General features: G+C 39.8%; 37 protein-coding genes and 1 pseudogene (1 of these 38 only partly in view). 26 read left to right on the forward strand and 12 right to left on the reverse strand.

The annotated features are described in order from the left end of the window. Both QNM18_RS25085 and QNM18_RS25090 read right to left on the reverse strand, forming a co-directional pair. Window positions 1-932, reverse strand: the 5' portion of a protein-coding gene (locus QNM18_RS25085; protein ID WP_284138744.1) for a PIN domain-containing protein. The gene continues 160 nt to the left of window position 1, outside the view; the window shows 932 of its 1,092 coding nt (coding positions 1-932); the start codon lies at window positions 930-932; its stop codon lies beyond the left edge, outside the window. 479 nt (window positions 933-1,411) lie between these two features. Continuing rightward, on the reverse strand, window positions 1,412-1,996 hold the full coding sequence (locus tag QNM18_RS25090; RefSeq protein WP_284138745.1) for a Cap15 family cyclic dinucleotide receptor domain-containing protein: 585 nt from the start codon (window positions 1,994-1,996) through the stop codon (window positions 1,412-1,414). Window positions 1,997-2,220: 224 nt separating this feature from the next. On the opposite strand from QNM18_RS25090, the gene QNM18_RS25095 reads away from it, so the two are divergent. From QNM18_RS25095 to QNM18_RS25120, 7 genes are all read left to right on the forward strand, one after another. Next, complete coding sequence (locus tag QNM18_RS25095) at window positions 2,221-2,415, forward strand: phage integrase N-terminal SAM-like domain-containing protein (protein WP_284138746.1); 195 nt, start codon at window positions 2,221-2,223, stop codon at window positions 2,413-2,415. An 801-nt stretch (window positions 2,416-3,216) separates the two neighbouring features. Continuing rightward, window positions 3,217-3,696: a DUF1203 domain-containing protein gene (locus QNM18_RS25100; RefSeq protein ID WP_284138747.1), complete on the forward strand. Its 480-nt coding sequence runs from the start codon at window positions 3,217-3,219 to the stop codon at window positions 3,694-3,696. 116 nt (window positions 3,697-3,812) lie between these two features. Further along, window positions 3,813-4,217 carry a hypothetical protein gene (locus QNM18_RS25105; protein WP_284138748.1) on the forward strand — a complete coding sequence of 135 codons (405 nt, stop codon included), beginning with the start codon at window positions 3,813-3,815 and terminating at the stop codon, window positions 4,215-4,217. 241 nt (window positions 4,218-4,458) lie between these two features. Next, the gene (locus tag QNM18_RS27340; protein ID WP_417714868.1) at window positions 4,459-4,656 is read left to right on the forward strand and encodes a GNAT family N-acetyltransferase; all 198 of its coding nucleotides are present in this window, start codon (window positions 4,459-4,461) and stop codon (window positions 4,654-4,656) included. Between the two features lie 202 nt (window positions 4,657-4,858). Beyond that, window positions 4,859-5,473, forward strand: coding sequence for a hypothetical protein (locus tag QNM18_RS25110; protein ID WP_284138749.1), 615 nt, complete (start codon window positions 4,859-4,861; stop codon window positions 5,471-5,473). 542 nt (window positions 5,474-6,015) lie between these two features. Continuing rightward, window positions 6,016-6,510 (forward strand): hypothetical protein, encoded by a 495-nt coding sequence (locus QNM18_RS25115; RefSeq protein WP_211010496.1) that lies wholly within the window; start codon window positions 6,016-6,018, stop codon window positions 6,508-6,510. Window position 6,511: 1 nt separating this feature from the next. Beyond that, complete coding sequence (locus tag QNM18_RS25120; RefSeq protein WP_284138750.1) at window positions 6,512-6,844, forward strand: hypothetical protein; 333 nt, start codon at window positions 6,512-6,514, stop codon at window positions 6,842-6,844. Window positions 6,845-7,316: 472 nt separating this feature from the next. Here QNM18_RS25120 and QNM18_RS25125 read toward each other — a convergent pair whose 3' ends face one another. After that, window positions 7,317-8,534 carry an alpha/beta hydrolase family protein gene (locus tag QNM18_RS25125; protein ID WP_284138751.1) on the reverse strand — a complete coding sequence of 406 codons (1,218 nt, stop codon included), beginning with the start codon at window positions 8,532-8,534 and terminating at the stop codon, window positions 7,317-7,319. 161 nt (window positions 8,535-8,695) lie between these two features. Between QNM18_RS25125 and QNM18_RS27345 the strand changes: the two are divergent. The 9 genes and pseudogenes from QNM18_RS27345 to QNM18_RS25165 all read left to right on the forward strand — a co-directional run. Beyond that, window positions 8,696-8,929: pseudogene (locus QNM18_RS27345) on the forward strand (DUF6348 family protein); the annotation flags it as partial. A 213-nt stretch (window positions 8,930-9,142) separates the two neighbouring features. Then, window positions 9,143-9,643 carry a hypothetical protein gene (locus QNM18_RS25130; protein WP_284138752.1) on the forward strand — a complete coding sequence of 167 codons (501 nt, stop codon included), beginning with the start codon at window positions 9,143-9,145 and terminating at the stop codon, window positions 9,641-9,643. A 477-nt stretch (window positions 9,644-10,120) separates the two neighbouring features. Continuing rightward, window positions 10,121-10,270 (forward strand): hypothetical protein, encoded by a 150-nt coding sequence (locus tag QNM18_RS25135; protein WP_284138753.1) that lies wholly within the window; start codon window positions 10,121-10,123, stop codon window positions 10,268-10,270. Between the two features lie 441 nt (window positions 10,271-10,711). Beyond that, a complete protein-coding gene (locus QNM18_RS25140) occupies window positions 10,712-11,059 on the forward strand; it encodes a hypothetical protein (protein WP_284138754.1) in 348 nt (115 codons plus the stop codon). A gap of 123 nt (window positions 11,060-11,182) precedes the next feature. Then, entirely contained in the window at window positions 11,183-11,794 is a 612-nt protein-coding gene (locus tag QNM18_RS25145) for an HNH endonuclease (protein ID WP_284138755.1), read from the forward strand. An 888-nt stretch (window positions 11,795-12,682) separates the two neighbouring features. Beyond that, window positions 12,683-13,207 (forward strand): hypothetical protein, encoded by a 525-nt coding sequence (locus tag QNM18_RS25150; protein ID WP_284138756.1) that lies wholly within the window; start codon window positions 12,683-12,685, stop codon window positions 13,205-13,207. Between the two features lie 26 nt (window positions 13,208-13,233). After that, complete coding sequence (locus QNM18_RS25155) at window positions 13,234-13,584, forward strand: hypothetical protein (protein WP_211010507.1); 351 nt, start codon at window positions 13,234-13,236, stop codon at window positions 13,582-13,584. Window positions 13,585-13,702: 118 nt separating this feature from the next. After that, complete coding sequence (locus QNM18_RS25160; RefSeq protein WP_284138757.1) at window positions 13,703-14,212, forward strand: hypothetical protein; 510 nt, start codon at window positions 13,703-13,705, stop codon at window positions 14,210-14,212. 2 nt (window positions 14,213-14,214) lie between these two features. Further along, on the forward strand, window positions 14,215-14,373 hold the full coding sequence (locus QNM18_RS25165; protein WP_284138758.1) for a hypothetical protein: 159 nt from the start codon (window positions 14,215-14,217) through the stop codon (window positions 14,371-14,373). A 240-nt stretch (window positions 14,374-14,613) separates the two neighbouring features. On the opposite strand, the gene QNM18_RS25170 is transcribed toward QNM18_RS25165, so the two are convergent. Then, complete coding sequence (locus QNM18_RS25170; protein ID WP_284138759.1) at window positions 14,614-15,396, reverse strand: ferredoxin reductase domain-containing protein; 783 nt, start codon at window positions 15,394-15,396, stop codon at window positions 14,614-14,616. 117 nt (window positions 15,397-15,513) lie between these two features. Between QNM18_RS25170 and QNM18_RS25175 the strand changes: the two genes are divergently transcribed. Then, on the forward strand, window positions 15,514-16,422 hold the full coding sequence (locus tag QNM18_RS25175) for a LysR family transcriptional regulator (protein WP_211010511.1): 909 nt from the start codon (window positions 15,514-15,516) through the stop codon (window positions 16,420-16,422). A 212-nt stretch (window positions 16,423-16,634) separates the two neighbouring features. Here the strand turns inward: QNM18_RS25175 and QNM18_RS25180 are convergent, their stop codons facing one another. Beyond that, the gene (locus QNM18_RS25180; RefSeq protein ID WP_284138760.1) at window positions 16,635-17,372 is read right to left on the reverse strand and encodes an ABC transporter permease; all 738 of its coding nucleotides are present in this window, start codon (window positions 17,370-17,372) and stop codon (window positions 16,635-16,637) included. Continuing rightward, a complete protein-coding gene (locus QNM18_RS25185; RefSeq protein WP_284138761.1) occupies window positions 17,369-18,265 on the reverse strand; it encodes an ABC transporter ATP-binding protein in 897 nt (298 codons plus the stop codon). The genes QNM18_RS25180 and QNM18_RS25185 overlap by 4 nt, the downstream gene beginning before the upstream one ends. Before the next feature lie 931 nt (window positions 18,266-19,196). On the opposite strand from QNM18_RS25185, the gene QNM18_RS25190 reads away from it, so the two are divergent. From QNM18_RS25190 to QNM18_RS25205, 4 genes are all read left to right on the forward strand, one after another. After that, on the forward strand, window positions 19,197-20,183 hold the full coding sequence (locus QNM18_RS25190; RefSeq protein WP_211010517.1) for a DUF1852 domain-containing protein: 987 nt from the start codon (window positions 19,197-19,199) through the stop codon (window positions 20,181-20,183). A gap of 24 nt (window positions 20,184-20,207) precedes the next feature. Continuing rightward, window positions 20,208-21,236, forward strand: a complete 1,029-nt coding sequence (locus QNM18_RS25195; RefSeq protein ID WP_284138762.1) for a methionine synthase — start codon at window positions 20,208-20,210, stop codon at window positions 21,234-21,236. Window positions 21,237-21,324: 88 nt separating this feature from the next. Beyond that, window positions 21,325-22,149 (forward strand): sulfite exporter TauE/SafE family protein, encoded by an 825-nt coding sequence (locus QNM18_RS25200; protein ID WP_417714869.1) that lies wholly within the window; start codon window positions 21,325-21,327, stop codon window positions 22,147-22,149. A gap of 569 nt (window positions 22,150-22,718) precedes the next feature. Further along, complete coding sequence (locus QNM18_RS25205; RefSeq protein ID WP_284138763.1) at window positions 22,719-23,918, forward strand: DUF642 domain-containing protein; 1,200 nt, start codon at window positions 22,719-22,721, stop codon at window positions 23,916-23,918. 151 nt (window positions 23,919-24,069) lie between these two features. Here QNM18_RS25205 and QNM18_RS25210 read toward each other — a convergent pair whose 3' ends face one another. After that, window positions 24,070-24,852 carry a hypothetical protein gene (locus tag QNM18_RS25210; RefSeq protein ID WP_284138764.1) on the reverse strand — a complete coding sequence of 261 codons (783 nt, stop codon included), beginning with the start codon at window positions 24,850-24,852 and terminating at the stop codon, window positions 24,070-24,072. A gap of 886 nt (window positions 24,853-25,738) precedes the next feature. On the opposite strand from QNM18_RS25210, the gene QNM18_RS25215 reads away from it, so the two are divergent. Together QNM18_RS25215 and QNM18_RS25220 are read left to right on the forward strand one after the other, a co-directional pair. Then, complete coding sequence (locus QNM18_RS25215) at window positions 25,739-27,397, forward strand: hypothetical protein (RefSeq protein ID WP_284138765.1); 1,659 nt, start codon at window positions 25,739-25,741, stop codon at window positions 27,395-27,397. Between the two features lie 690 nt (window positions 27,398-28,087). After that, window positions 28,088-28,288: a hypothetical protein gene (locus tag QNM18_RS25220; RefSeq protein WP_284138766.1), complete on the forward strand. Its 201-nt coding sequence runs from the start codon at window positions 28,088-28,090 to the stop codon at window positions 28,286-28,288. A 289-nt stretch (window positions 28,289-28,577) separates the two neighbouring features. On the opposite strand, the gene QNM18_RS25225 is transcribed toward QNM18_RS25220, so the two are convergent. Then, window positions 28,578-30,125: a glycosyl hydrolase family 18 protein gene (locus QNM18_RS25225; RefSeq protein ID WP_284138767.1), complete on the reverse strand. Its 1,548-nt coding sequence runs from the start codon at window positions 30,123-30,125 to the stop codon at window positions 28,578-28,580. A gap of 328 nt (window positions 30,126-30,453) precedes the next feature. Continuing rightward, window positions 30,454-31,353, reverse strand: a complete 900-nt coding sequence (locus tag QNM18_RS25230) for a hypothetical protein (protein WP_211010527.1) — start codon at window positions 31,351-31,353, stop codon at window positions 30,454-30,456. Window positions 31,354-31,776: 423 nt separating this feature from the next. Between QNM18_RS25230 and QNM18_RS25235 the strand changes: the two genes are divergently transcribed. The 3 genes from QNM18_RS25235 (at window position 31,777) to QNM18_RS25245 (ending at window position 37,733) form a co-directional block, all read left to right on the forward strand. Then, complete coding sequence (locus QNM18_RS25235) at window positions 31,777-35,349, forward strand: amino acid adenylation domain-containing protein (RefSeq protein ID WP_284138768.1); 3,573 nt, start codon at window positions 31,777-31,779, stop codon at window positions 35,347-35,349. Between the two features lie 317 nt (window positions 35,350-35,666). After that, window positions 35,667-35,960: an energy transducer TonB gene (locus tag QNM18_RS25240; RefSeq protein ID WP_284138769.1), complete on the forward strand. Its 294-nt coding sequence runs from the start codon at window positions 35,667-35,669 to the stop codon at window positions 35,958-35,960. Window positions 35,961-36,311: 351 nt separating this feature from the next. After that, complete coding sequence (locus QNM18_RS25245) at window positions 36,312-37,733, forward strand: hypothetical protein (RefSeq protein ID WP_284138770.1); 1,422 nt, start codon at window positions 36,312-36,314, stop codon at window positions 37,731-37,733. A gap of 344 nt (window positions 37,734-38,077) precedes the next feature. On the opposite strand, the gene QNM18_RS25250 is transcribed toward QNM18_RS25245, so the two are convergent. The 3 genes from QNM18_RS25250 to QNM18_RS25260 are packed head-to-tail and all read right to left on the reverse strand — an operon-like array spanning window position 38,078 to window position 41,600. Then, window positions 38,078-39,391, reverse strand: coding sequence for a coiled-coil domain-containing 22 family protein (locus QNM18_RS25250; RefSeq protein WP_284138771.1), 1,314 nt, complete (start codon window positions 39,389-39,391; stop codon window positions 38,078-38,080). Next, window positions 39,392-40,006, reverse strand: coding sequence for an endonuclease (locus QNM18_RS25255; protein ID WP_284138772.1), 615 nt, complete (start codon window positions 40,004-40,006; stop codon window positions 39,392-39,394). A 10-nt stretch (window positions 40,007-40,016) separates the two neighbouring features. Then, complete coding sequence (locus QNM18_RS25260; RefSeq protein ID WP_284138773.1) at window positions 40,017-41,600, reverse strand: pentapeptide repeat-containing protein; 1,584 nt, start codon at window positions 41,598-41,600, stop codon at window positions 40,017-40,019. Between the last annotated feature and the right edge of the window lie 474 nt (window positions 41,601-42,074).

Here is a 42,074-nt window from a genome sequence, read left to right on the forward strand (position 1 = left end):
TCATCTACATGCCGCTTAAATTCAACCAAGTCGATAGTTACCACTAAATCAACTCTTCTCATCTCATATAAACAACTTATATAAACGCTTGAGTCAGATAATTCACTAACGTAATTTACTTCAGGATCTTCTAGTCCTTCAAAAATATCTGACTTAATATCAATAACTTCGGTAAGCTTTTCTCCAAAGACTCTAGAGCCTAATAGATTACTAAGTTCTGAATTAGACATGGAGTTTAAGTAACTTTCTGTTTCTTCGATTAGAAAGTACTCTTCATCATCTAGGATTTCATACTTATTTACTGCATTCGTTATTTGATCTACATTTTCTTTATTAAAATCAAAAACTTTAAGATAAGGCTTAATGCTTGCCTCAATTTCTAGAGCTATAATATCCTTCTGAAGATCTTCATTCAAAACTAAATTGGAACCTTTTTTTTCAAAAAAGTCACTTTTATTATCTGTAATAAACGCTACATCGCCTGTTATTGAATTTTCTTTTAGGTATTTTAGAAAAGATAACCAAATCAAAGTATCTCTATATCCTTTTTCACCATCTGTAAATGGTTTCGTCACATTTAGAGCTCGCTGGACGACTTCTTTCTGCGATATTCCCTCATAGTCAATATTTTCTATTGAATGTACTTTACCTTCTAAAATCGTCTTAATATCGTACTTGGATGTAGAAATATCTTCTATTGCTACCCCAATACTTCCGCTATTTAACTTATGTAAGCGTTTAAAATGCTTTTTAATTTCCGACGTAGATACATCAACTTCCCTGTTTCTGAGGTTATTGACCTCTTGCACTACCAATTCAGATAAGAGCAAGTCTAAGTTTTCATTATTTAAGTAGTGAAACAAGAGCTTAAAATTAACATTACCTACAAACCAATTATTAAAAAAAGCATTCGTATCAATAAAAACATTCATAATAGATTTCACTTTGATTTAGTCACCACTGAAGAAGCTAACGCCTTACTAAGCGAAGAATGAGCGCAAGCCTGCTTGTTTTACGTCCATTGTTTAATTAACTTGTTAGGTATTCTTAGCTCGTTTCCTCGTAGGCGTTTGGAACTCTGGCTTCGGTACAGCAACCAGATTAGGTTTCTCGGCAGTTTCTGCTTGTTTAAACGGGTTACCAAAATCTGGATTAAACTTATAACCACTTTCAAATAACGGTTGGAGTTTTTTTCAAGCCTTAATATCACTTAGTTTAGGTGCTTTAAATGCAGAACCCGCTTCAAATGCTTTTTAAACACTTTCCTGCAATCTAAGCATGCAAACTTCGAAGTTATAGTCTATTTCATCCCGAATACCTAAACCTGTGCCAAGTGGCAAAAAGGTTTAGCTGAAAATTAGTGAGGTACGAGCGACAAGCCAAACTTTTGTGTCCGTCCTTGAACGCCTTGTTATACATCGCTCACGGGCCTAGAAAGGATAACTTTTCCTCCTCTAAATTGACTGCTGTAGTAAGAACCATCCAAAACAATATCAGTGCCTTTTTTCATTATTCTAAACTCATTTACACCTTCGCCACTGGGGTTGTAGCCTTCCTTTAGTGCGAAGTTACGTGGGCGAAGGTTGTAGATCCACTTTGCAATAGGTCTATTCTTATTTGAGATGCTAATGTTTGCGACTTGAAGAGAACCTGTTGTTGTTTCAGTGTCCATGCTCACTTGCATTGTTCTCCATGTTTGTGTCACTTCCATTGAGACTGGAAATCGTTGACCATTGTTCTTTTCCAATTCACCTTCCCAAGTACCATTGATATCTGGAATTGCGCTTAGTCCAAGCTTGCTTAAAAGTTTCCAAAAAAACATGTCATACAATTTTGCTAATCCTAGAAAAATAACCATCGCGGATGGCGCTGCATATTCATTCAATCCAAATATTTCAAAAAACTCTCTAAGAACCGAAACTAAACTGACACTTATCAATGCCAATACAACGTAAACACCTTCTCTTTCATTTGTATCAATTGAGTATTGAATCATGGTTCTTCTTTTATCGATGCATAATAAGTTAATATCGACCCAATGGGTCGTTTTTCTCATTGTACCAGTTTTATCACAATAACTAACTTGTTGCTACAGGTATATTTTTCAATCATTATAGACTTTATGGAAAGGATCCAAACGGTCCTGTGGGTCATTTTCTTGACTATGGGAGAAATACAGTATTTCTGTATATAAATACAGTTAACTTTAGAGCTAACTTAATGAGAACTCGTTCACCATTTTTAAACCACATCGTCGAGTTTATGTTGACTAAGCAATATTCACTCAGAACCGTTGATACATACCTTAAGTGGATTTCTTCCTATATTAACTTTCATGGCAAGCGGCACCCAGCCTCTATGGGCAATAACGAGGCTATCGAATATCTTGACTACCTTGTTTTTGGACAGCAATGAGTTACGCTGATAGTCCGCTTCTAGCACTAAACGGACTTTGAAAAGAACACTAAAATACGTCATATTTTGCAATCTTTCACTTCACTTTTATGCCTGGTTATACTTCAATCATACAGCTAAGTCATTGAAGTAATCGGGTCGCTTTATGCAAGCTTAGACTACAAACTCCATCTGTTTTTGTTTGAAGTGTAAGTCTTATTTATAGTACTCAAAACTGTACTAATTCCTATCTTTCTAAAGTAAAAAACTAGATATCAACTCATTAAATCAATAGCAATTCATATACTAATCTACTAAAACTCATCCGTACTAATTGGTTTAGTTACCGTGTTAGTCAAAGTTCTTGCGCAAGTTAAAACAGATAATTCAGGCTTATTGATTGAAGTACCTGTGTTGCTTAGCGAATATGGTGTATTTGAGCCCTTACTTGATTACGTTATAAGCCAGTCGCACATTAAAAGTTTGTCATCAATGATTTCTGTTATCTAGCCTAGGTAATATGAATAGTACTTTTAGCATATCTTTGGCTAGTCATGTGCGCTTGGAACATGAGTAAAGAAGAGCTCCCTTTTTGAACAATTTGCTTTTGCATATTTATATTGTTGGGTGTTTTCCAGATATCACTGTTATACGAAAGTTGACGCGTTTTTACCATTTATGATTTGGTGACACCTAATTAAGTTATTGTTATGGTTGATAGTAATATAGTGTGTATGAGTAGCCGTTGTTATGCGGCGGCGAGTACGCTATTGTTATGCGACATTTTTCATTGATAAAAATGTCAGCTATTGAGGGAGTCAAATGAAGTATAAAGTAGTACCTGTAAGATCGGATTTCTTAGATAAAGTTAGAAATGTAGGTATAGACGATCAAAACCAACCTGTAGAAGTATTGGAAGCTAAAGGTGGTGAACCATGTCGAGATGTGCTTCGTGGCGCTAAGGCTGGTGAAGAACTAATATTGGCCAGTTATTGTCCTTTCACTAAAACAGGCCCGTTTAAAGAGTATGGTCCCATTTTTGTGTTGGCAAACTCGAAGAGTCAGGAGTTTGATGTTAACAAACTGCCATTGCCAAATGGATCAGAAACCGATTATTTAGGTCACACATTTGTATTAAAAGCATACTGTGAAAACGAGCGTATATTAGACGCGAAATTGACATCACCAGAACACGCAGAGTCAGACCTTGAAGAGTTTTTAACCAATGATAAGGTAAGCTTTGTAATTGCAAGATATGCTGCTTATGGTTGTTACAGTTTTAGAGTTGAACGTGTGGCATAGCTAACAAGTTGATAATTGGCAAAATTTACTGTGTCGCTTTATGCATTGTGTTTCACGCGCAAAAACCAACCCAGAAAAAACTCCAATTATCAATGTGCTAACTGTCCAATAGAATCATGGATACGAAATCTAAATTTGCTCAAACAGTCCAATTAAAAACAAATGATGATCGAACCACTTTAAAGTTAAGTGAATTTGAATTTCTAGGCAGTCGCTTCAAATGCTTTGTTACTTTAAGCTCTAGAGGCTTTGGGTTTCATGGTACTGTTTACTTTGACAATCCAAAGAAGTTTCTCAGTGATCTTGAGATTATGAATTCCACAATGAAAGGTTCTGCTGAGTTGAAAGAGGATTATAACGATCACTTCCTTAAATTTGAGCTTAATCACTTAGGGCATTTAATTGTCAGTGCTTGTTTCGTAGAGTACAGTGAACATTCTCAAAATTTGGCTGTAGAGTTTAAAACGGACCAAACTTGTTTGCCTTCATTTCTCGAAGAACTCAAATTAGTCTTGGTGTAACAGCAGCTAACAAACGCTTAAGCTAAAGGGCTAAAAACAGCAGGCTTGTGCTCCTCGTCGCTCATTTTAGCCTGCTATTTTGCGTCGGTTAGGCAAGCTTTAGGGATCAAGAGGCAGCATGGAAGTAATTGATCAATTTTCGAGTGAACATGTAAAACAAGCTCATATGTTGTACCAACAGGTATGGTAGGGGAAAACTCGCACATTAGCTGAAACAATAGACTGTGTATCTGGTTCACAGGTGTGTGTTGGTATCGTAGGTGAACTAGTTGGCTTTGCACGTGTATTGAGTGACTTTATCTATAAAGCTGTCATTTTTGATGTCATTGTAGCCCCAGATGAGCGCGGGAAGGGTCTTGGAATTACGTTAATGGAGTTGATAAAACATCATCCAAAACTGAACAAGGTTCTTCATTTTGAACTCTATTTTTTTACCTGATATGGAACCATTTTATGAGAAGCTTGGCTTTACCTCAGAGGTGGGCGGAATATGTCTGTTGAGATGTGAAAATGTCTAATAAATTGTTCATGCGGACAGCGAACAGTCGGCGATTTTGGTTTGATTTGAGCTCAGTGATTATGGTGGTTCTGTTTGGGATTAGCAGTAGTTAGCTGTTATTTAACAAGGTGTTAAGTCTCTTATGAATATCGGGTATTACGAAAAATTTGAGAAAGAATTAGAAGCCGGGCTAAAGAAACAAGCAGCAGCTTCAGTGAAACTTTTTGTTGAGTCATTTAACGGAGAGGAAGAGGTTCGCGACTGGGTATGGTCGTATTTACCTAACCTTGAGAAAAACAGACATAGCTGTATCCGCTACGAAATATTCATGAACCTCGTTTATCCTACTTTGAAAAGAGGTTTTGAGGCTGGTGATTACGATTCAACGATGTGGCTTGGTAAGCTTATTCAAAATATTTATCAAACCAAAGGCATTTTTGAAGAACTTGGCTCTCTGGTTGAAATGGATTTTTATAAAAGGTGTCACGAAATAGATCCCGAAAATAATCAAGGAAATGGCCTACTACTTGGCAGTCTTTTAAACTGGTTTTCATATTGTGAACATGAATGGCCAGCTGGTATTTTATACGGTAATGATGGCGCAAGTATTGAGCAATGCGAAGAGATAAGAAATGAAGCAAAGTTTGCTTTATCGCTTGTGACTGAGCAAGCGGATATAGACTTTATTGAACAGTTTTTAGAAAAGCTAGTTCAGTATGAAACGAGACTTATTAAGGCTTTAAAGTCAGACTCGTAACAGTTGACTCAGTTCCGCTTAGCTTCACATGTTAGCCAACAATTACTCCCTACTTTAGGCGGCGTTATCCATACAAAACAAGAGTGCCTGTCCTATTTGCTCAATCGATTTCTAAGATCTTTTAAAAAGTTGCTTTTTTGATTGTATTAAAACCAGTTGTCAACATTCAAAAATGCCTCAAACTAATAAGGCAGAGTTAATTTTACCATTATTTTATAAACAACACGGTTTATGGTTGCGTTTGATTTTTAAATAAACAAATATATGTAATACTTTTTAGCTTAAAAAGTGTGGGGCATTTTATAGGGTGAATTAATGCAATCAAATTTAGTTGCGAAGAATAGTTTTAAGAAAAAATCAATAGGTGTATACTCCTATTGTTAGTTTTCTATTTATTGAACTAGGTTCCTTTTAATAGTTGTGTGCGGTTTTAAATTGCAAGGCTGCTTGAAGGACTAGTTTTAGCTACTTTAAAATACTTAAAATAGCCATAAGTTTTATTTTAATCTAGAACCCAAAAGCCATCATTGGTAATAATTAACATGAATATAAGAATATTATTATTTCTATCTATCGTAACTTTCGTAATTACAGGTTGTTCCAGTTCAAGAGTTACAGCATCTCTTAGCCCGGAAATTCCAGAGGCGTCATATACAGGAAAGGGAACAAATGCAGGGCCGATGTTGGTTGGCTCTCTTGGTGCTGTGGGGGTTGGTGTAGGTATAGCAATAGATAAGGGTATAGCTAAAGACTTTGACAAACAGATTGAAATACATAAAGCCAAATATATTAAAAATATTTCTGTTCTACTAAAAGGTTACTTTCCAAACGCCGAAAGTTTTAGCTTGTCACGGCTTGAGTTCACTGCTGTACGAAACGATGAAAACTTGGTGAACACGAGCTTGGTTATTAAAGTGGAAGAAAACAGTGCCATTGATTTTGTATCTATTGAACTAGAAATAATCAAGTTCGATGATTTAAAAACGTCAGATGCTTTCTGGCAACACCTCGAAAAAAAACTAAAAAAAGGACTGTAATATGAAAACAACTCTCTTTATTGGATTACTCATTGGAGCTATTTCTTTTGGCACCAAAGCGAGTACATGGGCCAATGCGTCTGGAAAAATCAGTAATATTCAAGTATGGGCCAATGGTAGTGATCCATATGGAGTCTGGGTTACTTTAGAGAGTGGCTCCGTAACGCCAAGCGATTGTAGTCTGACTTATTATTTACAACATAACGCTTCAAACAAAGATATCGTTTATAGCGGTTTACTTACATCAAAGGTGTCTGGCGGTAACGTTACTATCCAAACAGATAGAAGTAAGAATGCGACGGGTTTGTGTCGAATTCATAAAGTTCTTTTTTAGAGCAATAAATATTTAAGATTTAGGTAGACACGATATAGAAAGTAATTTGGCACCATTTAGGGCTGGCACAAATTTATTGCTTAAGTCGTGCTATTTTACTTCAGTTTAAATATCTAGCTTGAGTTGAATAGGAATGACAAGAGCACGGTGTATACGCCGTGCTTTTTGTGTGGAGAGGGTAAGTTAACAGGTAAAAACTTTGACCGCAGACGGACATGGATTAGTAGAGCGAATGAAGCTGCCAAGCAGTGTATTTGCGAGACAACGAGATGATATCTAGGTGGTATAAGTTTTACAGAGGGAGTCCAATCATTGATAGACATCTTAACGGTGAAACTTTTGGTAAAAAGAAAAGTGCCTGTCCTATTTGTTATCAGGAACGTCAATTAATTAGGTGCTTTTCATCTAAACTCACATAAATATTTTTTGTTTGCTATAAGCACAGCTTTGGAAGCAGCTCATACGAGTGTATTCAAAATAATTGTGTTAACCAATCTTTCAATTCATAGTAGACACAGAGCATTGGCGATTTTGGCCATAATTCCTCAGAGTTGCAGTCAAAAACTTTGAAACTAAAATCTTCTCTGGACAAACTGGTAGGTGGCTTAAAATAGCCTTTATTGTTACCAAGGTGATGCTCAAAGAAACCTGTGCTCAGGTTGGCCACATCAACAATCGCTTTGAACTTATTATCTCTTTGCAGTGTTGATTGCGGTTGTTGAATCATCTCTTTGAAGACGACAAAGTCGGTGAAAGACAAGTGATTGAGGTCTTCAAAAATGGCAACATAGCCTTTGTTTTTCACGTTCAGAAAAACTTCGCTGAAGTATTCTTCGTAGGCGTGCACATACATAAAAGGCTGTTTAATAATAAGCCCTTTTCTATTGAAAATTGTACCGTCAAGGTTAATGATGGCATCGACTTTGTCTGACTGTGCTGCGCTATGAAAAGCTGCTGCACCACCATAAGAGTGACCAATAACCCCGACTTTTTCGGAGATCTTGTTGTAAAAAACACTCTCTGGTTTTTGGCTATGTTGCTGTAAGTGTTCAATAACAAAGTGCTGATCTGCGGTCCACATTGCCAGGTCAATTCCTAGGTTATCCTGAGGCAACTCTATGGTCAGCTTGGTCTCAGAGTCAGGGGGAGCGTAGTGAGACGAACCAAAAGTATGGTTAATAGAAGCGACTAGAAAACCTCTACTGGCAATATACGAAGCCGTGATGACAAACAGTTCCGGGTTGAGATAGTACCCATGCGATAAAATGATAAGGGGTAAAGCCCCCAAAGAGTCATCTATTTCGGCTCCTTCAGCGATGTTCCAATTCAAGGGCTTTAACTTTTCTATTGCTGGTGGCGCTATTACTTCATCGAAAATAAGCTGGTTAACCCTTGCAAACTTGTCCGGCAAAGCCGCTAGCTTAGTTTCCTTATTATCGACTACAGCGGGATAAAAAAACCTAACTCCCAGCTGTCTGGGGCCCAAATCAATCGTTCTATGGTCGTTGCGACTGTGATCTTCTAGGTGAACAACAAAGCTCCCAACTGGCTGCTTTAAAGGTAATGATATCGTCTGCTGGTAGATACACAGATTATTTCCTGTTTCAGACTCACAGCTTTGCACCTTGCTGGTTGCTAGGAAAAGAACAATTGCCACAGAGAGTAATTTCGCTAGGCGTTCAGGATTCATTATTTATTCCAATGTTTTGTTTGTGATTGATAGTGCGGCTCAGTAATTCCCCATTTTCCATAATGAGTGTTTGTTCGGAAAGGTCGCAATACCTGTCACCATACTACCTCATTACTAATTTATTTTGTTGTTTTTAAGGTAATTTATCTTTTTGGAGGAAGTACGAGCTCGAAAAGATAGAAATCGAAAGTTGGCTAATAAACGGAGTAAATTATAGCGCTTATATTGGTGATCTTGGAACAAGAGCTCCCGAAGGTGTCGAAGCATCAATTCCAGAAACGCCTTTTGAGTCTTTAGAAAAATCAACTAAAAATGGAGCGCTAGAATCAGAAATACCTTGGTTTAGAGTTTTCTTCGAGCGTGTATCTGGTGAATTTTCCTTAGAAGCTCTATAAGAAAACGAGGTTTGGGAAAAAGGGACTTCAATGCTAAGCGCATAACTTTGGGAAAAATCAGAGGGCTATTATAGTGTTTGTAACTTTATTATACTGCGCAAAGCATAACAAAAATCTGCACGCTTACACATATTGATACGCTTGTTTTTGTGTATGTTGCTATGCTCCAACTATATACAAAAACGCTCTCCGCAGTATCAGTAGGTGAGCTAGGTGTTTAATGTAAGTGCTATGAATACGATAATTCAACATATTGAAACATACTGGACAAAAAAATCCCGTGGACACCCTAAAGCAACGCTAAGAAACGCAGTGCCAGAAGTTTTTCCAATAGAAAATGTACCAGAAACTCAAGGTGTATTATTAATCGAAGTTAAGCACTCTGAATGTAGCAACTTTCATAACCCCTCTGTTTCACGTTTTCGAGCCATAAATGAAAATCAGCAACGACAATTGGGATTTGAGTTTGAAGAGTTAGGTGGTGAATTGTTAGTATCAATGTGGAGTAGTAGTGGATATTTGAAAAGAGTTGGTATCTTAAAGGCAAATTCATGGCTCAAGATAATTACAAATGAACGTACTTCATTAGAGTATACTTGGGCTTATTATAAGCATGTATATAACATTTATTATGGTAATGCATGCAATATCGGCAATGTACTTACCTCTCAGCAACCGAATACAGTATTAAACCTGGAAAATAACCTATGGTAGTTTAATCTTCGATATTATTGTGTGGCTAGTAGTATCTTGTTTCGTTGGCATAATGTGGAAGAGACGACGACAAAAGTAAGTAAAACAGCTAACACATATGAACCGTCTCCCGTCAAGAACATCTATGGAGTCGTGTCTTGCAATGAGCAGGCTTTGCACAATTCAAAGCATGCCCCCCGCGATTTCTATTATCCAGTACATGTAGCATGAGATGGTCTTTTTAGCATATCTCTATGTATACATATACGCTTGGGTCATGGATAAAAATCGTGATTCCATAGTAAGTTACATTTTATTTCATGTATATACATTGCTTAGTGTTTGTTAAATATCACTGTTATGCGACAATTGACGTACTTTGCCCCTTTCTAACTTGATGACGCCTGTTTAAGTTATTGAGGGGTAATAAAGTGTGTGTCTGAATAACTGTTGTTATGCGGCATTTATCGTAGATAAAAATGTTAGGTTTTACGAAGTATGAGCATCAATTGTAGCATTTGCGGTAAAGCATTAGAACAAGGTAATGATTCTCTTTCTGAGGATTGTGGTGGTGATTGCTGGGAATGCATTGACGAAATTGAAGCTGACATGGGAGACAATTACGCAATTCAGCAGCTAAGGAAATAGTTTCAAGCAGGGCTGCGTAATAACTGGCTGCCTGAGCCAAAAGTTAAATATGATAAAAACTCTTCCACTATTGAGGTATACGTTGAAACTCCATTTGGTGAGCCCCGTATAAATAAAACCTTTGAATTGAGATTGTACTCAGAATTAATTTTTTAACGTACAAAAGTACATTTTGATAAATTAGTTACACCTTGCACCAATGGCGCCGTCACTACGCCAATTGATAAGAAACTCATTCTAAAAAACTGTTGGTGTAGGGTTACACGCGGATATTGAGTCTGGGTTTACCCAATTGGAGCCAGTAAAACCGAACAAACGCTTTAACCAAGGGAAGCAAAACAGCAGGCTTACGCTCGTTTCTCGCAATTTTAGCCAAGCATTTTGCACCGCTTAGGCGGGCGTTATGTTGCTAATTAGCCTCCTGCTATCTATGGGGAAATTGTGAAATATCTACTTATATTCGTATTTATCTTTTTTCAAAAGATTGTTTCAGCTACTGAACCATTAGAGGAAAGAGAGTACATATTAAATCTTGTGCAAGAAGTTAGGTATTACTTTAAAACTGAAAAGGGCTGCAAACCTAGATACAGTTTCAAAGAACGTAGGCATTTGGTTGAAGAGCTTCTTTCAATTAAAGAAACAGAAGTAAAGAGTATTTTGTATAGAAGTGCTAATGAACTAGGTATATTTTTAGAGCGCGTCAAATCAGGAAGGCAAGGGCTGACTATAGAAATATATCTAAATGAAGGCCGGTGCGATGAGTTTGACATATTTGAAATAATGCACTGATAACTCGCAACATAACAAGTTGCACAAAAGGACGCAAAAAGCTTGGCTAGCGCTCCTTCGTCGTTAATTTTGGCCAAGCTTTCTGCGCCTCTTAGCAAGGCGTTAAGTGCCTGTGAGGATTCGATGATTAAACTTGAAACTGAGTTTATAAATTACCTGTTGAATAGAGACAATGCTGTAACAATAGATACGGCTCGAAGCTACGTCAGTTATTTAAGAAGAGTTGACAAACAGTTGCACGGTATCGAATTTCACACAGAACTGACATGCTTAGACGACATTAAAAGTTTAGTGTTAGGTTTACGAGCTATTGGTATGCCAGAGCGCTCAATAAATAATTGCTATGTCGCAATGCGTGCCTACTTGAAGTTCGCAGATGAAGTAATAAATACAGAGAAAGTCTTTCCTGAACAATCAATTGTTTACGTTGAGGGAGCTTCAGTAAGTATCAAAGTAAATCGCTTTGAGCGAAGCCCACAAGCCAGAGCTGCATGTATTGCTCATTACGGTGCAATTTGTAAGGTATGTGATATCAACTTTAGCGATATTTATGGAGATATTGGCACTGGCTTTATCCATGTTCACCACGTGAAACCGGTTAGTGAAATTAATCAGGAGTATACTGTTGATCCAGTAAATGATCTCATTCCAGTATGTCCAAATTGCCATGCAATGCTTCATCGAAAGGTTCCACCATATACAGTATTTGAGTTGAAGAAACTTATGGTGAAATAGGAACTTAACAAAGAATTTAAGAGTGATTCGCAACGCTTGGCGTTTTGCTTCGCTCAAGTATAGCAAAGCGCTGCTCATTCGGGCAGGAATGAGGCTTATTTAATTGGCACTGAAAAGGAGTTATTGAACTTCGCTCAGAGCATAGTTGAATCCGTACAAAGCGCTAAAAGTGACACCTTCTTTGGCGAAAAAGTTAAAACTAGCAAGCATATCTACGGGAAAGTATCTTTTGCTAGTGAAGTTTAATTTGATGGGGTTGTTGTTACTGAAAGTGTTGAACAAACAGATGAAATCGGTTGTAAAATTCAGGGCGTTATAAGACCATGGAGGTTTCATGTCCAACGGAAAGCCTGAGTTAATTGCGATAGATCATGATGATTATCATGCGCAACATATAGGACTAGCACAGAATGGCCATCAATTTTTTTAACTAATCCATTTGAGCCAGCACGCCCTGATGTTGCTGGTTGCGAGTATATAACTCTATTTCTATTTGACCCTGCTGGTAATCTAGTTGATTCGGAAATTGAAGAGCTTGATCCGAGAGGCACTTACTCTGAGGGTGATGCAAATAAAAAAATAATGAAAAATTGGAAAAATTAGGAGATGTAACTTTCCAGCGTATTGAGGTTAAACTATTTTCAATAGATCACAAGAGAACAAACATTGGGCTAATTACCTGAGAGCCTGAAGAAGGCTGTGATGTTTGGGATGTTGAACTTTTACCTGGTAATTACATGGTGTTTTTCGAACCGAGGGATAGTGGATACTATCGTATAACAAGAAAAATTAAAAATTGTGGACAAAAAGCAGTTGGCTTTGTTCGCACCTCACAAATTTTAGCCAACTATTTTATTGCCCCTTGACGAGGCGTTACAAGGAGGAAGCTTGCGCACATTCTATATCGCATTAATGTTTTTTAGTTATTTCAGTGAGGCGCAAGAACCAGCTCCACTCGCTTCATGCTTGTCTTATGAAATAAGTAGAATTGATGAAGACATCGGGAAGTTTGTATTGCAGAACGTATTTGCTCCGCAACTATTTGAGAACTTGGATAAGCGTTTTCCTGAACAAGATATTGATTGGTCGGCTTGGACTACGAGTGTAGATGAATATAAAGGTGAAGATGGCAAAGAAAAAACGAAACTCAAAGGCTGTTTTGACATCACCGAAATTCATGACAACAATGAGTTGATTTCTTCAATCATGCGAGTTTCCATGACTCGATTTCAAGCAGCCATGAAGTTTTATTCAAAGCCAAGCACTGAACAAATTCCGAAAAATAAAATAGAATCAATGCTTGATGGTTATGAAAACTTGCTTAAGAACCCAAAAGTTAAACAAGCAATGAAAGACGAGTTGGAACATAGCAATCAAGTTCAAGCGACGCCAAACAAAGGCCCGGCTGGTTAGGGCGCTCTGTGCTAGCGAGGTTATTGATGAATCAGCTTATTAAGATAACCGTGGCTATCCCTTTTATTGCCATTGCTTTTTATCATCTGTATTTTTTTATTAAACCAAGTGTTACTGTCATAAATGAATCAGATAACGCTATCACAGAGGCCATTGTTCGTTTGCCTGAGAGTCGTTTGAATTTTGGCTCTATTGGACGCAAGCAAGAAAACACCATTTACCATTCACTCTCTCAAAATGATGGTAGTTATAATTATTCATTTAAAATTGACGGCAAAACAATCACTGGAAGTTGTGGTTATTTAACAAACAATGAATTCAATAAACGGTTTATGATTACAGTTAGTAAACGTAACCGGATAAGTTGTAGCCAATAAACACATAACAAGTTAATTAAACAATGGGCGTAATACAGCAGGCTTGTGCTTATTCTTTGCTTAGTTTAGCCTGTCACTTTTCTCAATTTATTAATACGTTAAACAATAAATCATGAGTATGTTTATAAAGTGTAGAGTTGCCATTGATAACTTTACGGCAAATATCAACGAATCGGCCTTAGCTATTTTAGCTCGAGTTAACTGGCTATATGTCCGGCTGCTATTTATTACCATAGGCGTAGCTCCGCAGTTCTTTGTTACTTCTGATGCTGTACCAGAAACTCTGTCGTTGACGTGGCAGTTCCTTCCCGTAGTATTACTTTTTAGTATTGTCGGTCTGCTGTTTATAATTGGTCTTCAAGCGTTCAATCCAATGTCAGCAAAGGTTTGGCTACCTCCAGCTTGGAAACACAATCCATTTGATTTAAAGCAGCCTCTTCAGTTCTTTCATTTTGGGGGCTGGTTTACGCTCGTTGGTTCTCTGCCTAGTTTCTTATTCGCGCTAATGAGTGAGGGTAATAAGGAGGGTATGCTCATAGCGGCTATGCAGGCCTCTTTTGGACTTGGTATACTTATTGGTTTGAGGTTATCCGCCTTAATTTACCATCGGAAATTCACCAATGCCTAGCAATGCAAATCAATTCGCTAGTCAGTTGGCTTGCCATTTACCTAAAGAAAAAGATGGGTATCTTCATCGTAACAAACTTCGCAGGTAGAAATACTCAAACACAGTTAGAAGCAATTGTAGATAAGATTATTGATTACTTAACGGCATACAACAAAGCCTAAAAGTCGGAGTCGTAACCGTTGGCTCAGCTGCGCTTTGCTACAAATTTTAGATAACAATTATTCACCCCTTAAGGTGGACATGAGCAGCTTCTGAGGTCATATCTTGAAAAGTGAATACTTTGCACAATTTAAGACCTGGCCTCATGATTTTGCTGACAGAAAAATCACTTGCTAAAACGCCAAAAACATATTTGACCGTGACTTGAAAAGTGATATCAGCTTTAAATAGCCTGAATTACTCTACGCTTCTAGCTTTTCGTCTCGAGGTGAAAATTCAAAAACGTCTGAATAGCAATTTCGCTCTTGTAAGCCTAAAGAGTTGAGCTGGTCAATCGTGCCATAAACCATTTTTGATGAGCCACACAAGTAAGTATGTGTATCCGTAAGATCAGAATAGTCTTGTTGTATGACTTCGTAGAGAAAGCCTGTTCTTCCTGTCCAACCCGACTGAGCTGACTCTAAAATCGTATTGAAATTCAGGTTTTTATGCGCAATTGCCCAATCATGAAACTGTTCCAAAAGGAAAAAGTCATCGCTATGACGATTGGACCAGTAAATGTTGATATTCGCATCAGGGTTTCGATGCAAAATCTCTTCAGTTATACACTTAATCTTGGATATGCCAGAGCCCGCTGCGACAAACAAATGAGGTTGCTCAAGATTGGTTTGTAAAAATGCTTTTCCCATTGCAAGCATGATAGTAACTGGCTGATTATTTGCTTTGGCAGCAAACAAACAGTCGACAACTTTACCTGAAAAGTCACTGGTAACTTGAATAATCAAGCAGGTTTTATTCGGTTTATCAGCATCTAAACGGCTGGAAATTGTGTATGAAAGCCACAATGGTTTACCATCATGATTAACATCAAGTTTGAGCTTCAAATATTGCCCTGACTTATAGTCCAATACGGTTCCCTCAGGGGCTAACAGCTCAATTTGAAAGGTATGTTTATTCAGTGACTCGATCTTGGTTACAAAAACGTCATAATGTGCGACAAGGGGCGTTTTAGCTTCGTTTTTCATTTTCTAAACTTACATTTAATCGTATGGATTATTTAATTGGCGCTAGTTTAGATGAGTTTATTGATGAGATATAATGATATATTATAAACAATCTATTAATTTTACTCATAACTAAAAATGTTAGAACGTATCCACCTTCGTATCATTCATGCTGTCCATCAGCAAGGCTCTCTTACTGCCGCAGCAAAAGAGCTCTGTGTAACACAATCGGCATTAAGTCATACAATACGTAAACTGGAAGACAATCTCGGTACTGCAGTCTGGGTACGTGACGGAAGAAGTTTAAGGCTAACACAAGCAGGCCATTATCTACTTAATATCGCAAACCGTGCGCTTCCGCTATTGAGCGGTGCTGAAGAAAGGTTAAAACAAATCGCCATGGGCGAGCGCGGCACACTTAGGATCGGGATGGAATGCCACCCTTGCTATCAATGGCTATTAAAGGTGGTATCGCCTTTTTTAGAAACCTGGCCGGGTGTAGACGTAGATGTTAAACAAAAATTTCAATTTGGTGGAGTAGGCGCTCTGTTAGATTACGAAATAGACCTGCTGGTAACACCTGATCCCTATTTTAAAAGTGGCCTGGTCTTTGAGCCAGTATTCGATTATGAGCAAGTGCTCGTCGTCCCTAAAGATCATGAATTAACAGCTCAAAAATTTGCCAAGGCAGAAGATCTTAGAAACCAAGTGCTATTTACCTATCCGGTTTCAAAAGATCGCCTTGATATTTACACGCAGTTCCTCAATCCAGATCAAGTGATCCCTAAACAACATAAAACCGTTGAAACCACTGACATCATGTTACAAATGGTCGCGTGTGGTCGGGGTGTCGCAGCATTACCACGCTGGTTGGCAGAAGAGTACAGTGTAAAATTACCATTATCTGTTGTGCGTTTAGGTAAAAATGGCATCGCGAAACAAATTTATTTAGGGACTCGCGAAGGTGATAGTAATATTGATTACCTCGGAGCTTTTATCAAAATGGCGCACGGTTATAAACACCCTATGGCTATAGGCGCGGAGTAAATCAACAGCCATTAGCATTTCCTAATGGCTATAACTACCTATTATTACATTCTTGTTGCGAGCCAAGTCGCGGTAAAAAGATGAGTGTAATGTTGGCCTAAAAGTAAATAAACATGACATAAATGGAGTGTCCATATTTATCATCCCAATAGAAATTTATATGCCCCCTGTTCATGACAAGGTGCATTGAAAGTATGACAACACCAACGGACTTACTGAAGGCTATTATATTTTTTGGTTGCTAACCAAGCACATGGTAAGGTGAAAGCCATTACTCCAATCACATGCCAGCTCAATTCAAAACCTTGATGTAAAGATAAAATACTCAGTCCCAATTGCGAAAGATGATAACTCGGTAACAACCACGCTAAGAGCTGTAATACCTCGGGAAACAGGGCGATCGGCAACCACAAACCTGACAACATTGAGATGGGTAAATACACTAAGTTCACCAGCGCGGGTGCGGTTTTTGCTGAGAAGCTCAACCCCATACATAAACCCAACATACAAAATGGAATCGTGCTAAAAACAGCCAGAAAATATAGCAGCATCCATTGCTGAAAAGCCATATTTACACCAGCAAGCACAACAGCTAAGCAGCTTAGCAACACAAATATCAAGGACGAAAACACAATAGCGGTAAAGGTTTTCCCTAATAGATACTGGCTGGCAGGCATTGGCGATAACTGCTTGAGTGTCAGAAGACCATTTTCTCGCTCGGTCGCAACATTCACTCCGAAATTAAATAAAGCAGGGCCTATCACGCCAAAAATTATGTAATTGATCAACAAGTAGCTGCTTGTTGTGGGATCGCCCATCGTCACACCAAAAAATAAATAAAACGCACATGGAAAAGCGAGGACTGGGATTACAAACCCTAAGCTCCTAAATACATTTTTTAAGTCACACCATGCTTCTTGACGTAAGCTGTATAGGGGGATGTTCATCATGCCGCTTGCTCCTGCTTGTTTAAAGTCATAAACGTCTGCTCTAATGAACTGGGTTTAACACTCAGTTGCTGACATTCAAACCCAGCATTAAACGCGGCTTTTAATAACTCATTTGGGGCCGAGCACCGCGTTTTAGCTATGCCCTCATCTAGCTGCCAACGCCACTTATTGAGCTGTTTTTGTATAGACTCTAGACTATCGTTATAACGAAAGCTCACTTCACTCACCTGCATGCTTTGACTAAGCTCAGCGGCACTCCCTTGCGCTACAATATGACCTTTACTTAAAATAAATAGCTCATCACTTAAAGCTTCTGCTTCTTCCATATAGTGTGTAGTGAGTAAAACTGTTTTTCCTTGAGCTTTAAGCGCACCAATGGTTTGCCACATCTGTTTGCGTGCACTTACATCCATCGCTAGACTTGGCTCATCTAAAAACACAATTTCAGGATTGCCAATAATTGCGATGGCAAATAGTAGTCGCTGCTTTAATCCGCCAGACAATTGGTTAAATGCCTTGTCACGATGCTGATTTAAGTCACACAAACGCAGCGCTTTAGCAATCGTTAACGGGGCACTATGATAGCTGGCAAATAAGGTAAGTTGCTCCTCTACGGTTAAACTGCCAGGTAAGCTGCCTACTTGTAACATAGCCCCCACTTTCGCTTTCGCTTGCACAGATCCAGCCTGCATATTTAAGATATTTATCTTGCCTGCTGTGGGTTTTAAGCGGCCTAACAAAAGATTTATTAATGTAGTTTTACCAGCTCCATTAGCGCCTAATATGCCGTACACTTTGCCTTTCTCTAAGGTAAATGAAAGCTCATTTAGCACCGGTTTACTTCCGTAGCTGTGGCATAGCCCCTCTACGGTAATGGCTGCGTGTTCAGTCATAGTCTATACCCTCATCATGGTTGCTTTTCGCATACTTTTTATTGTCTCTTTAGGAGCCGATATGTTTACTTCTATAAGCGTCTTTTGGCATTGCATTAAGCTATATCCCATAGCCTGTGCTCCTCAAATAAATACTTCCATCTCTCCTCTGCCATGCTGTCATTTTGTTGGCAAGGTGAGTATGGCAATGTATTTGCTTTGGGATTAGTGAGCTTTGTCATTGATTTTTATGACAAGTGTCATATTGAGGTAAGAAATAAACATGACTCCTATCTCAATTTGTTGTGAACACATAAAGTTAAATCGACGAGAAAAGTTTAGAAAACACCCAATCTAAAGCCCTAGTACACATGCTGGGGCTTTCACTTTTGTTATTTGAGCAATATTTTTTTGCGAAAATAATAATTCTAAAACGTATGTTTTCTCGTCTTTGTTGATTGCACAAACCCATGTGTTTTTTGGTCCATCATTCGTAATTGTGGTCCACAAAAAAATAGAGTTGTGCTCCACAAATATAGAGTGGTGGTCCAAAACCTATGTAATTTGCATTAGAGAAATGATATATGACCTAAACGCGGCGCTCGTTGTACTGCATATTTTGCAGTGGGCTTGGAGCGCAGCCCTTCACGTAGTAAAACAGCTTTTCAGTGATAACACGCTGTTTCGAACGATTGCAAATATACTTAAAAGCCAACGGCTTTGTTCATAAAACTGTATCACTAAACACAGAATTAATTACCACCCAAGCTCGTCGCTTACTGCGATTAACAATTCCTGCGTATTTATGTATTCGCTCCGTTCACATAATACCATGAGCAAAACTCATAGGTTCATAAAATTAAATCAATATTAATCATGGGTTATTCATCATAGAATCGCTTCATTACTTTTAAGGCCAGATTTAATTTTAAGCTAGGGACACCACAATATTATGAGCAGCGATTTCACCTATTCCATTAAGACCATTCGATTTGATGAGCACTATTCACCTTCAAACGATACGCGCCTTACTACAAACTTTGCTAATTTGGCGCGTGGTGAAGTACGTCAGGAAAACCTGCGTAAAGCAATTAACATGATCAATAACTGTTTTAATAGTCTGGCAAATTGGGATAACCCAAACAAAGACCGCTACGCTGTTGAAATTGATATTGTGCATGTAGACATTGATGTTGAAGGCAATGGTGAAACCTTCCCGACTATCGAAGTTTTAAAAACATACATCGTTGATCACCATACGAACAGACGTATCGAAGGTATTGTGGGTAACAATTTCTCATCGTATGTACGCGATTACGATTTTAGCGTGCTACTGCGTAAACATAATGAAGGAAAAGATCAGTTTTCTGTGCCAGATAACTATGGTGAATTGCACGGTAAAATGTTTCAAGATTTCATTAATTCAAGTGCTTACAAAGAAAACTTTAGTAAGCCGCCTGTCATTTGTTTAAGTGTATCAGACAACAAAACCTATCATCGTACAAGTAATACACACCCGATTTTAGGTGTTGAATACACGCCGAATGAATCATCACTGACAGAGCAGTATTTCAAAACAATGGGCATGGAAGTTCGTTACTTTATGCCTGAAAACAGTGTTGCTCCGTATGCATTCTTTTTCTTCGGTGATCTGTTAAACGATTACAGCACATTGGAGCTGATCAGTACGCTGAGCACCATGGAAACGTTCCAAAAAATTTATCGCCCAGAGATTTACAACGCGAACTCTACCGCTGGTGAAACTTATAAGCCAAGCCTGAAAAACTTAGATTGCTCTTTAACGCAAGTGGTTTATGACCGAGAGGAGCGCGCTCGCCTTGCAATTGAACAAGGCAAGTGGTGCGAAGATAACTTTATTCAGCGACACCAATCAACGCTGGAAAAATGGGCCGCTAACTTTGTTCAGCCGTCATTCTGATTTTAAGGTATAGATGCATTAATTATGAAAAAACTATTCCCAACCTCTACCGCAGGAAGTCTGCCAAAACCATCTTGGTTAGCACAACCTGAACAGCTTTGGTCACCTTGGAAACTAGAAGGTGAAGAACTGATTGCCGGCAAAAAAGACGCACTGAGAGTAACATTACAAGAACAAGACAGTGCGGGTATTGAAATTGTGAGTGACGGTGAGCAAACACGCCAGCACTTCGTCACCACGTTTATCGAAAACTTAAGCGGTGTTGATTTTGAAAATAAGAAAACGGTTCGAATTCGTGACCGCTATGACGCCAGTGTGCCGGGCATTATTGGCCCAGTAAGCCGCCAAAAGCCGGTGTTTGTTGATGATGCAAAATTTTTACGCTCGCAAACACAGCAGCCAATCAAATGGGCGTTACCTGGGCCGATGACCATGGTAGATACGCTTTATGATGATTATTATCAAGACCGTAAAACTCTTGCATTCGAATTTGCTAAAGCATTGAATGAAGAAGCAAAAGAGCTTGAAGCAGCTGGCGTTAATATCATTCAATTTGATGAACCTGCGTTCAATGTGTTCCTTGATGAAGTGAACGAGTGGGGTATAGAAGCCCTTGAAATCGCAACCCAAGGGCTTAAGTGCGAAACCGCTGTACACATTTGCTATGGCTATGGCATCAAAGCAAATACCGATTGGAAGAAAACATTGGGCAATGAGTGGCGTCACTATGAAAAAACCTTTCCAGCTATCCAACGCTCTAACATCGACATTATTTCTTTAGAATGTCATAACGGGCGAGTGCCTTTAGAAGTTCTGGAATTGCTTAAAGGCAAGAAAGTGATGGTAGGTGCTATTGATGTAGCTACCAATGACATTGAAACGCCAGAAGAAGTCGCCGACACTATTCGCGAAGCACTTAAATATGTCGATGCCGACAAGCTCTACCCAAGTACAAACTGCGGTATGGCACCGCTATCACGAGAAGTAGCGAGAGGCAAATTGCAGGCTTTAGCAGCAGGGGCTGAAATAGTAAGAAAAGAGCTCTCTGCATAATTTCTTCGTTTGCCTTTTACATAACCAACAAGTGGGTTTTCCGTTTGTTGGTTTTATTTATTTCATTTAAACGTTGTTGATTCACACTATGATAGAGTTTTTAAGCAATAATACTTCAACACTTATCGCGCTGATTGCAACTGGTGCATTTGCGGGGATTTTGGCAGGTTTGTTGGGGGTAGGCGGCGGTATTGTGATAGTGCCGGTGCTATTTTTTGTTTTTCAGAGCTTTGGCGTATCGCCTGAGTCGGCCATGGTCATCGCCACCGCGACTTCGTTAGCGACAATTATTCCAACCTCCATCAGCTCAATTCGCTCGCACAATCAAAAAGGCAATGTAGATTTTGATCTGTTAAAGCGCTGGGCTGTGTTTATATTTATTGGCGTTTTGGCAGGAAGTTGGCTGGTAACTCGCATCAACGGCACTTGGTTGACTGGGCTATTTGGTGTGATCGCTACCTTATCAGCCCTGAATATGATGTTTCGAACAGGCAAGTCAGCTTTATTTCAATCACTACCCGGTAAAGCCGGACAAGCAACAATGAGTACCTCAATCGGGTTTTTCAGCTCAATGGTGGGTATTGGTGGCGGTACTATTTCTGTTCCATTACTTACGCTTTGTAACTACCCAGCTCACAAAGCTGTGGGTACAGCCGCTGCCATTGGATTAATTATCTCTTTGCCAGGTGCCGCGACTATGCTCATTTTAGGTCAGTCACCAGCTGATGCCCCGGTGGGCACGTTCGGACTTGTGAACCTAGTTGCATTTCTATGTATTGTGCCTTTAACCGTGTTATTTGCGCCAGTTGGCGCATCACTCGCAGCTAAATTAGACGCAACAAAGCTCAAGAAAGTATTTTCTATCGTATTGCTTATTACAGGCATGCGTATGCTAATACAATTATTTTTGTAGGGCTGAACAAGCGCAGATATTAACCTGCAAAAATTTGAAAAAGTAAATGTAAGCGGGCGCTGGAAGTATTTGGCTCAAAGCTGAAAGTGATTTAATCACTACTGCATACTGCAAGATCTGACTCTTTCACTATTAGGTTTTTGCCATAGGTCAGCCACTTGGAAAGTGGCTGACCTATTGTTAAGCCTCAAAATAATCAGTCAGCCTTTCAATATCAAAATCCTCTCGATACAGGCTTACTCCTTTATTTTCTGTAAAAGCAGTTTATTTTCTATGGCTTGCTGTTTTATGATGATGTGTTTAAGCATGCTAAAACTCTAATTCAATTCATTCAACTGAACTTAATAAACTCCCTTAAAAGTTGCCAGTGAAACCCTGATCTTTTGTGGCAATTTCCCGATTGATAAGTGCTTCTTTCAGTTTAGGCATTATTTGTGCAATTTCACTACAAATGAATATGTAAATTCAGCTCTACTTGAACGTTTGTATTTAATTTAATCACCTGAATTTATTGACTAAATATTTTTCGAATGTGCTGTAAACACAACCAAAACTGGGAGTATTACGATATGAAATTATCTCTTTTTGCAATGTCCACGCTTTTTGCTTCGCAAACTGCAATAGCGGACAATTTAGTTACAAACGGCTCTTTCGAACAGGATGTCGTTAATTCTAAATGGAAATTACTCAGTACAGTTAGTGGGTGGCAACGTGAAGGAGCGAGGTTTGAAATTCAAACGTCACGCCTCGGTATCATTACCGCTCAAGATGGCAATCAATATATTGAGCTCGATTCGACCGCTAATCACAGCGTATTTCAAACTGTAGCAACAGAAGCTGGGAAAACCTATGAAGTGTCCTTTTACTACTCACCGCGTGTTAATGGGAACAATCAGACAAATAAAGTTGATGTTAAGTGGAATGGCACGACGGTTTTAAATTTAAACGCAGCGCAAAGGGGATGGCAATCTTTCACCTTGTCTGTAGAGGCTGTTTCAACTAGTTCAGAGATCCGTTTTACTGGGACTGGCACAAACGATAGTCTAGGAGGCTTTATTGACGACGTAGTCGTATCAGAAAAGCAGGCTTGCCACACGGGTATTTTTGGGATTAATAACTATGGCTCGTTTGAGACGGGTTATGTCTATAAGTTTAATATAGAGACAAAGACTTTCAGTGTCGTAGCTGGGGCTCAAAATACTGCGTCAAACATTGCGAGTCACAATGGTAAGCTTTATTTCATGGAACAGCTTGATTCTGGCAGCAAGGCTTCAAAACTTTGGTCACTAGATCTAGAAACAGGTGCTCAAGTCGCTGAGACGGATGCGAAATCCTGGCCAATTTATCGTTCTGCAGTAACAGCCAATGGGCAAACTTTGCGCGCCACGAGTAAAACTTATATGTATGATTACAATCTTCGAACTGGCGAAAAAACCGTTTTAGGTAAGATGCGTTACTCAGGAGACTCCTTCTCACACGGCGACATTGCATATTCTGCTGATAACAACACACTTTATGTGTTAACGGGTAAATCCTTATATACAATCGATGAGAATTCGATGGCATTAACCTTGATTGGTCACCATGGCATTAATTGGGCGTCTGGTTTAGCAATTTCTGATGATGGTTCATTGTATGTCTCAGGAAGAGTCTCAGGTGAAAACGCGAAAATTTATACCGTCGACCCGCAAACCGCAGTGTCTACATATGTTATGGATGCACCAGAGCATATTAATGATTTAACTTTCGTCGATAATTACTGTATGTAAATGCTTTAAGGTTTGTTTGACCGCATCAATTAAAATGGGTTTGTTTTCGTATTCAAACCCATATGATTGTTATCACAAAAAGTGATTTTAGCGATTATTAGCTGCTTTTTAGCAGTTAATTTTAAACGCGGTTAGTAGCTTTCGCTTGTTTTTAATACAGGTGCTTTAGTTCAGTTGGCACTTGAGCTGTGATATTTGCAATACGCTCTGCTTTTGCGTCTATACCAACAAAGGTGGTTGTGTCATTTCCTGGCACACACAAGGTGGTAGTAATTGGGCCAGTAGTTTGGTTTGCCTCGGTAAAGTTAACACGAGCAATACTGGATGACGTGGTGTTAAGCACTGCCAAATTGATACATCCTGCCATCATAGGAAATTTTACGCCATCTTGACTTGTACTCGCGGGGACACGTGCAATCTCAAACCCTGCATTGTTAGCATTTTTAGTTGTTTGTAAGCTAGCTCTACCATAATTACTAATTTGAAGTGAAGAGCGGCCATATACATTAAGCGTAGAGATTGGCTTGTCATTATTTATATAGTAAAAGTGAACATTACTAGATGGAATTAAAATAGTAGAGCTGGTTTCTTTTGGATTGACATACATCCAGTTAGAGATCTGCTGAATGGAGCCGTTAATCGAGGCTCTGCCCCAGTGAATATTCGATAGAGTCACAGCCCCGTTCATATTTTCAATGGTACAAGAGTCTTGATGATATACAATAATGCATCGGCCACCATTAGTCTGGTATTGGTAGTCCAATAGAATGTCAAAAGAAAATGGATTCTGCCCCGCAATAGGCATAGGTACTGAATGCGTAGTGCCATCAGTCGTTGCTGCTAATTTAAACGTTATATCTTGCTTTGCATTTGCGTTAATACTAAAAACAGCGCTTGCCAAAGTTAAACTAATCAGGGCCTTCTTTATTTTCATCTTTTTATCCTTAACGTATTTGAAACTATTAATAATTGAGCGAGAGAGGGAACAAAAAACAGTTGTGTACGGTTGCTCTCTCAAGTGTTTGGAAGAGCAAGTAATACATCCAACTTCTCTTTTTTGGAAACAAGATGTTATGTTTTACACATGTTTATTTCAAGTTAAAGTTTTGTGTTGGGACTGAGTTGAAATAGTGGATAGACCTGTTGAATCATTGACTATCTAGTTGGCCTAGTCATTTTCTTATTCAATTTACTATTTCTGGAAATTCTCTAGCATAACTCTGCAAGCGCGGAGTTGGATTCAAAGGCACCTACTTTCCTTAGCATCAGACGTGTTTAAATAGAGTTGTGTTAGAAATACAGCTGGATGTCATGTGTTTTGTTTCTTTCACTATGAGGATATGCCGATTTGATCCCATTTTTGATTCAACAGACAAGTAAAAAAGCGCTTTCTAAACTTATTGCAAGTTACAGGTATGGAAATACAATGGATTTTTCATCAATAAATAGATATTAGGCTAATTAGTAACGATTCAATTTCAGTACAGAACATGAGAGGCTCTACTCATCCGCAATGGTGCTAACAGGGATTTTACCTTCAGGGGCATTATAGACAGGTTAAAAATATAAATACCATTTCCATTAATTTATCATGTCAATTATTTTTATAATTTGGTGGTAAATATAAAATAATTAATATTTTTTTATATGATTTTAAGGTGCAGATTTATAAAGTTTTTATTTTGGTTTTGTGTTGGGTTTTAATGGTGGTTTCTATGGGTTTTATATTTGTATGGACTTTATATTTTAAATGTAATTTAATTTTTTGGCGTGGGTTTTTGAACCAAATTTAAATTAAAAAAATAAGGTTGTTAGAATAAATGTCTAAAAATAAGACGAAAAAAACACAATTACAGGATGATAATTTCGAAAGATCGCGTAGAAAAATCATGTATGCATTGCCTGCATTAGGCGGTGCGGCGATTTTGGCTTCGACAAAATCAAAAGCTTCTGGAACAGATATTAGTGCACATACGGTTACGTCTTCTCTTGGCACTCAGTTTTCAACAGTTCCTAGGCCTTTACATGAAAGGTTTACTGATAGAGTTTATGCAAAAGATTTTGGTGCAACCTATTGGCACCAAGATATGTCAGCTAGTTCTAATATTGAAGGACTAAATGCTGCGTTCGAGTTTGCTAATCAAGAAAGCCACAATGGTGAAAGAAAAGTTGTTGATTGCGGCCCTTCAAGAATATCTGTAAATAAAAGTTCATCAGCACCGGGCGTTGTTGATTTTCAAACATTAAAGTGGCCGAACAATACAACGGTTAATTACATTGGCCCTTCGGGTGAAAATGTACTGTTTTTGAATCATTTTAGTGGCCCTTATGGAGAATATACAGAGGGTGTTCCTGTCAATGAGTTAAATATCACAGCCCCTTATCATCCTGCGCTAATTTTAAACGTTAAAACGAAAAAGTCTTTTGGTGGGATAGCACAAAAAGCGCATACCGTAGGAGAGGCCAATAATTCGGTCACAACAGAATCATCAACGATAGGATTTAGAATTGATGACGACAATGTTTGGCAATGGATCGTAAATGGCGATCGGTTATTCCGCAAGAATTTATGGAGTGAAAGTAAAGGGCTGCTAATTAACCGTTTTGTTATGAGTGGCGACACGGGTGATGTTGGGATACAAAGGGGAAACCCACAGTTTCCAATGGATATAGCAGGTGGTATGCGAGTAGTATCAACTGATCAACATGGCCCTGAGTTTAATCAGTATGATAATGTGAATCGTTTTGAGTCACCTGAAGTTGTTTTAGAAAAAAATATAAAAGGAGTCAGTACAGGCGTAAAGCTCAGTACAGACCCTAAAGGTGAAATGCTGAAGGTTTCGACCTTGCATAGTGCTTCTGAAGGCGATGCCTATTTGTCCTTAAATAAAGGCTTTTTCTATATCGTGAATTCGTATTCACCAAACTGGCAAGGGGCTGCACTAAAACTCGGACACAATTCTCAAACTCAGCGTTCGATAAATGTTTCAGGAACTATTAATACTCAGGGTCGAGATTATGCTGAATATATGTTTAAAAACGAATCCTGCGGCGAGATCTTAAAAGGCGATGTATGTGGCATTGATAACAAAGGGTTATTGACTGATAAGTGGAATGAAGCAATTTCGTTTGTGATAAAGTCGACCAATCCATCATTTGTGGGCGGAGACGATTGGCACGAAAAGGTATTAGAACCGATATCTGAGCAGGCTACTGAGCAAGAACGTGAATCATACTTAAAGCGTCTGCAAGAAGAGCGTAAAAAGGTTGATAGAATAGCTTTCAGTGGACAGGTACCTGTAAATATTATTGACGCTGAGGTGGGCGCTTATTTGGTACCAGTAGAGCGCAATGGAAAAATTGGCGTTATCGCAAAGAGTAAATCAGATTTATCTATGACTGAGTACATGGACAGTGTTGGAAAAGTTATTGCTATTGGAGATGATGGCAGAACAATAGCCCTTGTTAAGGTTTGCTAGAATAGAAATTATGGCCTTCGACATGTAAATTTATACTGTGAAGGCCTATCACGCCTGTGTTAGGTGGTTTGGATAAAGAGTTCAAAGTACGTCATCTATCCGCGTTTTTAAACTTGGCAAAGTCCACTCCCTCTCTACTCTATTTTTGTAGCCGAACTATTTTGATTTGTTTATTTGGGGCCCTGAGAGTAATACCGCTAATCACTGTTTTTCGCAGCACGAATGCTCGCAGGTTTGTTTGACACTATGGTCAAAGACTGGGGTATGATTATAAAAAGACTTACTGTACTGTTTATTGCCTTTAGCCATTGCTGGTTGCGCTGCCCCTTATAAACCTAACGGAGTATTAGGTGGATATGATGACTGGAAACTGGGGGAGGGCTTATATTGAGTCGCATTTTATGGGAATGGACATAGTACCAAAGAGCAGGTTAGTAATTATTGGCACAGAAGGGCCTCTGAACGCTGTCAAGGTAAATACGAAGTGCTTGAAGTGCATAAAACAGCGAGCACTATTGGGAACAGTGGCGAACTACCTCCTTTGCTATCCGTTTATAAAGATGCTGAACTTATAATACAAACCGGGAGAGTTAAGTGTATTTAGTGACTTATCAAAAAAATTAAGTAGACCGAAAAGAGTATGTCGTTTCTTTGCTCAGTCTAACAAGCCCAAAAAGCTTGCGTACGTCTTTGCAAAAATCATCTATTTTTACAGGTCCAGCTGGTGGCGGCTCCTCCACTTATGCGCAAGATGGCAATGTCGTTTATTACGATGTGAGGTTTAATAAGTCGTTATGTAATTTGTCTTCCAGCGCAGTAGAGTGGGGCAAAAAAATATCATTAACTTTCCATCAGGTACAACAGAGCTTAAGTTTGCTTGAAAAGTATTAAGTGAGAGTGAAAAGCAGGCTAAAAGCTTTGTTACTTAGTTCGAATGATTATGCTGCTTTAATTTGTGGCGGAGATCCCTCACATACAGACCACACAAAACGCGAGGGCACATGTAAAAATGCCAGAAGCGACCTGAAATGGAACGGGAACTGGACCAATATTAATACGACAGATGGCTCTATTTGCGGTTGTGAAGTTGAGTAAGCTCAATAACGGTATGTATTTTTTATCAATATGAGCAGGTTGAGCCTAAACGAAAGCCCGCCAACCGGGCTTTCAATTTGATATGCTAATTACATGCACTAATAAACTGCCATACTTGCCAACGACCAGAGTACTGAGCAGGATGTTGGTTGTTTGAATACCACTTAGCTTCATATAAACGATTGTCGATGTGTACCTGATCGCCTTTGCGATAGACATCTTCCGCGCGCCAATTTGCAATGCCCCTACATGCACCAACGCCGTCGCCCGGGTTCGAATTACCTAACCATTGATTGCCAATACCATAGTTCATCGCGCTAAGAATATCGCCATTGTCCTGAGCGTACTCCCACGCAAATATGCCGCCTAGATTAGTGTTTAAAACATACTGGGCTTTTTTAATCACGCTGCTCGGGTGATCAAACCCAACAAAGGCGGTGTCACTTTCTCTCCAAGCGTAGTGGCAGTCGCAGTCTGCATCGTAACGAATGGTAAAGCCATTGATCCCTTGACCATTTTGGCCGATAACTTCATCAACAATACGTCGATATGTGCCAACACCTTCTTCATCCCACGGTTGCACAGCTTTCGGAAATAACCCAGACGCTTGTCCTCCAATAGGCGTACCAGAAGCACTTAGGCTAACACCATCAAAACCACGTGCATATTTGGCGACTCCCACAACCAGTTTATTGGCTGGGACGCTCTTGTTAAGCAGGTTTTGTACGCCTTGCATTACGCCATGTGACGCTGCCATGTTCGCGCTGTGCGCATCCAATGAAGTGTGATGCCCTATATTGTTTCTAGACCATCCACCAAAAAAGTCATATGTCATCAAAAAGATATAATCAAGATAAGGCGCAGCGCGTTCATAATCTATATTTCTAACGTTATTGGCGTGTGTCCCTATGGCACTTGTGATCGAGTACTTTCTGCCAAGCTCAGCTTCTAACACATCAAACGCAGCTCTTAAATCTTGCATCAGATCAGCATAGTGGCCGCCTTCCTCTGGTGTGTTGGGCCATTCCCAATCGATATCAATGCCGTCAAAAGCACGGTGCGTACGTAAGTAGTTAACGACCGATTGGACAAATACTTGTCTTGCTTGTGGATCTTTAGCCATGGGTGGAAACGTGTCTGAACCGCCCCAGCCACCGACCGAAGGAAGGATTTTCAGGTGTGGGTACTTTTGCTTTAGTTGCAAAAATTTAGACGCAAACTGTTTGTCTATTGTGGTGTCGTCCTCGGCGAGGACATAATCGGGTTTGTTGGCACACACTGTGGCGTCATTGGGGAGCTCTCCTGGCCCACAAGCTCGCAAAAAGGCGTATAAAATATGGGTCAAGTTATCACCTGGCACATCATCAATGGAATTTGGGTCTGACCAATTTGCGATATATGTACCAACAACTTTATTACTTGTTTGTTTAAACTGCTGGTGTGTGCCAGTAAACTCTTGATACTGTTCTTGCGCCCAAGAGGATTGGGTTGCTGACATCAACATAAGGCCAAACAAGCCCATGCTATTCAATTTATATACTTTCATAAGTATCCCTTTACATGTTTTGTCTTGGCAGGTGGCACTATTGTAAACGCCATCTACCGAATAATTACGGATCAATAACGCTGACATTAACTGCTCCTAGATCAGCTTTTTGAGGATATTTTATACAATTCGATTTGCCAAGTTGGACTATGGTCGAATAATTTATTTAAAAAGGGAACTAATCCACTTGATGAGGAGGTTGTCGTTTGATGAGATTTTTGTGTCTAAATAGCGGCCGTAGGAAGTGGTTTTGAAATCTAAAGGCAGTGTGAAGATGGGTTGACTAAGTGCTTACATTTATTTTGGTTTAATAGGTCGAGCGCGTTAAGAGCTCTGTATCAACAATTTCAGGTGATAAGGTGCTGAGTGATTTTATAGCTGCCGACAACGCGGCAGCAAATAATAATAAAAGGTGTCAATTCACTACACCAATTTTCTTTGCAAGTTGTTTGTACCCTTTGATGGTCTCCTTCACAAATTGTGTCACCGCACTGAGCGAAGCACTCGGAGTTAGGTCTTTCAATGAGGCCAAATCAACTAACTCTTCAACCTTGGCTTCATCTTTGCTGTAATACAACTGTTCGATTAAATGACCTTCCCCTTTTCCCTGTAAATGTTTCGCGCTGGCTACTTTCATCGAAGTCGCATAGGGATGAAGGTCAACTAGCATTTGTCCAAGGGCGATTTTATTTAAATAATTCTCGAGACTATCAGCATTCGGCACATTGACGTAATTGCTTGCAACTTCGCTATAAAAAGCTTGATAGTCTGAATTACCCATGGCAGCTGCTAATCCTGTATCGATATGGGGGTCATATAGCGCGCCCAGATCAGCCACTTTCAGCTTGGTAATGTTATTCATGATGGCGGTTCTTCTGAGACACACGCCCAATATTCTAGCGACGGTATGCGGGCCCTGCATACCACTGACAACGTCAAAAGAATACCGCGTTCTAGTTCGTTTGCTTTTTATTCTCAGTAGCAATTCATTGACCGCGCCTGCTGCATCCAAAGCTCCGGCTTTGAACAATTTACCAATTTCCTGGCAGTCTTTACTGTAGTCATTGGCACTGCCACCCCCTTTTTTGGTAAAAGAGAGCGCTTCTTGCAGGGAAAACAGTCGTTGGTTTAACACCGCAGCTCTGCCTGCATCTGGATCGCTGCGAGTTAGGCTTTGCCCTGGACTTTTCTTGGCATACAAGGCGCTGAGTTCATCACATGTGGCGTTGATGGATTCTTTAATTTCAGTAATGGCTAGAGTATCGTCGAGTTCATCAGGTAATTTGTAATGGTCGTAAAGTTTGGTCGATTCCATGTCATATTCTCGTAAACTAAGAGACGGAACATTGTATTTTGCTCATGATGATTGAGACTCGGGGAAATGGACGAAAGGATCGCGGTGCTATACGCCATTACTATTTGCGCCAGTTGCTAATTTTAATTGGTGACAACAATTCAAAACTCCACACTGGTTGGAGTCTCAAGCGCAAAGTCGAAATCTCTGTTTTGGGTAATAACACCACAACGCTTTATGAATCCTAATAATCACTAAATTTTTCTGACTTTTTTGGCTGTTGTTTAATGATTCTCTGTGATTACAAAAAATTAAGCAGAATTAAGTACATATATTAGAAACATCCAATTAACTTAAACGTATTTTACCTACCTTTCTGATACCTTTTATACCGTGTTTAAGAATAATTAAATCCATAACAAAAACCATAGAAGGAAACGTAAAATGCACAAGGTTAATAACAATGTAGCTGATCATATTGTAAGTGATGAGCATGAAACGATTTATGCCCTTATTAAGCGGCAATCACAGCAGGCCCCAGACAGTATCGCAATTATTGATGGGATTGAAGAAATCACCTATACACAACTCATGTCAGCTGCTGGGACAATTGCAGCGACCATTGAAGCCCGGAACATACCGCAGACCTCTCTTATTGCTGTGTGCATGTCGAGAAAGTGGCAATTAATTGCTGCAATGATTGGCATACACAAGGCCGGCTGTGCATACATCCCACTTGATCCAAGCTATCCAAAAAGCCGTGTGGAGTATATGTTGTCTCACTCGAAGGCACAGGCTGCTATTGTCGACAGCAGTGATACGGCTGCCCTTTGTGCAAATGTGGAAACCTGCATTAGTCTGAGTTCGCTTGATTTATTCCAACGTAGTGCTGAATCCAATCATTGGCCAAAATACAATGATTTGGCCTACGTTATTTACACCTCGGGTTCTACAGGAAACCCTAAGGGGGTGGCAGTTGAACATCAAAACCTCGTGGCTATGAGCCATGCTTTAAGTCATTTGTTCGGACCGCAGGAGTTAGAAGGGGTATTGGCTGCAGCGTCAGTGTGTTTTGATACATCCGTGATGGAGACTCTAGGCACCTTGTCTTTGGGCGGCACAGTTATTCTTGCCCAAAATGCGCTCGCGCTTACATCACTGCCTCATGCAAATAAAGTTAAAGCCTGTGTTATGGTGCCCTCATCGATGCAGGCAATACTCAATAGCGGGTCATTGCCAGAAAATATCGAATGTGTGGTATTTGGTGGAGAAGCGCTTAAATCTGCACTGGTTGATAAAGTGCACAATCTCAGCCCAAGGCCACGTGTGGTCAATGCCTATGGTCCCACTGAAGACACCATATTTTCAACGTTAAAAGACATTGCAGTGGGCGCAAAAACGATCCCAATAGGTCGACCAGTTGGCAACTCGGTCGCATACATATTGGATGACGCACTTCAGCCCGTCGGTCAGGGGGTGGCAGGGGAACTTTGTCTTGGCGGTGATAAGTTGGCAAGAGGATATTTAAATGATGACGAACAAACGCGCGCTCGTTTTGTTGAAGTACAAGTCGATGAACACACACCCAAGCAGAGACTCTACAAAACCGGTGATTTATGCTGTTGGAATGATGACGGAGACATTGAGTTTTTAGGGAGAATAGATCAACAGGTAAAGATCCGTGGGTTCAGAATTGAGTTGGGTGAAATAGAATCAAAGATCGAGTCACTACCATTTATTCGCGCAGCCGCCGTGAGCGCTGTAGAGAGTGGCTCAGGGCAAAAGTCACTCGTAGCATATTTGGTAGAGCAACAAGATGCGCCTAGCCATGAGGATTTAAAGTCGTTGCTTTTAACGCAGTTACCGAGTTACATGGTGCCGCAACTTTATATGTCTTTGGACGCACTTCCACTGTTACCCAATGACAAGTTAGATCGCAGTAAGCTACCCGATTTGGCCGAAGTAAGACGCGCAAGTCAAACTCACCAATTAGTTCAAAGCAAACACCTTAATCATGCGCAATTCTCCGAGACGATTTCACTTATTCAACAATCGGTTGCAGCATTATTGGGTGTCACGGATCTAACTTTGGTGAATCAGGATAACAGCTTTGAAAGTTTAGGGGTTGACTCGTTGAGTCTGATGGAGCTTGCAAGCAGAATAAACAGCGCGCTTGGTTCATCTTTGACTCCTGCTATCATTTTAACTTTTCCAACCCCCGCATTGCTTGCAAATCATTTATTGGCTGGTCATTCGCAAGCGCGGTTGAATGTAAATGAGGCTACACATGATGTAGAAACATTAAGCCAATTTCAAACCTTATTGCAATCCAGCCACCCGACATTCGGCTGTGCAAGTGTGCAAGCCTGGAGTATTGACGATAAAAGCGTGTTAGTTGAAGCGATATTAAGCATGGTCAACCAGTTACGACGGAACCCTTATGGCAAGGTGCTACACACGGGCAGCGCGTCTAGGGGTCTGATAGGTGACAGTTACAATGATGAACAGCAAGAATCCATAATTTGGTCCACTAACCTATATTTTGGATTTAATCGTGACCCGCATGTTATCGCGCAAGCCACTGATGCACTACAAACTTATGGCACAGGTATGGGGATATCGGCAGCTGCCACAGGCATGACAGGACAACATGTCGAGTTCGAAAAAGAGTTTGCCAAACTCGTTGGCAAAGACTGTGCTTGCCTTTTTCCAACAGGTTATACGGCAAATCTGGGCGCAATTTCTGGGATCCTTGGACCAAATGATGTTGTTGTGATCGACCAGCTTTGTCATGCCTCTATTGTTGACGGTGCTAGATTGAGTGGTGCAACTATTCGCACGTTTAAACACAATGACAAAGCCGACCTTGCAAGCGTTTTGGCACAGGAGCAATCTCCATATCGCACCACTTTAGTCGTATTAGAGAGTGTGTACAGCATGGGAGAGGGCATCGCACCAGTTGCAGAGATAGTAACAACTGCAAAGCAATATGGTGCGCTTGTTTTGGTAGATGAAGCCCACTCTTTTGGCTTCTACGGCGAGCGAGGTGCTGGCGTTTGTGCGCAACAGGGAGTTAGCGATCAGGTCGACTTTATTATGACGACTTTAAGTAAGGCGATGGGGAGTATTGGGGGAGTTATCGCAGCTAGTGAAAAGCATGTAAACCTGCTTAAATCGGCGTCGAGAGCTTATATCTTTCAAGCATCTATTAGCCCAGCGGATATTGCCGCCGCGCTGGCGTCACTGCGTATTCTACAGAGTGACGATGCAATGAGAGCGCAGCTTTGGGATCGTACACGTTATATGCGCAATAAATTCAAGCAAGCAGGTTTTGATCTTGGTACAGGCGATGGGCCAATAGTGACGCCTCACTTTGGAGACAAAGACAAGTTATATGCCATAGTTCAAAGTTTGTATCAACGAGGTGTGCAAACCTTGGCGGTAACTTATCCCATTGTTGAAAAAGGGCGTGGGCGTTTGCGGTTTATTTGCTCGGCATCACATACCTATGAGGATATTGATTATACAGTTAATGCGCTCATCGAAGCTGAGCAGGAAGTCAATGCGTATTTTGCTCAGCTTTCACAAAGTAGCAGTTATACAGCGGTAGAGGAGTTTGCTATCGCATCACTTAATTTTAAACGCTGGTTAGATGGATTCGTCCGTTATCTCAGGGCTTACCTACGGGGCAACACAAAGCAGCCTGAGTTAGCAGTTTCTATATGCCTTAACTCAAATGACCCCGCAGTTACTCTGGTGATAAAAAATGATCAAGTGGATATTCAGTGCGGTCAAAAGAGCAATTTAGCATGTTGTGAGTTGTATATCACAAGCCTACAGACTCTAGAGGCGCTAATCACGGGTAATGTGCAGGCTTTGCTTGAAGCTGTGTGTCAAAGTGGCTGTACTTTGAAAGGGCAGACAGAAGCGTTTATATGGTTTATGGCAAGGTTTATTGAGCAAAGTAGTAACCGCGCAAGTACTCACCAAAATCGCGAAGTAGCAGAGCTTATTTAGTTAATTTTCGATTCGATAAATGGGTCAAGTGGTGTGCTTTCTTGGCCCGCGTTTACACGCAGTAAGTTATACTGCCCCGTAAATGACATATCCGACTTATCATTGCTGATTTGATTTATTGCATGCTATGGAGCTGATATCTCGCTATTTTCTCAAGCTATTGTTCATTAAAATAGCGGCTCCTATTCCAAAAGTAGTTTAAAAATCGTGTATACCTTGGTCGTAAAGTGGTAATTTTCGCTTATTCATGGCAGATTGTTAGCCACTATTTTTTGCACTGATGATACGAGTGCGCGTTGTAAAAAGAAGAGGTCGTAGTGAAAGTTAGTTTAATATTGTCGTTAATCTTGATTTTATGCTCATGTGCTAGTTCAAGCGATAAGCAACAGGAAGCGATAGGGAATGGCTATGTTATTTTGTCTTTTGATATTAATGAGCAGGGCCAAACTGAAAATATTGAGGTTGTAGAATCTAGTCACGAGGGATTTTTTGATAATGAAGCAATAAATTCCCTTAAAAAGTGGAAGTACAGGCCTAAATTGGTTAATGGCGTACCAACTAAAAAAGAAAATCAAAAAGTTCAGCTCGAATTTGAAATAAAAAAAGATTAAAAGTGTAAATGCACTAGCTTGTTCAGTTTAAGTGAGAATAAACCAGTGCATCGCTCTTGTTGGCTTTGATTTATATAATTTAACCAATACAATGCAGGAGCTGCGCCAAAAATATGGTAGTAGCTTTTGCAAATTTTAAGCGAACCATGCTCATATAAACAGTATGCTGACTTATTAACCCACCTTTCATATTGCCTATTTTCAGAGCTCTAAAATACCTCTCTTATTTCGAGTAAAGTAATCGAAATCGCATCATTCTCCCCGAGTTATCCGTAGCTCAGCTGTGTACGCTAGCTAGTATCAAATGAAATACAAACCGTTAGGGTAAACTACAGAGAAGGTGCATTTATCATGGCTTTTAACACAAGTTGTTCAATATTGGGGACTGGCGATTCCAGCAGGGATGTAGAGCGTGAGGCTGACGTCATTTTTACCGCCGCGTTTATTGGTATGGTGAATTACCAAAATGAAAAAAAAGGGGGGCTGACGTGGCGAGTTGATATGGAGCCAAATACCGACCCTGTAAGTACAAAAATGCCCGATCGCGAAGCCAGAACCAAAGACGACAGGGCATCTATGAAAAGGTTAAATGACATATGCTCTAAAGTAAACCACTTGGTAAGAAGCTATGCAAAGAAGGATGTCGGTGGTGTTTCTTGGGGGTTAACACCTTCTTTTGACCGTGGTGGGATGATTTATGCGGGTTGTACTGCTGGGATTGAATACTCGAAAGTGGACCCCAATTATGCCAAGGTTGCATATAAGTATCTCACTGCACCACAAAAAAGCTCACAAGACGGCGAGCGAAAGGATGAAATGTATATTGGGCGTGGTGCCTACTGTGGCCTAGTAGTTGATGATGATGGGAATGCCGTTTCTGCTATGAGCACGATATGTACAGCTCTAAATGAAGATACTATAGATGTAGGGAATCGCTGGAAGCCAAATAAAGAAGCTGAGGTGCGAATATCTCAATATAAGAACAAAACAGATACCTGGGGAGTCATTGGAAACGAAAAGTTGCAGGAGACATTGCGTGAGCAAGGCATGCGCTTTTATCCAAGTGATCAAGATTTAAATTCAGACAAGGATATTGTCGGTTATACACATGGGATGATCCGCTGTATTTATGAGACCGAAAGAATCGGCCAAGGCACCGCATTTGAGATGTCTATTGGAAAAGATACATTCAAATTGGCCTCATGTGCCGCGTGTAGCTCATTTATGATGGCGAATAATGTCGACCCCTCTTCCTCTCACTTGGGTCGTGGTGAGTCTTGGGCACCTTACTATACAAGTGAGTCGCATAATGAATCTTGTTATAAAGATCACATAGAAGGTGGGATAGGAGAGGCAATTAAAAGGTGTAATAGCAAATATGCTGAATTCATGCATACCTGCTTAAACATAGGTGCCAAGGTGATGAATAACACGCTATCTTGGGTGAGTAGATCTCACGTAGCCGCACTAGAAAAGCTATTGCTAAAGCTAGAAGATTCAAAGAAGGATAACACAATAGCACGGGATCTTTTTTTAGATGCTATGACTTATCATAAAAGTGATGCTAAACGAATAGACGAAACACTAACGTATGGTTTGGACGAGCGAAGGTTTTGTGACGGCACCTATGACTGGTGTCAAAACCGCCAAACTGGCACGTCAGATCACCCAATGATTGGTTATATAAAAGGGACGTGGGAGACTTTTGAAAACCCGTTTACAGATAAAATGATCGAAGATTTGCACACCAATCCTGAGCCGCTCAGTGTTTAAGGGGGTCTCAAATATGACCCTGTACTTTAATTGTGCATTTCTACTCCCTCAAAATGCGGTTGCATAAAGGGTGGTCAATGTAGTTATGTGGCTAGTAATAGGGTGTTGCTAGTTGCTAAGCGCAGTGAGAATAAATATCAAAAAATGGAAGTTGATGGTTAACTTCCATTAAATTGATCAAGTTCTACCAGCCTAGACAATGCATACGATTTAGTCTGTGGAAGTGACTGTATTTAGATCGCACGTCAAAAATAGAGCTCAAAGTTATTGCTTCACAACACATTTAATAACTAGTAAGTACTGTGAAGCAAGCCATCTGTTCTTAAGCTACTTTCTTGATTAATTTATTTTTCACTTTCTGTTTCATTGGAGTCAGTCAACTTTTCGTGGCTTCTGCCTTTTTTGACATTTTTTGACACCAGTGAAGAGTTGTACTTGTTTTGTATTGTGCTTTTATTTTTCATGGGTGCAGGATCATTGGCTTGTTCAGTTGAATACCAATGCTCAAGAACACTCCGAGCATCCCATGAATCAAGATCTTCTTTCATTTGAAAAACAACCGGAATACTACCTATTAATGAGCCATCAGTAGGCAAGGTGTTTGAAAGACGATCAAAGTGAACATTGGTAAAGTGTTCCCAAATATGATCAGGGATGTCTTTTTGTGTAAACCTAATTTCTGGCTTAGGTACCGTTTTCTTCTTAGAGAGGATTAGTTTAACTAAATCACTGTCCAGCCTGTATGAGTAGTTGTAGTGTACATCTTCTCTATTGATCTCATCATGGGTTGGTTTTAAAACGACTGCGCCAGTTTCATCAAATTCTATTGTAAAAGCTGCTTTTTCAGACTTAAGTTCATTATTAACAGTATTGAGCCAATCAATTCGAGAGTCTTTAATATTATTCTGTAATTCAGCATTACTCTTTTTGAGCTGCTCGACTTCAGCCAATAATTCCGAGAGCCGACCATTTACTTTTTTTCTCTCTTGTTTGAGGTTTTCGTGTAATTTTACCTCCTCATCCCAGCCTGACTTATTTACCTTTGCATCTTCGGCTGCTTTTGAGCGTTCTTCTTTCAAAGCTTCATACTCAGAGGTGCTGGGCCTTTCTTTAAGTTCCGCTTGTATATTGTTAAAGGCCTCTTGAGTTGGTCGAGAGTCTCGTTCGATAGCTAACTTATCGTGCTCTTCTTGTGTTGGCCGGGAATCTAACTCATTTACTTGATCTTTCAATTGCTTAATTGATTTTTCGTGCGCTTCAATATCTGCATCATAAGCTTTTTTATCTGCTTTATGGCTGGCTCTAAGTATATCGAGCTCATCTTTCGATATTGGTTGTTCACCTTCGAGTTTGATCTGCAACTCTTTAAATTTAAAGTTAAGTTCTTTGGTAAATTTAAAGATATACATGTCTAAATAAGGCCAAACGAAGACATAAAACCCGGTTATCAATAACGGAAGTGCCAGTCGGTACCATTCAAATTTAGTATAGTAATTGGTTATGTTTGCTTGTTGTACATCCCAAGGAACATTGGAAAAGACCAGCAATACCATGTCTATATTCACGACAGCCCATGTAAAAATGAGTGTACCTAAAAAGGGGCTGGATAGCCGCTTGGCAAGCGTTATGGTTAGGAAGTCTCGAAACTCTTGAAACATTTAAATATTTCCTTTTACAAACTCATTGGTACGACCTTGAATTGCTTCAATGCGATCTTGTCTTTCTATTTCTGCAAGAGTTGGTGGATATTCAGTATGCCACTTTATGAGCAATGGCAACATGTCCTTATGTGGTAAATCATAGTAGTGGATCATGTATAACAAACTGCGTGCAACTTGGCCTTTAATTTCGTCTCTTGGCTCGACAATTGCCTTCTTACCCAATGTGCGCTCAAAGTTGCAGCTGTCGTTTTTAAAATAAGGATTCTTTTCTGGGATAACACCAAAGGGTAGGCCTTGTCGGCTTATTTTATAGCGTTTTTCTGCGGGCCATAGATTATGTAAGTCTGATGTCGCTTCACGGTATTTATCGTGTTTACAGCTTTTGCGTGACGTGCACTTTAAAGATTCGGCGATCCAAGTTGTGGGATATATGTGCTCAAGTGTTACCTTGTCACCTGCTTTTTTGGGTTTACCACAATAGAAAGTTTCATAAGCTTGATTGTATAGTTTTAGCCAGAACACTTTGTCGCGCACTTTTTTGTACTCAGATTCATCGGCAAAAGTCGGGGAGACCATTGCAAGCCCTGTTAATAAAAAAATGATATGTTTCATCAATTAATCCTTATATTCTGAACCTGTTACGCAGCGCAAGACCTATTAAAAACACCAGCGCTACAGATGCAAGAGATTGTACCCCAGCTACAGCAAACACCATGTGAGGGACATCCACAACAAGTTTACCGTCAATCAAGGTGCCGTAGAGTGCTTGTGAGGACTCTGTACGTGCATCTTTTGAACTCGGTATTATGGAGAACATTTGAGAAAAAGAAAATATGAGTGCATCAGAGGAAATTTCTTTGTTATTGGATGCTACTGCATATATTGGGGCACATACTAACCAGAGTAAAATGAGTGAGAGTATGGGCCGCAAAATACTTCGCCCATAATCGCCAAGCTTTTGAAATAGAAACTCAGTAAATAGCTGATGCCAAGGCGTTTCAATCCAGCGGCTACATTTCATTTCCTCAATATGTAGGTCTAAAGCAAGCTTATGATGTTTGTTACTTTCAGCCAATTCCTTAAGTCGTCTTAGCCGGTCTATATCTTGCCTATCTGCCGCAGTAGCTTGGGCTAACCAAGGGAATTTTTTCGCCATTATTCTTGATAGTTTTATCGCTTTTTTAGTGCTTGAGAACCTAAGTTGGGAACCAAGCCAAATCTGCCGTAACCCGATGAGAGTTTTTACAAATAACTTTCCTTTATTGCGCATTTTGGGTTTAACAGAGAAGTGGCTTAAGCTTAGCTGGTGGGAAAGTTTGGTATTGGTAAAGTCAGGAATGCAGTGGAACTCATTGCCATCCATGTCAACAGGGCCTTCAAAAGTCGTAAATTTGAAAGATAAGCCACTAATTTTATGTACTTTTACAAGGTTAGAAAATTCTAGCCGTCCTAGAATTTTGGCTGAAGCCAGACTTACATCGCCCTCGCCAAATTGTACATTGGAAAAGCCAATAGTACCCTCCCCAAATTGTGTACCGTAAAAGCTGACATCGCCTTGTTCAAACTGTGCGCCATCAAAGTAAACATCACCTGTACCAAATTGTGTTCCGTAAAAATTAACAAACCCTTGGCCAAATTGTGCACCTTCAAAGCTAACATTGCCCTCACCAAATTGCGCACAGTAAAAGTAAACATTGCCCCTACTAAATAGGGTGTTGTAAAAGTAAGCATCACCCTCACCAAATTGTGTAGAGTAAAAGTTAACGTCGCCCTCACCAAATTGTGCAAAGTCAAAGTTGACAATACCCTTACTAAATTGTGCTCGAGAAAAATCAGTATTACCTGGTCCAAATTGTGCACTGAAAAAGTAAGCACTACCATTACCGAACTGTGCGCCTTCAAAACTAATATCACCCTCACCGAATTGTGCACTGGAAAAGTCAACGTCCCCCTCTCCAAATCGCGCTCGATCAAAGTAAACATCACCTTTGCCAAACTGTGCACGGGAAAAGTTAACATGACCTTTTGGGAACATGTAACGCTCAAACGAAACCTTGTCATACTGCCTAAAATCAGCATCTTCAAAGCTGATATCGGCAACAGGGTTGTCTGCTACCCACTGATTCCAGACATCGACACCTTCTAGCCAAAGGTTTATCGCTGCTTGACCTTCGAGTATTGTCTTTTTGTTGTCATCTCTCGCCATGCGGTTTATTGCTCCTTGGAGTTGGTGGGGGCTAAATTTACGTTCCTTTTTCAATCAGGTCAATTTATGCAATTCGAATATCAATGGGGTCAGAGTCGTTGGTTTTCTGATATAACTCATCTACTGGTATGAGATTTCAACGCTGGAAAAGCAAAATAAAGCTGACATAAGAGAGGGCGGTATTTTTACTGACGAAAATAGCGTTAAAGGCGTATGTCTATACAGGTAACTTATTAAAATTATTAAGTAAGTGCACGTGATTCTCAATGCCTCTTATTTTCATAAATCAGCGAGTCATGAATTTATGCAGGTGCACCAAACAGTTTTAAGGAGAAAGTGATGAACCCTGCAATCAAAGGGTTAGGGGAAACGGTACTCAGAGTGCGTGATCTGGATAACATGAAAGGCTCTTATACTAATGTTATTGGTCTTGAACTTATCAAAAAGTTTCCAAAAGTCGCTTTTTTTAAAATC

The sequence above is a fragment of the Pseudoalteromonas obscura genome (genome assembly GCF_030135505.1).
GTDB lineage: Bacteria > Pseudomonadota > Gammaproteobacteria > Enterobacterales > Alteromonadaceae > Pseudoalteromonas > Pseudoalteromonas obscura.

Coding starts and splice junctions, on each gene's coding strand:
- QNM18_RS25090 (WP_284138745.1), bottom strand. CDS start 1,996: ATGATTCAATACTCAATTGATACAAATGAAAGAGAAGGTGTTTACGTT.
- QNM18_RS25095 (WP_284138746.1), top strand. CDS start 2,221: ATGAGAACTCGTTCACCATTTTTAAACCACATCGTCGAGTTTATGTTG.
- QNM18_RS25100 (WP_284138747.1), top strand. CDS start 3,217: ATGAAGTATAAAGTAGTACCTGTAAGATCGGATTTCTTAGATAAAGTT.
- QNM18_RS25105 (WP_284138748.1), top strand. CDS start 3,813: ATGGATACGAAATCTAAATTTGCTCAAACAGTCCAATTAAAAACAAAT.
- QNM18_RS25110 (WP_284138749.1), top strand. CDS start 4,859: ATGAATATCGGGTATTACGAAAAATTTGAGAAAGAATTAGAAGCCGGG.
- QNM18_RS25115 (WP_211010496.1), top strand. CDS start 6,016: ATGAATATAAGAATATTATTATTTCTATCTATCGTAACTTTCGTAATT.
- QNM18_RS25120 (WP_284138750.1), top strand. CDS start 6,512: ATGAAAACAACTCTCTTTATTGGATTACTCATTGGAGCTATTTCTTTT.
- QNM18_RS25125 (WP_284138751.1), bottom strand. CDS start 8,534: ATGAATCCTGAACGCCTAGCGAAATTACTCTCTGTGGCAATTGTTCTT.
- QNM18_RS25135 (WP_284138753.1), top strand. CDS start 10,121: ATGAGCATCAATTGTAGCATTTGCGGTAAAGCATTAGAACAAGGTAAT.
- QNM18_RS25145 (WP_284138755.1), top strand. CDS start 11,183: ATGATTAAACTTGAAACTGAGTTTATAAATTACCTGTTGAATAGAGAC.
- QNM18_RS25155 (WP_211010507.1), top strand. CDS start 13,234: ATGAATCAGCTTATTAAGATAACCGTGGCTATCCCTTTTATTGCCATT.
- QNM18_RS25160 (WP_284138757.1), top strand. CDS start 13,703: ATGTTTATAAAGTGTAGAGTTGCCATTGATAACTTTACGGCAAATATC.
- QNM18_RS25165 (WP_284138758.1), top strand. CDS start 14,215: ATGCAAATCAATTCGCTAGTCAGTTGGCTTGCCATTTACCTAAAGAAA.
- QNM18_RS25170 (WP_284138759.1), bottom strand. CDS start 15,396: ATGAAAAACGAAGCTAAAACGCCCCTTGTCGCACATTATGACGTTTTT.
- QNM18_RS25175 (WP_211010511.1), top strand. CDS start 15,514: ATGTTAGAACGTATCCACCTTCGTATCATTCATGCTGTCCATCAGCAA.
- QNM18_RS25180 (WP_284138760.1), bottom strand. CDS start 17,372: ATGATGAACATCCCCCTATACAGCTTACGTCAAGAAGCATGGTGTGAC.
- QNM18_RS25185 (WP_284138761.1), bottom strand. CDS start 18,265: ATGACTGAACACGCAGCCATTACCGTAGAGGGGCTATGCCACAGCTAC.
- QNM18_RS25190 (WP_211010517.1), top strand. CDS start 19,197: ATGAGCAGCGATTTCACCTATTCCATTAAGACCATTCGATTTGATGAG.
- QNM18_RS25195 (WP_284138762.1), top strand. CDS start 20,208: ATGAAAAAACTATTCCCAACCTCTACCGCAGGAAGTCTGCCAAAACCA.
- QNM18_RS25200 (WP_417714869.1), top strand. CDS start 21,325: ATGATAGAGTTTTTAAGCAATAATACTTCAACACTTATCGCGCTGATT.
- QNM18_RS25205 (WP_284138763.1), top strand. CDS start 22,719: ATGAAATTATCTCTTTTTGCAATGTCCACGCTTTTTGCTTCGCAAACT.
- QNM18_RS25210 (WP_284138764.1), bottom strand. CDS start 24,852: ATGAAAATAAAGAAGGCCCTGATTAGTTTAACTTTGGCAAGCGCTGTT.
- QNM18_RS25215 (WP_284138765.1), top strand. CDS start 25,739: ATGTCTAAAAATAAGACGAAAAAAACACAATTACAGGATGATAATTTC.
- QNM18_RS25225 (WP_284138767.1), bottom strand. CDS start 30,125: ATGTCAGCGTTATTGATCCGTAATTATTCGGTAGATGGCGTTTACAAT.
- QNM18_RS25230 (WP_211010527.1), bottom strand. CDS start 31,353: ATGGAATCGACCAAACTTTACGACCATTACAAATTACCTGATGAACTC.
- QNM18_RS25235 (WP_284138768.1), top strand. CDS start 31,777: ATGCACAAGGTTAATAACAATGTAGCTGATCATATTGTAAGTGATGAG.
- QNM18_RS25245 (WP_284138770.1), top strand. CDS start 36,312: ATGGCTTTTAACACAAGTTGTTCAATATTGGGGACTGGCGATTCCAGC.
- QNM18_RS25250 (WP_284138771.1), bottom strand. CDS start 39,391: ATGTTTCAAGAGTTTCGAGACTTCCTAACCATAACGCTTGCCAAGCGG.
- QNM18_RS25255 (WP_284138772.1), bottom strand. CDS start 40,006: ATGAAACATATCATTTTTTTATTAACAGGGCTTGCAATGGTCTCCCCG.
- QNM18_RS25260 (WP_284138773.1), bottom strand. CDS start 41,600: ATGGCGAGAGATGACAACAAAAAGACAATACTCGAAGGTCAAGCAGCG.